The organism is Bacillus cereus group sp. MYBK108-1 (assembly GCF_051917185.1).
Taxonomy (GTDB): Bacteria; Bacillota; Bacilli; order Bacillales; family Bacillaceae_G; genus Bacillus_A; species Bacillus_A cereus.
On record NZ_JBQAHZ010000007.1, the window covers coordinates 56,278 to 113,434 of the forward strand.

Genomic DNA, 57,157 nt, shown 5'->3' on the forward strand with positions numbered 1-57,157 from the left:
TTTCATATAATAGAATCATTGTTTCATAAAGTATTATCCATTCTCACATTCCTTCCTAACATGACAATTGAAATTATATCAATTGTTTGGTCCATTATCGCCTCCATTGCAATCGTCATTATATGGAGTATCGCCAAACTATGGAATAAGTTATTAAAAAAGGACAGTACTTCTGAAAAAGAGTAACTGTCCTTTTTTATATTCATTCAGACTTTCTGTAGAAGTTAGATGTGATAAGACAAAACAGACCAACTATGGCAATACTTATACCAACCCTTTTATGTAAACTTGGAAATAACGGTGGTATATCCGAGTAAACATTTGCTAATATGAGACCGATTGAAAATAAAAATATTCCTATTCTATATAACCATTTTCTTTTGTTCATCATTCTCCCCTCCTAACATTTTTCATACACTCCTTTCTTTTGGACATACTACCTAAAAAAAGGAGTGAATAATATGCAAAATTCTATACATAAGCAAATCCTATTTTTATTTTTCCTATTTCTTATTCTCATCATCGTTTTCAGCTTTATATTACATACTCCGAAAGATGTGCCAAATAGCGTTTCTTTTTATAAACTACTGCTCTCGTATTGTCGTTATTGAAGAAGGTGCCTTTTTTAAGGCACCTTTTAAAATTCTCTTTTTTCATATATTTTTACTGAAACAAAGGTAGATGCTATGAACATGCACATGGAACTAATGAATAACAAGCTGTTGTATAGTTGAATTTGTTCTAAGTTAATTTGAAACAAAGCTTCTAAAACAACTATCGGTGCCATGAATATTACTATCGTAATGAAAATGGTTTTCTTATACCCTAGCCAAAAGGATATTGGTAAAACAAAACTTAAATACAATAAAATAAAGCTAATACTAGCAACCATTGTCGTTTCAATAAATTCAAATAAGTTAACCCCACTCTTCATTCCCATCGTGAAACAACCGACCGTTACACTTATAAAAAGAATAATAATTGCTACTATATATTTCGCATACACAATTTGTTTTCTCAATATTGGTAAACTATTTACTATAACTTCACTCTCATTTTTACTATCTGCTTCAAATGTTTTTACTGTTGCCCCAATTGTAATAATTACTGACATAATTATGAACAGATTTTCCGTATCTGTTAAGGCCATATAAAAGAAAACAGGATACAGTATGTACCAAATTAAAAATTTCCATTGAATAATGAAATCTTTTAAAATTAGTTGCTTGATCATGTATTACCCCTCCTAATATGAAAATGCTCCTTCTATAACTCTGCCTCCTGAAACATTTTCATTGAGAGAAACATTGATATGAATATACTTACTAACACTCCAATACTAAGAACACCCATTGCTAGTGTAGCCTCTTGAGAGTGGAGTACTTTTAACATAATTGTTTTATCACCAAAAATATTGCACATAAGACCAATCATACCCATTAAAGGAAAAAGCATAATCAAATTTAAGACAGTAATAACTTTATATCCCCCAATGTAATTAGTCGGTATCGTTACTGCACAATAAATCAAAGTTGCTACTATTGCTGAAAATATTGCATACCCAGGCATAACTATATCTCTGTTCAATAAAATATTTCCTAATATTACGACTATAAAAGTTACACTCAAACCAGCCATAATAAATAATGTGCTTGAAATATATTTAGCTATAATTATCTCTTTTCTCGTTATAGGCAAACTCACTAACACTTTTTCTGCTTTACTTTTCTCGTCATAATAAAAAGAAATATATATAATCGTACTACATGTTATAAATACTCCTATTGCAATCCCCATTGGTTCGACGGAATTCTTAAAAATAGATAAAATAGGGATTAAAAAATAGAAAGGAAACATCTTCTTCTGTAAAAAAAACTCCTTCAAAATCAACTGTTGCATATGAATTCTCCTCTCTATAAATCACGCGTTTCATAAATTTTAATTGTAAGAAACATAGAAGCGATATAGGCACTAGCTAATATCATTCCTCCAACTGTAAATACACCAATATGTACTGGATTCATAATCCACTCACTGAATGAAGATGTTGTTTCATTCAGCCCATCACTAATAAATATCCAAAGAATTATCCCCACTCCTATTGATGCTGCTGATCCTATACTTCTTACTACCTTCGATTTTGTACCATAATAACTAGGGAAAAACGTGACAACAAAAAATGTGGCATAAACAGCTCCATTTATGACTTCATACCATGGAATTTCAATGTATAGATTAGGATGATATACACCGATATCACTAATAACCACAATACCCCTTATAAGAAAAACAACTAACATCGTAGAGAGAATGGTACCAACAATGAATATTGCACAGGAAATATATCTAGCAATTATGATATCCTTTCGACTTACTGGTAAACTATTTATAATAATGTCACTTTTATTTCTTTCATCCATAAAGGTTAACGTCATAACGGAGGAGAGGATTATAAATAGACAACTCATCGGAAATAAAAATTCACCACTTGGCTCTAACATAAAAAACAAAAGAGGCATAACAAAATTCACTAACCACATTACCCGAAAAAAGAACAAATCTTTATATACAAGCTGACGCATAGGCACCTCTCCCTTTCGCAGTGTAAACGATAATATCGTCTAATGTAGGCTTTTCTAGTACAACCTCATTCCCAAACCAATCTATAATTGCTTGTTTATCCTTCGCTAAACCTTCAAAACCAAACTTATTTTTTCGTAATCCAACAAATAGTTCTTTTCCTTCTCGGTCTAATAAATCATTACTTCCTTTTACGATTACGTAGTTCTCCATTAAGTCTTCTTTTTCACCAGTAAATATAATTTCTCCATCATTGATGAACGTAACATAATCTGCAATGCGCTCTAAATCTGTTGTAATGTGCGTTGAGAATAATACGGATACTTCATCTTCCATTACAATTTCTTGCAACATATCAAGTAATTCACTTCGAACAACTGGATCTAACCCTGCTGTCGGTTCGTCCATAATAATAAACTCTGCGTGGTGCGAAAGTGCGATGGCAATCGCAAACTTCATTTTCATCCCTTTAGATAGCTCTTTAATTTTTTTATACTTTGGAACTTGCAATCTATGTATATACGATTGATACTGCTCTTCGTCCCACTTTTTATATAACGGTGCAATAATACGCTTCATTTGTTCACACGTTAAATCTTCGTAATAATGATTTTCATCATATACAAAGCCGATATTTTGTTTTATTTCCTTTTCAGCTTTCTTATTGTCCTTGCCAAAAATTTTTATATCTCCGTTATCTTTTTTAATTAAATTCATAATCATTTTGATTGTCGTACTTTTCCCGGCCCCATTCGGTCCGACAAACCCCATAATATATCCGCGTGGTAACGTAAAACTTATATTTTTCACTGCGAAACCTTCATAACTTTTACAAACGTTTTTTAACTCTAACATCTCTCTCATTCCCCCTTATATAAAAACGCAATCATCTGCTGTAATTCTTCAAGTGAAAGCTGCAACGCTTTACTTTCATTCACAATCTCTTCCGCTTTACTTTCCAATAGGCGAAGCCTTTGTTCTTTTAATAGTTCATTATTTTTACGTGAAACATAAGTCCCCTTCCCAGCAACAGTTTCTATATATCCTTCTTTTTCAAGCTCCTCGTATGCACGCTTCGTTGTAATGACACTAATTTGTAATTCCTTCGCTAAGCTACGAATAGACGGTAATTGATCTCCACCCTTTAAACCACCATTTAAAATAAGCTGGCTTAATTGTTTTCTTATTTGCACATAAATAGGGTCTTGGGAAGAATTCGAAATAATAATATTCATGTTTTCCTCCAGTGTGTGTATATACTGTATATACCTTATATATACAGTATATACACATCATCCTATTTTTGGCAAGAAAAAAAGACCAACATTTTCCTGTTGGTCTTTCGTATATGTATCACTTTTCAAAGCGATCTAACATCTCGTCTCTCATTCCGAAACTTACTACTGCAATTCCTATATACATAAACAGAAGGAATGCCGGATGAACCGTGTTGTACCAGCTGCTGTCAACGATTAAGTAAATCGTTAATGCGACAACAAGAACAAACGCTAAGATAAACATATAAAAGTGTCTTGTACTACCCATGATAAACTCCTCTCTTCTCACTTGACCATTCAACAGTTTATTTTATCGAATAATTCGATATGACTCAAGGTTAACTTTCTGTTATGTAATCAAGTTCTACCTTTACAATGTCCTCACATGCTATTGAAATGATTGTTCCTTGTTTATCAATCGCCGTCACTTCTCTATTATCCATTACACGATTTGCTACTCTTTCTAACACTTTTCCTTGGTCTCGATAGCAAAATTCTTTTACATCTTTAATTGTTTCTCCATTTTCTAAATGGTATACCATTCTATAACATCGATATCCCACACTTTCACCCCCGTCTTGTTCGTTTTTTCACATATACATAAAAATGAGTAATCTTTGCCTCATCACATCTTCTTAATTTCAATAAAATTCTAACAAAAATAAATACTTTTATCAAACCGACTTTTTCAACAAAACTACCTATAAAACTACACCTTTACACCATTAGGAAACAAAAAATATATTTTTTTAACATTTTCTTCACTATTTCTGCATAAAGTGAAACTTTAATCAGTGGGGATTTTTGTTCATCCCCACTGATTATTAGTTGAACCAATCGGGCATTTACGGACAGTTTATCTCCCACCTGGCTTCTTTGCACCAGCTAAGTTTTGAGTTGGGAGTTTACTGTCCGTTAATGCGGGACAAATTATCCATACAAAAAAAAGAACCCGCCTCAGCGAGTTCTTCTTTTGTTATTCTAATCAAACTTGTACAGGAGCTGGCTTTGCATAACGTAAAACTGGTTTACGTGCAGCCATCGTTTCGTCTAAACGTTTAATGACTGTCGTATGCGGTGCTTCTTGTACAACTTCTGGATTTTCTTCTACTTCTTTAGCGATTTGAATCATCTTATCAATGAAACCATCTAATGTTTCTTTTGATTCTGTTTCTGTCGGCTCAATCATAATACATTCTTCCACATTTAATGGGAAGTAAATTGTTGGTGGATGGTAACCAAAATCAAGCAGACGTTTTGCAATATCTAATGTACGTACACCAAGTTTCTTTTGACGACGACCTGATAATACAAATTCATGCTTACAATGTCTATCGAATGGAAGATCATAGAATGGCGCTAATCTTCTCATCATATAGTTCGCATTTAATACAGCATACTCCGTTACTGCACGCAAACCATCTGGACCCATAGAGCGAATATACGTGTATGCACGAACGTTAATTCCGAAGTTACCATAGAATGGTTTCACACGACCAATTGCTTCTGGGCGGTCGTAGTTGAAGTGATAACCACTTTCCGTTTTCTCTAAAATCGGTTTTGGTAAGTACGGAATTAAATCAGCTTTCACACCTACTGGACCAGAACCTGGGCCACCACCGCCGTGAGGACCTGTAAATGTTTTATGAAGGTTTAAATGCACAACGTCAAATCCCATATCTCCTGGGCGTGCTTGGCTTAATACCGCATTTAAGTTTGCACCATCATAGTATAATTTACCGCCTGCATTATGGACGATTTCTGCCATTTCTAAAATATTTTCTTCGAATAGACCTAATGTATTAGGATTTGTTAACATAAGTGCTGCTGTTTCTTCGTTTACAACACGTTTTAAGTCTTCTAAGTCAACAAGGCCATTTTCATTTGATTTTACTGTAATTGTTTCAAAACCAGCTACAGTTGCAGATGCTGGGTTCGTTCCGTGAGCAGAGTCAGGTACAATTACTTTCGTACGGTTAAAGTCACCATTCGCTTCATGGTATGCACGAATTAACATTAAACCTGTCCATTCTCCGTGTGCACCAGCTGCTGGTTGTAAAGTAACAGTATCCATACCTGTAATTTCAATTAAATGCTCTTGTAAGTCGTACATTAATTCCATTGCACCTTGTACTGTCTTTTCATCTTGCAGTGGATGAATATTTGCAAATCCTGCGAAACGAGCTACACTCTCATTAATTTTCGGATTATATTTCATCGTACAAGATCCAAGTGGATAGAATCCAGAATCAACACCGTGGTTACGGTTTGAAAGTGCTGTATAGTGGCGCATAATATCAAGTTCAGATACTTCTGGTAGCTCTGCATCTTCTACTCGAATATAATCGCTCTCAAACACATCTTCTAGTTTCACTTCTTCTACATCTAATTTGGGTAAGCTATATCCTATGCGTCCTTCTTTACTCACTTCAAAGATAAGTGCTTGGTCTTGGTTCTTCATTGGATAGCCCCCATTTCGTTTACAAGTGTGTCAATTTCCTCTTTTGTACGAAGCTCAGTTACTGCTACAAGCATATGGTTTTCATGCTCTTTATAATCACGGCCTAGATCGTAACCACCGATAATATTCTTTTGTAATAATGCATCGTTTACTTCTTTCACTGGACGTTTGCAATCTACAACAAACTCATTGAAGAATGGTCCAGCAAATGTTACTGTGAAGCCTTTCGCTTCAAATTGACGTTTTGCATACTGTGCTTTAGAAATGTTTTGACGTGCCATTTCTTTCACACCTTGTTTGCCAAGTGCCGTCATTGCAACAGAAGCTGCTAATGCATTTAACGCTTGGTTTGAACAAATGTTAGATGTCGCTTTATCACGACGAATATGCTGTTCACGTGCTTGTAACGTTAATACAAATCCACGTTTACCATCTGAATCTACAGTTTGTCCAACAAGACGTCCTGGAATTTTACGCATAAATGCTTTCGTTGTTGCAAAGTAACCACAGTGCGGTCCACCAAACTGCGTTGGAATACCGAATGGTTGTGCATCACCGATTACAATATCAGCACCAAATTTCCCTGGTGGTGTTAATGCGCCTAATGATAATGGATTTGAAGAAACGATAAATAATGATTTTTGTTGATGAACGATTTTTTCAATATCAGCTAATTTTTCAACTTGTCCGAAGAAGTTTGGATATTGAACGATTACACAAGCAACTGTATCATCTACTTCACTTTGTAATACGTCTAAATCTGTTACACCATCTTTATGATTAATTTCAACAACTTCAAGATTTTGACCTTTTGCATACGTTTCAAGTACTGCTCTTGATTCTGGATGAACCGCGCTAGATACAAGAATTTTCTTTTTGCGAGTATGGCCAGCTGCTAACATTGCCGCTTCAGCTAAAGCTGTACCCCCGTCATACATAGAAGAGTTTGCTACATCCATTCCTGTTAATTCACAAATCATTGTTTGGAATTCAAAGATTGCTTGTAATTCCCCTTGTGAAATTTCCGGTTGGTATGGTGTATAAGCTGTATAAAATTCTGAGCGAGAAATAACATGATCTACAATTACTGGAGCATAATGATCGTATACGCCTGCTCCTAAGAAAGAAGCGTATTCTTTTAAGTTAGCATTTTTACTAGCCATTTGAGATAGCTCTTTTAAAAGCTCTGGCTCTGATTTTGCTTCTTTAATTTTTAAATCCCCTTTAAAACGAACACTCTCTGGAATATCAGAGAATAATTCATCGATCGTTTGAACGCCGATCGTTTGTAACATTTCTTTTTTGTCTTCTTCTGTCATTGGAAGATAACGATGCAACATGAAATCTACCCCTCTCCCCGTTACTTTGAACGTTTGTAAAATGGTGTTGGAACAACTACTGCTTTGACGCGTTTATTACGAATTTCAATTTCTACTTCTGTATCAACTGCTGCGTATTTTACATCAATTAGTGCTAAACCAATGCTTTTCTTTAACGTTGGAGATTGTGTACCACTTGTTACTTCCCCAATTTTTTCTTCACCAATAAATACAGGGTAATGCGTACGAGGAATTCCACGTTCGATTACTTCGATGCCGACTAATTTACGAGGCGCACCGTTTTCTTTTTGCTCTTTTAACGTTGCTTTTCCAAAGAAGTCTGCTTCTTTATTTGTTTTTACCGCAAAGCCAATTCCAGCCTCAATCGGTGTAATATCTTTTGATAATTCTTGTCCATAAAGTGGTAATGTTGCTTCGAATCGAAGTGTATCACGAGCACCTAAACCACATGCTTTTAAGCCCTCTTCTGCTCCAACTTCAAGAAGTTTCTCCCAAAGTTTTGCAGCATCTTCACTCTTACAGTAAATTTCGAATCCATCTTCACCTGTGTAACCTGTACGAGATACAAGTGCTGGAATTCCATCTACAAGAATATTGTTTTTAAATTTAAAGAACTTAATTTCTTTCAAATCTTCTGACACAACTTTTTGTAAAATGCCTTCTGCTTTTGGTCCTTGAATTGCAAGCTGTGCAACTTCACTAGAAACATTGACTACTGTCGCATCGCCAATTACATGACTTGCTAACCATTCGTAATCTTTCTCGATATTTGATGCATTGATTACTAATAAATAGTCTTCTTCACCACGTTTGTAGATTAATAAATCATCTACTGTACCACCATTTTCGTAGCACATAGCTGTATATTGTGCGCCCCCTACCTTTAAGGTAGATACGTCATTTGTAACAACACGTTGTAAAAATGCTAAACTATCTACACCTTTTACTTCAACTTCTCCCATATGAGACACATCGAACAAACCTGCAGCTGTACGTACAGCTTCGTGTTCTTCTTTAATGCTTGAAAATTGAACTGGTAATTCCCAACCACCGAAGTCGATTGTTTTCCCACCATACTTCGCGTATACATCAAATAACGGTGTACGTTGTAATGTAATCATGCTCTCTCCCCCTTATGCTTTGACAAATCAATAAAAGTTGCTTCCCTTTTCTAAACATTTTCATTCTGAAAAGATAGGATATACGGAATCTCATTATATTTTTTTATGAAAGCGTAAATAAAAAATCACTTTCTTGGATAAAATACGAAAGATTCCACACATTTCACACCATTATCCTAACATCATTCGCTATATTTCATCAATATTCTAGCATAAAAAATAATTTAGAATTTTTTATGTTAAAACACAATAAATACAGCTTTTGAGATTTAATACTTTATTATTGTCTATGATATAGCCTTTAATAACGATAATTATGCCTTCTTTTAAGGTAAATCATCATACATTAAAAAATAATTACTTTAGTTTATAAAAGGTGGGAGAGTTGTAATGAATGTCGATATTTCCGTAGATCGGACATGGCAAAACAATTTTTTAAATAGAATTGATGAAGATGGTCCTTGGACAAACTGGGATTTATATCACTTAGCTTATGAAACAGAAAAATCGTTACTTGTTCCTACTTTTGATGGACTACAAGCACCGAAACATTTATCCCATTTCACACCGCTTCCGCATCAATTAGAAGTCGCTCAAAATGTAATTGAACAAATGAATGGTAAAGCGATTCTAGCAGATGAAGTAGGTCTTGGAAAAACAATCGAAGCTGGACTTATTTTGAAAGAATACATGGTCCGCGGGCTTGTGAAAAAGGTACTTATACTTGTCCCAGCTTCTCTCGTATCACAATGGGCATACGAGCTGAATACAAAGTTTTTCATTCCCGCTGTAGCACAAAAGAAAAGCTACTCGTGGGAACAAGCTGACGTAATCGTATCATCAATTGATACTGCGAAACGTTCACCACATCGCGATATCGTGTTGAACTTGGAATATGACCTTATTATTATCGATGAAGCACATAAACTGAAAAATAATAAAACAAAAAACTATGAATTTGCACAACGATTAAAAAAGAAGTTTTGTTTATTACTAACCGCTACTCCTGTTCAAAATAAGATTGATGAAATTTTTAACCTTGTTTCTTTATTAAAACCAGGACATTTAGGCAATCAATCCAACTTTGAAGAATATTACGCTTCCAAAAATCGTTCAGCCGAATCAGATGAAGACTTAAAAGCTCTCATTAATAAAGTAATGGTGCGAAATAGACGACATAATACCGGTATCGATTGGCCGAAGAGACATGTACGTACAATTTTTGTTGAGTTTAATGAACAAGAACAAGCTCTATATAATGATATCGAAAATTGGCGAGGACAAGACGCCTTCACATCTGCTTTCTCATCGTTAACGTTAAAACGGGAAGCGTGTAGTAGTCGTGAGGCTGTTTACTATTCATTGAAAAAGCATGTAGAAAAAAGACAGAAAGAAAATGAACATTATATAAAAGATCCACATATCGATGTGCTAATGGACAAAATTAATCATATTCCTTTCAACTCGAAAGCAACTAAAGCTCTAGAGCTTATAAAAGAAATTGACGATAAAGTCGTCATTTTCACGGAATACCGAGCATCACAGATGTACTTACAATGGTTTTTACAACAACACGGTATTTCTTCTGTCCCATTCCGCGGCGGATTTAAACGCGGGAAGAAAGATTGGATGAAGGAACTTTTCCAAAATCGTGCCCAAGTGTTAATTGCAACGGAAGCTGGCGGAGAAGGCATTAACTTACAGTTTTGTAGCCATATGATCAATTATGATTTGCCATGGAATCCAATGCGTCTTGAGCAAAGAATCGGACGTATTCACCGTCTCGGTCAAAAGAATGATGTTCATATTTATAACTTAGCTACAAAGCATACTGTTGAAGAACATATTCTGAAACTGTTATATGAAAAAATCAACTTATTCGAGCGTGTTATCGGTGAACTCGATGAAATTTTAACGAGAATTAATATGAAAAACATCGACGCGCACATTCAAGAAATTTTCGCGCAATCAAAAAGCGAAGGTGAAATTAGAATTAAGATGGAAAACTTAACATCTATAATCGACTTTGCGAAACGAAATGAAGCTGAGGTGCAAGGCTATGCAGCAACATGAAATTCATAATTACTTATACAATTTCTTTGAGGCGAATAACTGTGAAATTTTAGAACGTTCTCCTCATTTATTAGATGTACAGTTAACAATTGAGATGGATAAATTATTAATGAATCGCCCTTTTTATTGGCACTATCTTGAGAAAACAGGAGGCGTACCGAATCCGATGCGCCTTACTCTTATTACAAATCCAGAAAATGAAGAAAATGATGGTGAGCTTATTCACTACGGTTCACCACGTCTACATCAAATTTTCCAAACGACAAAAGAATTAGGCTCTTACATACGTTTATATGAGGATGTAAGACATAATGGGGCAACACATACACCGCTCCACCCTTGGCTCGGTATTAATATAAAAGTTTCCTATCAATGTGATCGAAAAAAAGACATCCTTCACTCGATTGGCATTCATCTCATTTCTGGAACAATGATGGCAAACTTTCATGAAACATTAACAAACATTAAACTTACACCAAAAATACCTGATTTTTGTTTTACGCTCTCGCCCATCATTAAACCTCAAAGTGGTTTACAACGTATAGAAGACGCTTTAAAAAATATAATTGCAGAAGATGACCATACGTGGGCAAAAGAAGCAAGAGTGCGTTGGAATCATGATTTAGACCTTTTAAACCGTTTTTATGAAGAAAGTGACGAACTTCCTGAGAGCTATGAAATTGAAAAACAAGCTCTGCAAGAACAGTATGAACCACGTATTACAGTGCAAATTATTAACGGTGGACTCTTTTATGTTACCGCGAATCATTTTCTATCAAAATAAAGCTCCTTCTGCTTTAGAAGGAGCTTTATTTCGAGTTACTCTCTATCCTCATTACGCTCTTGTTGTTTTTGCTTTGCCATGCGTTTTTGATACGCACGATCCTTCGCGCTCACATGATTTGCATCAGTTGGAAGATTTTCTTTCGAACGTCCAATTCCATTGCTCATCTTTCCCACTCCTTTTTACGTTTTTCAGAATACATGTTTATTTTCAGCTAGAGTTACAATCCTTATACAAAAAAATAAGAGCAGCCATTGGCCACTCTTACTCGCTCACATATTTTTGAAACATATCATGGATGCCTTTATTTACTAGGTTCGAGATCTGCTCGTCAGATTTATTCGGATAACGATCACGCAATCTGATAGATGCCTTCACCATTAAATTTTCTAATACAGAACGGCCACCTTCTCCATAAATAATTTCAGCATATTTAACAAGCCTTCCATCCTCTACTGTTGCTGGATTATGATTGAAGAAAAATTTACTCATTGTCTCCACCTCTCTCTTTTGATAACGTTTACATTTATATAGATTATTTATGTTATTTATTTCACAATATTGTATGCATGTATATTTAATTAGTTTCATTATAAAGCAACATATCGATAGTAAATATGTGATTTTCCGTCCATTTTGTGAACAAATTAAAAATGAAAGCGTTTCCTTTATTATATACTAAAAAAACTTACTACGCTAGGGGCAATTTTTTTCAATCTACTACCCCCTCGAAAATTGATATATTTTTTCTTTTCCCATTAAACCTTATACAATTTTCAGAAATTATATTATAAAATATATGTATGACTTAAGGAGGCTTTGTATGAATCAAAATAAAAAAGCTATATTAGATCTTGTCTTTTATCTCGTAATCCCATTCCTCATTTGGAAATTTGCAAAACCTTATATCGATCCTTATTACGCGATGTTACTTTCCTCTGTTCCGGGGATTATTTATACACTGTATACCTTTAAAAAAGAAAAACAGTTTAACGTAACAGGGTTCTTTATTTTAATTACACTCATTTCTAATACAACGGTAGATCTATTATCTGGATCAGCTGAACGAATGTTATGGAACGATGCGTATTATCACATCGTACTCGGCATTATTGTTATATGTACAATTTTTATAAAAAAACCACTTATGTTATATTTCGCAGCAGATATTGCAGCGCTGCAAGGTCATGACCGTGATAAAAGTCGTGAGCTTTATCGTGATAGTCGTATATATCCAGCACTGCAATATTTAACGTTATTTTTCGGGCTACAATTTATATTAAAAAGCTTTTTAAAAATTTATTTCATCTCTGTTTTTGGTGTAGATGGCTATGGTGAAATGAGAGCGATTATGACCGCTGTCGGATGGGGCATTTCTATTTGTATCGGAATAGGATTTGTATGGGTGAACAATAAAATACATGCCGTTACGGAAGAACAAGAATCCGTGCAGTAAACAAAGATGCCCTAGTGTATTACGACACTAGGGCATCTTTATTTTGCTAGACATATGACTAAAATTTAACTTGATTTTTTTCTTTTACTTTTTACATTTCGATAAAACAAAGCAGCACTCAGCGGCATAACACCAAACCACTTATTCATAAATGGCTCTTTTTCAGCACGGCGTTGTTCTTTCTTTTGTTTTCGATCTTCTTTTGGAGCATCCATATACGACACAAACTGCTGCGTCACAAAGCGAACATAATCATTAGTAGACATATTATCATCACCTCTACTTGATTAGTATGTCCACTTTTTTATACATTAATCTTTTCCTTTAATTCATTCATAATTTGCTTTACAGACTTATTTGTCGTATCGATATGAATATGAGCCTCTTCATAATAAGCTCGGCGTAATTCAAATTTCGTTACAAATGCATCTATATCTTTCTTTTGAAATAGTGGACGTGTCGTATCTTCACGAAGCCTTTCTGCAATTACATGCGGATCACAATATAAATACACGACAGTTCCGTTCTCTTTCATCCACTTGCGATTTTCTGCTCGTTCAATAATTCCCCCACCAGTTGTAATAATGACATTATGGACTGGTAGCGAACGTAACATTTCGCTTTCATATTCCCGAAAAGCCGTTTCGCCTTCTTCGGCAAAAATATCACGAATTGCCTTCTCTTGCTTCTCTTCGATTTTTTGATCAGTATCTACAACATCCATTTGAAGTTCTTGACTTAATGCTTTTCCAATTGTTGTTTTCCCTGCTCCCATATAGCCGGTTATGTATATAGATTTCATTTTCTGTCCTCTCAATCGTCATTTATTAATTGTTATTATAACGAAAGATGCTACTTTGTTTAATAAAAAAACGTTTTGTTCTTATACTATGAAGAACAAAACGTAACATTCGCTTTTACTTATAAGTACCTCTTCTCACCCACTGCGTTGCAATCCATTTCTCGCCTTTCGTTACAGGTGCCCCTCCATGTAACGTAAGCTCATTTAGTGATTGATCTTGATAAAAATACTCAAAGTATACTGCCATTCCTTTTCTAGGATGTACAGAAAGATTTAATTTCGGGAAGTACGTTTCCCCGCCTTCTTCTACATCATTTAAGTACATTACAAGCGTACTAATACGATTGTTAGCAGCTGATCTACTATGTTCCGCAAAATAATCATAGTGTGCTTTATATTGTTGATCCACTTCATAATTTAAAATGTGCAATCCTTCTCCGTGCGCCACCGGAACATTCATGATAGATGAAATTCGTTTTTCAATCTTTGAAGTAAATTCATTATCTTCCAAAAATGCACCGCTACTTGTTCGAATATCATTTACATCACGTGATGAACCAATTTTAGAACGCTCCATTTTATTTTTAGACATTTCAATTAATTCATCACATTCTTCATCACTTAGTACATTTGCTAATATGACAATAAGAGGTTCTTCAAATTTTGAAATAATGTGTATTTCTCTATCTTCTGTCATAATCGTATTTCCTTTATGATCAAAAATAGTTTGTTCCTTATTTTCACCTATTTGATTGTTGTTTGTCATTTCCCTATTCTCCCTAAAAATAATGATTGGATAGCATGAATATATCATATTCTTTCTACCTTTCTCTTTTTTGAGAAAATTTAAACTTTTAATCATTATATTTATCCATTTCTTCTAAAAAATCAATTTAATTTACAATAGGAAACCTTGGTTTATTTACATATATTTTACATATTATCCTTCTATCCAATCGACTATTTTCCCATCCTTTTTTCTATACCGAAAACCTACCGTATAGAAAGCTTCCTGTTTGAGTGTGCACTGTAACGCAACGAGAATTAAATCATTTTCAAAGACATAATTTCCACTCGCTTCTCCCTTTTCATACTGAAAGAAAAATGTACCTTCTTTTTCTTTTTGCTGTAAGTCTTTTTTTATATCTGTAATAGATCGGTTAAGTAATTCATCCAGTAAAAACTTTTGTTCTATTTCTATATAAAAATTTTTATCTGTAAACAACATATTTGTTTCGTATATAAAAAAAGAAGTTAATAAAATAAGAAAGATAATCGTCCCAGGCATTGTAAATCCATTTTGCTTTCTCATACGTTTATTCCTATTTCGCTATATCGCATAACTACACCTTCATATATTTTCCCACTAGTATCTTTCACATTTATAATGAGTACATGAGGTGTTAGTTTGTAAGAAACCGTTCCAATATTTTGTAAAACAACTTCCCTCCCGCGCCTATTTACCTTTCTTATAAGACGACTATTCTCTTTTTCATACGATACTTCACTCCCATTACGCGATCGGAATCGTAAAATACTTTCTCCATTTTCAAATGCTAGCTGTTCTCCAGATGATACTTCACGAAACTCCAATTGCATTTGCCCTAAATACACATCCCACTCCCAATCATTTAACCCTTTCGACTGTTTATTTTCCATTTCAATGAAATGTAGGCGGGGAAAGAGCAAAAAAAATATTGATAATAGAAACAGACATACAATCATTTCTATTAATGAAAAACCAAATTCTAATTTATTTTTTCTCCTACATAAAAGCATTGTTCCATCATTCTGTCTTTCACATCTCTCCACATAGTACAAACTTCATTGCCTCCCCAATATGTGTAATACACAATTCCATTTATATTCTTTTCTATTATTCGCTTGTCTTCATTTCCATACATATATATAGCTGCTTCTTTTTTTAATAATCCAGTTGCCTTATAACGAATTTGTATATTTTTTCTTTCTTGCATAACTAATACTGTTTGCGGTAGTAGTAACGATACAGCCATCATTAAAACACTTAACGATACAATCATTTCAGCCATTATGGATCCTTTTTGACATTTCACGATACGTAAATCTCCCTCTTCCAAGCTGAAATACAATTTCATATTTATAATTTCGATACGAAATTATAATCGTACCACCTCTATTAATATTTCCACTTGGATTATATGTCATCGGATTTGGAAACGTATGCAAATCAATTTGTATATCTTCTTCATACTCTCGCTTGACGATATAATACTTTGTACCTGACTCTTTTATAGCATACATATTTCTATCTTTATGCCAACGTAATGTATAGTGCTTTTGACGGTTTATCGCTAATTGCTGCATATACAAAATATCATTTGAAAACTGTCTCAAAAATTGTTCAACTTTTTGTCGCTCGTATAAGGAATGAACACTAAAATACGTAACTATACTTAATACAGAAATAGCAAATAAAACGAGTAACATTTCTAAAAAAGTAAACCCCTGTTGTTTCACAATGCCCTAATTGATACTGCGCCATCATCTGAAATATGAATAGATTCGCCATTCGGGCACTTATCAGTTGTAATATACTTTTCATCTGTCAGTTCTTTTAACGATGGAATTTTATTATGTTGTAATTGATATACTTGTATTTGCGCTTCTATAGATTTCACGTAAGCTGCACAACCTTTTCCTTGGACCGATGAGCGCTGTGTAACTACATTCGGAATAATTAATAGTAATAATATAGTTATGACAACCATTACTAATAGCATCTCTAACAGAGTAAACCCTTCCTCATTCTGCATACAAATGCCCCCTAAATAGAATTCATCATTTGAAACATCGGCATAATCATCGCTAAGTACATAAGGACAACGATTCCTCCAATACATGTAAATAAAATAGGCTGAATGATCACTAACATATGTTTAATTTTCCGTTCCATCTTTTCCATAATAAGATCGCTATAGTCACCTAATTCAATCCCTAAATTGCCGTTTGCTTGTCCATGCGTAATAACATAAGAAAGTTCTTTCTCGTAATACCCACTTTTAGCAATGATAGATTGTAACTGTTCTCCTCCAATTAATTGTCTTTCAATCCGGCTCGCTTCATATTTAAAGAACGGATGATATCTTTGCTCCATCATTATTGTTAAAGCTTCACATACTGATAGTCCACCATTTAATAAACCACTCAACTGAGTAGCAAAATAATGTGAATGCTTTAAAATAAGAAATGTTTTGATGAGGGGAATACGAAGCATAATTTTTACCTGTCTAATATGTGGAAGTTTCCTAAAATACAACATGTATAAAATACCTCCAATAATAACAGTTAAAATAGCGGTTAAAATAATGTAAGGTAGCAGTTTTATTGCACTTAAAATTTTTTCTGTAAGTAGTGGTGTATTAGAACCGAACGAACTATAAACCATTTCAACCTGAGGTAATAAAATGAGTTTAAAAATAAAGAGCATGATTAGTAGAAAAAACATCAAAAACATAGGATACTGCATTATTTTCATCATGTCTCTCCTATACTTATCTTTCTTATAAAGAAGTGCACTTCCTTGTTGCAAAGCAAAAGAAATATCACCATGTTGCTCGGCATAAAATAAATAACTTAACATGTCCTGATGAAACTTTAACTGATGAAAAGAATCGTGTAGACTTTTCCCATCTTTTAACCCCTCAATCATGCGCTGCAATTGTACTTTCTTTTCTACAGGTAATTGAAACTGTAAAAATTCTAATGCTTGTAAAAGAGAGTAGCCTTTTTCTAATAATTCTCCTAAACGTTTCAACAATACTACTTGATCACTTAAACTCCAAGTTTTCTTAAACATAAACATCTTCTTCTAAAAAACCTAAAGCATATCCTTTTCGTATTGACGATTCTAAAGTCTCATGTTTGTAAGTAACACATTCTCCACCAGCTTCTTTAAGCGCTTGTTTTAACTCATATCCATATAGTAGCTCATATATGCTAGCCTGCCTTACTTGCCTCATTGATTTACATAAAGTTGAGCACTTTCCTCTGCAAAACGGACACTTCAATTCGACAAGTCGCTGTGCAGCTACAGCCAATAAAGACTGTTCAATCTCTTGCCTCGTTATACCATAATCCATGAAGCGAATGATTGCTCCTTTCGCATCATTCGTATGCAGTGTTGTCATTACTAAATGTCCTGTCAAACTTGCTCTTATAGCTATTTTTGCTGTTTCTTCATCACGGATTTCACCGACTAAAATAATATCTGGATCATGACGTAAAATAGCCTTTAATCCTGTTTCATATGTGAGACCCGCTTTTTCATTTATTTGAATTTGTAATACATCGTCACTTCTTTTTTCAACCGGATCTTCAAGTGTAATGATGCGACGTGTTTTCTTTTTTCTAATTACCTCTAATAATGCATACATTGTCGTCGTCTTCCCAGATCCAGTCGGTCCAGTAAACACGAGTAGCCCCTGTGAATAGCGTAAAAACGAGAGTAGTTTTGCTGCCGTACTTGGAAATAACGAAAGATGTGATAAGGGCTGAACAGATGCTTGTAAATGAAGGCGAATAACGAGACTTTCTTGATATACTGTTGGAAGTGTTGAAAGGCGTAAATACACTTCTTGTCCATCAATTTGCAAATACAACGAACCATTCTGTGGCTTCCGTTTCTCGCCTATGTCCATAGATGCTAAAAATTTGAAATGTGAGACAAGTTTTTCTCCAAACTCCTTTTCAATACACTGTCTCGTCATTAAATCTTTTCCTATACGTAGTTGCACCGCTACATCCTTCTGCCGGGGCACAATATGTAAATCTGACGCTTGTACCCTACACGCTTCTTTTAAAATTGCATTCGCAAAAATTTCAATCCCATTCATCACTTTTCCCTCCTCACTATGTATATAGCATGAAAACATGCGCAATAAAAATTTGGACTTTTGTATTTTCAATAGAGGAAAAAGGAAAAATATGTTTGTGAAATTATGAACAATTTCCGAATTATTGTCTGAAATTACCTATACTCATGTTTATCTGTATTATAATGTTATTATCTTGGATAAAGTGATAAAGGTGGAGATCCTCATGGAACAAGCTTTAAAAATTACAGGTGTATTATCTGACCCAACTCGTTATTACATTTATAAATATATTTCGCAAAAACATAGTTACGTAACGGTACAAGAAATTGCAGATGAGTTTGACATTCATCCAAACGTAGCGCGTTTACATTTATCTAAATTAGAAGATGTTCATATGCTAAAATCGGAAACGAAGAAAACTGGAAAAGGCGGACGACCGAGCAGATTGTATGTCTTATCTGAAGATGTTATCCAATTACAATTTCCATTCCGTGATTATCAATTGTTAGCAAGAATCGCATTTAATTCTTTACTTAGTCTTGGTGCTGCTGGTGAGAAAGCGCTATACGAAACAGGAAAACAATTCGGAGCTGAATTAATGCAACAACATATGCAACGTTTAAATGTGAGTGAAGATGCTTTAACAGTGGAACAAAAAGTTCAAATTGCAAAAGAAGCTTTCTCAACAGCTGGCTTATCACCTGCATTTGAATTAAGTGCAGATGGAACAAAAATTTTCTATGATGTACACAATTGTCCATTTAAAGAAGTTGCTGTTCATCATCCAACTGAAATTTGTAACATGCACGGAGATATGATGAAAGGGATTTTTGAAATCCTATTCCCTAACATGGAATTAACTCGAAATGATAGTCTATTAGATGGATGTAAATCTTGTAATTATAAACTAACAATTTAATTTTTCATATAAAAAGAAGCCAATAATAATTGGCTTCTTTTTATATGAACGAATATTTACAATAATAAGAAAAATAAACTATAATGAGGTGAGGTTTACTTTTTTTAGAAAAGGAGGGAGATGGCATGGAGCGCATGTTTCGCGTTCTCGGCTTTTGGACTGGAATTTTCTCGGTTATGTTTTACGTAGGGGATATGCAACCGGCCGCACTACTATTTTTAGGACAAACAGGTTTCTTCGTACTTTTAAGCTATTTAAAATTAACAGAGCGTATGTATATATACGTATTTGGGGCATATTTAACTGTTTTCTTCATAGGATTTACATACTACACGACATTCTTACTTGTGCCTGGGGTTGGACATTAAAAGATGGCATTTTGCCATCTTTTTTTTAATTCCGGAATTTCCTAGTTGACTTATAGGTTTTATTACCTTATATTCTATATAACAGATTGGAATTAGGGGGAATCAACATGAATACACTGCTTGTCGGAATTAACGTTGCAGTCATGCTCATCTTAGTTGGCGTATTATATTATATGCAACGTAAGCATGTATCTTTTAATAAACGTGTATTTACCGCTTTAGGAGTCGGAATTTTATTCGGTCTTATATTACAATTTATTTATGAGCCAACTTCTAAAGTAATTATTGAATCAAATACTTGGTTTGGCTTAATCGGTAACGGTTATGTAAAATTACTTCAAATGATCGTTATGCCACTTATTTTAGTATCTATTATTTCAGCATTTACAAAATTACAGTTAACGAAAAACCTTGGTAAAATTAGTGGCCTTATTATCGGTATTTTAATTCTTACTACAGGAATCGCTGCAGCTGTCGGTATCGCTGCAAGTGCAGGATTTGATGTATCTGCAACCGGCCTACAACAAGGTGATGCAGAATCTGCTCGTCTGAAACTAGTTGAAGAAAGATTTACTTCTATTGAAAAGACAACAATTCCAGATAAATTATTAGAGCTATTACCTACAAATCCGTTTCTTGATTTAACAGGCGCTCGTCCAACATCAACAATTTCTGTCGTAATATTTGCAGCCTTTATCGGCATTGCCTTTATAGGTGTAAAACGAAAATATCCAGAACAAGCAGAGCTATTTAAGAAGATGCTTGATGCTGTATATGCAATCGTAATGCGTATGGTAACATTAATTTTACGCCTTACTCCATACGGCGTATTAGCTCTTATGGCAAAAACAGTTGCTGGTAGCGACATAAATGCTATTTTAAAACTTGGCAACTTCGTGTTAGCGTCTTACGTAGCACTTATCGTAATGTTCGTTATCCACTTATTATTAATTGCGCTATCTGGTTTAAATCCAATTCAATATTTAAAAAAGGTGTTCCCTGTATTAACATTTGCATTCACATCTCGCTCTAGTGCTGGTGCGATGCCATTAAATATTGAAGCGCAAAAAGAAAAGCTTGGTATTTCCGAAGGAATTGCAAACTTCGCAGCTTCATTTGGGGTATCTATCGGACAAAACGGTTGCGCAGGTATTTATCCAGCAATGCTTGCAATGATGGTCGCTCCAACTGTAGGAATTGATCCATTACAACCACAATTTATTTTAACTTTAATCGCTGTTGTTGCTATTAGCTCATTCGGTGTTGCCGGAGTTGGTGGCGGCGCAACATTCGCAGCTTTAATCGTGCTATCTACAATGAACTTACCAATCGGTATTGTTGCTCTAGTTATCTCGGTTGAGCCATTAATCGATATGGGGCGTACAGCTCTTAACGTAAGTGGCTCTATGACAGCAGGTCTTATTTCAAGTAAATGGCTTGGTGAATTAGATCAAGATACGTACAATCAAGATGATACAAAAACTGGTGAAATTGCTTCATAATGAAAAAAGACGCTAACATACAATTGTTAGCGTCTTTTTTATTCCGTCCCCTCTTTATAGATTTTATCTTGAGAATTATCACTCTAAGTATTCTTCTAGTTGCTCTTTTAACTCTTCCTCAATCTTATAACAAGATTCATCAGCGAGTTCCCCTACTTTCTTACTCCCCAAAATGTTTGATTGAATTGGCATTCCTAAAAAGATTCTTTCACATTTCCAAATTGGAATATTATGAAATCCAATCAACTCTTTTTCTTCATCTAATATAGCTATAGCAACTGATGAATAATAACCCACCTCAAAGGGATTCTCTTTTTCTCTTGCAAATCCCATATCTAATTCCATGTGTTTTTCTATGTATAAATGTGAATACTCTTTATGCAGTTTAAGTGATATTCGCTCTATTTCCTTCTCCATACATTGAATGTTCTCTTTTAACTCCAACGTAAACTCCTGTTCTTTATATTTCATTTTCGCCTCCTTAAACATAGAAAAAGAGAATACAATAACATATCCTCTTTCCTCAAATATATTTCATTATCTCACAGCCCGTCCTTTTCACAAATAACCATTTTGTTCGCACCATTTATGAAATTGTCCTACGTCTACTCCAACTAACACGATATCCTTTAGCTCTACATCAATGACTTGTTCTCCAATTACAATAGCAAACTGCGATGCTAATTTTGTCTCATTTTTCTTTACAATTCCAATTCGGTTCCGATGCGGTCCATCTTTTATATATGCTTTTTGTCCTACAATATCAAAGTTCAAAATTCTCACCTCTTTTACTGCGCTCAAATTGGAAATACGATCTCCACCTCGGAAAATTTCCTTTCATTGCACTATTTCTCTATATATATGACGAAACAATAAAAGAGTCCTTCCTTCTTTACAATTATTTTTTCTTTGTTTCATTTTTGTGATTGAAACGTAAAGTTTATAATAAAATACACTTGGAAGCGCTTTCTATGTAATTTTTTATGTTATAATATAAAAGTAGAACTTCGTAAAGAGGGTTAAAAAAATGAATACAAAAATGATTAAAAAAGTAATTGAAGCATTAAAAGTATATGGCTTTCAGGATGTATCATTCTGTGACAAAACGAAGCAATTTTTATTTCATAACGAAACCGATATTATGAGCGGCTATGCAGAAATAACATATAGTAGTCAATTTGAAAAATTCAACGTACAAATTCATCCAATTGAAACGCATCACCAAGCAGAGTTACAAGAGATTGAAAGACATATACAAGCTTGTATAAGAAAAGTGGAATATTTAAACGCACTTCTTACCGGGCAGACAAAACTAGATGATAAAATTATTATTATGTAAAAAAAGAACGTGATCCAATCACGTTCTTTTTTCATTATACGTTCATCTTTTCCTTTAGTTGTAATCCTGTAACAGATTCTAATACATCCATCGATTCTCCAAATGTCATATCAAAAATTGTCTTGTCCTCTATATATGGAAACTGTCTGAAACGCTTTTCTAACACCTTCACAGCATCTGATGTAAAGTTTGCACTATCAATGCCAAATTCTGTTTCAAGAAGAACGATCCAATCTAACACATGAAAACCTAATCCATTGACGAATGAAATCAATTTTTCTTCTGGGTTTGAAGATAAGAATACTTGGCGTTCCATCTCACTAAAAAGTTCTTCTCCTAAGATTTCAGCTAACTCATCATCATGTTCACGTTCAACAAGTTCTTCGTAGCCGTAATCATCCACAAGCTCTTCTACTTCTTCACTATCCTGACAAAGCAATTGACTAAGAAGTGCCTCTTTCTTAAATTCACTATTTTGTACGACTTCTAAAAAGCTCGTTTCCCATCCATTTTCTAATTTCATATTATGTACTCCTTTATATACGTTTCTTATCATCACTGTACCCAAAAGATCACTTTTATAACCTTTTAGGTAGTTACTATTATTTCATATGATTCATAACATAAGATGCAAACTCAGCTACATCTCCTTCAAAAATATTTATTTCTGGCAAGTGATAGAACGTTGTTTGGAGCGGGTTTCCTGCATGATATACATATATCGTTTTCTCTAGTGTAATCGCCATTCCAAACTCTGTATGGCTCCCATTTCCGCCATCTAATATAAGTAAAAATACATCCGCTTCTTTTACAGCATTTTGTTCTGCCTGACCAATTTCTCTCAATTGTTCTTCATTTGCTGCTTTTTCGTTTTTGGTCCAATCATATGTATGGTGCCATCCTGCATGTTTCAGTTCATTTGCTACGGAACGTACAAGATGTTTATTTTGGAAACCTGAGGCGATATAAAAATTCATTTATATACACTCCTTCATTATGTATGGGGAAACTCCTTTTTAGCGTTATTTGTTATAGCTACAATAAAGAACAACTTCAAAAAAAATCCCCATCTTTAAAACTTATTTGCGTTTAAATGATGGGATGCTTCATGGTCTTCTTTTATTTTTTGTTTTTTATAACTTTCATCAGCTAACATTTCTAGTTCAGCTGTTATCTCTGACTTTTCAAGCTCTCTTTCTTGCGAAAATTTCCTTGAAATATAAACAATAACACTACCAACGTACAACACAAAGCATATAATAAGTGCAGTATTTTCATAGAGACTTAGCTCCAACACAGTCACTCCTAATCCATTCGTATTTTCACGCCTCATTAATTGGAATTTCCCTATTAACCCATTTGTTATCCCGCTATTTGAGGGCAGTAAGACTCCCTCCTCAAAATTCAGTAACAGTAAAGAAGTTAGATGTGGGATGCACCCAACTGATTAAAGTTTCACTTTATTGTAACATAAAAATATCAATTCTTGGAATCTTTCACCCTACTAAAAGAGGCATGATTATTTCATCATGCCTCTGAAATATTTTGAATGATTGTTTTAATTGCTTCTTTTCCATTATATTTTTTTAGTGCTATTTTATACTTCTCATTATTTTGATTTAATTCTTCGACATACTTTATAAGAGATTTTACATTTACATCTTCTTCATATAATACGGAGGCATATCCTTGTCTTTCAAAGGACTCTGCATTTAATATTTGATCTCCACGGCTTGCAAATTTCGATAATGGAATTAAAACCATCGGCTTTTGTAATGTTAAAAATTCAAAAATTGCGTTGGAGCCCGCGCGTGAAATAACAAAATCTGTTACCGCTAATATATCTGGCAGTTCTCCATGTACATATTCAAATTGTCTATATCCTTCTTTATTTTGTAAACTTTCATCAAGGTTACCTTTTCCGCAAAGGTGAACAATTTGATACTTTTTAAGAAGTTCTGGTAATGCTTCTCGAGCCGTATCATTAATTTTTTTCGCGCCCAAGCTGCCTCCCATAATCGTAATAACTGGCTTTTTACGTGAAAAACCTAAAAACGCTAAACCTTTTTCACGATTTCCCTTCAGCACTTCTTCACGTACAGGAGACCCCGTATATATTACTTTTTCTTTCGGTAAATGTTTCGCTGCTTCTTCAAATGTAACAAATATTTTCGAAGCAAAACGAAGCGCAATTTTATTTGCTAGTCCTGGCGTCATATCAGATTCATGTAATAAAACTGGTACTCTATTTAGCCATCCGCCAATTACGACTGGTACAGATACGAAACCACCTTTTGAAAAAATCACATCTGGTTTTAGTTTTCGAATTCTTACATACGCATCCATAACACCCTTCATTACAAGAAAAGGATCTTTTATATTTTTTAAATCAAAATAACGACGTAGCTTTCCACTCGAAATACTATAGTAGGGAATGCCTTCCTTTTCTATAATCGTTTTCTCAATACCTTGGTGAGAACCAATATAAGAGATATCCCAGTTGTCTTCCTGTAAATATGGGATAATGGCTAAATTAGGTGTTACATGTCCTGCCGAACCGCCACCTGTAAAGACTATTTTCTTCATACGTCTCCCCCTTCTAGACTATAATACACTAAAATATCTTGCCTCAGGGTGAGAAAATACCATAGCCGTTACGGACGCTTCTGGCTCCATCATGAATCCTTCTGTTAATGAAATACCTATTTCCTCTGGATGAATTAAGCGAAATAGCTTTTCTTGATCTGCAAGTTCTGGACACGCCGGATAACCAAATGACACTCGTATTCCTCTATATTTCGTACGGAAACGTTCTTCCATCGTCAGTTCAGGTAAGTCCGGAATGCCCCAGCGGTCACGAATGAGCATATGTGTTTTTTCAGCAAGTCCTTCCGCTAATTCAAGCGCTAACGATTGAATGGCATGACTACGTAGGTAATCACCTTTCGCCTTCCACTCTTCAGCAATATCCCGAACTCCTTCCCCAACCGTAACAGATAAGAAAGCAACATAGTCCATCTCATCTCCTATTGGGCGCAAATAATCACCTAAAGTACGATAGGGAGCCTTTCCTTGTCTAGGGAATGTGAAACGCTCTATAACACGCGTATGATTTTCTGGATCATATATTACAATGTTTTGTCCGTCGCTTTGCGCTGGGAAAAATTGATACACTGCTTTCGGCTTTAACCAAGATTGTCCTTCCTGCAATAATTCATCTATTAAATCATTTAATTCATGTGCTCTCTTATCTCCCTCTTTCAAAAGCTTCTTCACATTTCCTTTTAATCCAAGGTGATGCCCAAGTAGCATTTGTCTATTTAAAAATGGAGCGAGATGAAGAGCCGGAATATCACGTAATACAATTCGTTTTGTTGAATCAGGCACCATAACCTCAGCCTTCGGTAATGGCTCAATTACTGTTGGAATTTCTACTTTCTTCTCCTCTTTTTTTACGATATGAAGATGACGTTCTTTTTTATCCTGTTTCATCTTCTCACGCTCTTCTTCTTTTTGAAGTTTATTAATAATATCGAGCCCCGTCATCGCATCACTCGCATAACAAACGAGCCCTTTATATGATGGTGAAATTCGATTATCTGTAAACTTTCTCGTTAACGCTGCACCACCTACAACAATGGGCACATCAATATTTGCTGCTTTTAAATCTTCAGCAGTTGTTACCATTTGTTGCGCTGATTTTACTAATAAACCTGAAAGGCCTATAATGTCCGGCTTCTTTTCTTGTACTTCTTGAACAATTCGATCCGAACGTACATTAATTCCTAAATTAATAATCTCATATCCGTTATTCGCTAAAATAATTTCAACGAGATTTTTCCCAATATCATGCACATCACCTTTTACAGTTGCTAATAATACTTTCCCTTTTTTTGCACTATCGCTAGATTCCATATGTGGCTCTAAATAACTTACAGCAGCTTTCATACTTTCGGCACTTTGCAATACTTCAGCAACAATAAGTTCATTATTATTAAATAGTCGTCCTACCTCATCCATCCCTGTCATAAGCGGACCGTTAATAATATCAAGAGGTTTTCTTCCTTCTTCAAGTGCAAGACTTAAATCCTCGTGTAATCCTTGTTTCGTACCTTCTACAATATAATTTGCTAGTCGTTCATCAAGCGTTAACGTTTCTTGCACAACGACATCTTTCTTTTTAGCAACTCGGTAAAAGTTTGTAAATTCTTCTAACGTCCCTTTCGTCGTTTCAAACAGTAATGCATCTGCAAGGCGTTTTTCTTCCTCTGGAATCGACGCATAGCGTTCTAATTTTTCCGTATTCACAATCGCGTAATCTAATCCTGCTTTCGTAGCATGATATAAAAAGACTGAATTTAATACTTCACGTCCAGCCGGTGGTAAACCAAATGATATGTTACTTACACCTAAAATCGTTAAACACTCTGGTAACGCTTCTTTAATAAGGCGAATTCCTTCTATAGTCGCTGCCGCTGAGCCAATATATTCTTCATCACCTGTCCCTACTGGAAACACAAGTGCATCAAAAATAATATCTGACGGGCGTATCCCATACTTCTTTGTAAGTAATTCATAGCTTCTTTTCGCAATTTCTATCTTTCGTTCCGCACTAACCGCCATACCGTCTTCATCAATTGTTCCTACAACTATAGCGGCACCATACTTCTGAAGAAGCGGTGTCACTTTTTTAAATCGTTCTTCTCCATCTTCTAAATTAATTGAATTAATAACAGCTTTTCCTTGAATATAAGTAAGAGCTCGCTCCATCACATTTTCATCCGTTGAATCAATCATAATCGGTACTTTTAACACTTTCGTAACTTCTGTCAAAAATTTCTCCATATCTTCTATTTCATCACGATCAGGATCTGCCATACAAATATCAATAATATGAGCATTTTTCTTCACTTGCGCTCTTGCCACTTCAGCAGCCTCTTCAAATTTCCCTTCTGCTACTAATCGTTTAAATTTACGTGATCCAATAACATTCGTTCTTTCACCTACAAATAACGGTCTCATAGACTCATCATATTGCAGTGCTTCTAATCCACTAATTCCATGTCCTTCTCTCTCATGATGGTCACGAGGCCTAAGAGATGCTAGCGCGGATTTCATTGCTTTTATATGTTCTGGTGTCGTGCCACAACAACCACCAATAATATTAACCCATCCTTCTTCAGCAAATCGCTTCACCTTTTCAGCAAGAGAAGATGGAGATTCATGGTAATGTCCATCTTCATCAGGAAGACCTGCATTTGGATAACAAGAAATGTAACACTCCGATAAATCAGATAGTGAACGAATATGGTCCCTCATAAACTCCGGACCAGTCGCACAGTTTAACCCAACAGATAATGGTTTCATATGTTCTACTGATAAATAAAAAGCTTCAATTGTTTGCCCAGCCAGAGTCGTTCCCATTGGCTCAATCGTTCCTGAAATCATAATAGGAACCGTTTTTTTCAGTTCTTCAAAAGCGGCTTGAATTCCAATATAAGCTGCTTTCACGTTACGCATATCTTGACTCGTCTCAACGAGTAATACATCAACTTCTCCTTTTAATAATCCTCGTGCCTGCCTTGTATAAGCCTCAATCAATTCTTCAAAAGTCACACCACCTGTAACACTAATTGCTTTCGTTGTTGGTCCCATCGCTCCCGCAACATATACTTCCTTCCCGCTTTCTTTAACAGCTTGCTTCGCCAAAAGTGCTGCCTTTTCATTTAGTTCTTCATCTAAATGAGACAGATCATAATCACTTAGTACAATATTCGTTGCCCCAAATGTATTTGTTTCAATAATATCCGCTCCAGCTTCAATATAAGCTTTATGAATCTTTAAAATAACATCTGGTCTTGTTTCCACTAAATATTCATTACAGCCCTCGTACTCTTCTCCTCCGAAATCTTCAGCAGTTAAATCCTCTTGCTGAATCATTGTCCCCATTGCACCATCTAATATTAAAATGCTATTTTTTAATTTTTCTTCTAAACACTTCATCAATTAATACCTTCTTTCACTTCTTGCTTTTCTCTTACATATTTAACAAGATGTTCTGTAATTTCATACTTTAAAAATGGTGTAATAAGATAAATACCATTAAAATATTTCATCGCTGCGTCGACCAATTCTTGTGAAATGCGGATCCCTTCCTCAATTGCTGCCTCTTTTGTTTCATGTCCATCCATTCTCTCTCTTATTTCTTCAGGAAGAGTAATACCCGGCACCTCAAAATGAAGAAAATCTGCATTCCGCTTACTTACTAACGGCATAATTCCAATAAAAATAGGTTGTTCCAAATGCTTTGTCGCTTCATACACTTCTTCAATTAACTTGATATCGTAAATTGGCTGAGTTAAAAAATACTCCGCTCCAGCATCTATTTTTCGTTCCATTCGCTTAACCGCTGCTTTTAAGTGCCTCACGTGAGGATTAAATGCGCCGCCTACAGAAAACCTTGTCGCCGGTCCAATTGATTTCCCTAAAATTGAACGTCCATCGTTCATTTCTTTAATCATTTTAATAAGCTCAATAGAGGATAAATCATATACAGAAGTGGCACCGGGAAAATCACCAACGCGCGCTGGATCACCAGTTAAAGCTAACACTTCTTCCATCCCTAACGCCGATAAACCTAACAAATGAGATTGTAGTCCAATGACGTTATGATCTCTACACGTTAAATGCGTCAATACTGGGATATCATGCTTCGTTAATAACGCACCCATCGCCATATTAGAAACACGAGGCGATGCTAATGAATTATCTGCTAGAGTAATAGCATCTGCTCCCGCTCTTTTTAACGCTCTTGCTCCTTCAAAAAAACGCTGTGTATCTAACGTTTTCGGTGGATCTAATTCCACTACAACTGTCGTTTGTTTTTTCGCTTTCTCTGCTAGAGTGACGTGAGCCTTCGAACGTTTCTCATGCGTATGAACGACTTTCGGCCTTTGAATCGTGTCTTTTTCTATTACAGGGGTAATATTCGCAACAGCGCGCTTCATACTTTGAATATGTTCTGGAGTCGTACCACAACAACCACCCAATAACCGAATACCTTGCTCAATAAATCTCGGTGTCATCGCTTCAAAATAAGCTGGGCTTCCCTCATATACGTAACGTCCATCCACATAATTCGGGAGGCCTGCATTTGGGTATGCTGATAAATAGCCATTTTGAGGAATCGATATCATTTTGAAAGCTTCCGTCATATGAAGAGGCCCTAGTTGACAATTCAATCCAACAACATTTGCACCGTAATCTATAAGTTGCTTTAATATTTCATTGACATCATTTCCATTTTGAGTCGTACCTGCTTCATGTAACGCTAATTGCGCAACAATTGGAATATTCGTTTGCTTACGCAATACTTTAACGGCATGAAGTAATTCAAATTCATCGTAAAAAGTTTCTAATAGTAATCCATCAACCTGTTCTTCTAGTAAAGCCCCTGCCTGTTCAAGTAACATAAACTCTCTTTCCATATCAGTCGTTGTAACAGCTCCGATATGTTTCATACCACCAATTGTTCCTAAAATTGCATTTTTATTTGTCACAGATGCTTTCGCCAGTTTTACTGCCGCTCTATTAATTTCTGTAACTTGATTTTCTAAACCATACATACGTAATTTCGCCTCATTTGCTCCATACGTATTCGTTTGAATTACATCTGCTCCAGCAGCTACATATTGTTTATGAATCGATATAATTAAGTCTGGATCAGATACATTCAATTCTTCAAAGCTACTTTGCAAACCATGTGAATGCAATAACGTCCCAACCGCACCATCACCTATTACAATTCCTTTTGATAATAAATCTAGTAATTTCACGACTCTCCCTCATTTCTATCAATATAAAAACCCCCTCTTCACTTTGAAGAGGGGGACATAATCGTTCCTCCTCTTATTATGCAAAACATTCGTTTTGCAGGTATTAGCACCGTTTCAAACATTTCGTTTGAAGGTTGCCGGGTTTCACAGGGCCTTTCCCTCCACCGCTCTCAATAAGAGTTGTCTTTATTATTTTATTTATGTAGCTAAAAGGAAATGCGTTCCCCTTTTAACAATGTTTGTTAATTTTTTAATAAATTTAGCATGCACAAAAGTAAAAGTCAATGACACTTGCGGAAAAATAAAAATTATTTAAAATAAAGTTGCAATTCAGTTATATTTTATTGTAAAGTTAAAAACATAATAAAAATTTCATACGAACATTCTTATCTAGAGAGGTAGAGGGACTGGCCCTGTGACGCCTCAGCAACCATTAACATTTTGTTAATAAGGTGCTAATTCCAGCAAATTGTGAAAGATTTGACAGATGAGAAGAAGACTCTATTCAAACCGAAAGCCTTCTTCTTAGAAGGCTTTTTTATTTTATATTCACTTAATGTTTCAATTTAAAAAGGAGGAATTTTCACATGTCAACAATCGAAACAAAACTAGCACAAATCGGAAATCGCAGTGAAACTACAACCGGAACGGTTAATCCACCAGTTTATTTCTCAACCGCTTATCGTCACGAAGGAATTGGTAAATCTACTGGCTTTGACTATTCACGAACTGGCAATCCAACTCGCGGTCTTTTAGAACAGGCGATCGCAGACTTAGAATATGGCGAACAAGGTTATGCCTGTAGTTCAGGGATGGCGGCTGTTCTCCTCGTCCTTTCTCTATTCCGCTCTGGAGACGAACTTATTGTATCTGAAGATTTATACGGGGGAACGTATCGATTATTTTCTGAGCATGAAAAAAAGTGGAATATTCGATGTAGATACGTAAATACACAGTCTATTAAACAAATTGAGCAAGCTATCACAACTGAAACGAAGGCTATTTTCATAGAAACTCCAACTAATCCATTAATGCAAGTTACTGATATTGCTGCTGTCGCAACTGTAGCGAAAAGGAACGGACTACTCCTTATTGTAGACAACACTTTCTACACACCTTATATACAGCAACCATTAACAGAAGGTGCTGACATTGTACTTCATAGCGCAACGAAATATTTAGGGGGACATAACGATGTACTAAGCGGGCTTGTCGTTGCAAAAGGAAAGGAACTTTGCGAGGAAATCGCTCATTATCATAATGCATCAGGTGCAGTTTTAAGCCCATTTGACTCATGGTTATTAATTCGCGGTATGAAAACGTTAGCGCTTCGCATGAGGCAACATGAAGAAAATGCGAAAGCAGTTGTTGCGTATTTAAATGATGAAGACGGGGTGACAGATGTATTTTATCCAGGAAGAGGCGGCATGATCTCATTCCGCCTTAAAGATGAAGCTTGGATTAATCCATTCTTACAATCTTTATCCTTAATTACATTTGCCGAAAGTCTTGGTGGTGTAGAAAGTTTAATGACTTATCCAGCAACGCAAACACATGCTGATATTCCTGAAGAAATTAGAACAGCAAACGGCGTATGCAATCGTCTTCTTCGATTCTCAGTTGGCATTGAAAATAGTAACGATTTAATTCAAGACTTAAAGCAAGCAATTAAACTCGTAAAAGAAGGTGTAAGAATATGAGCTATTCTATAGATACACTCTTACTACACAACCAATATAAACACGACTCGCAAACAGGCGCTGTGAACGTTCCTATTTATAACACATCAACTTTTCACCAATTTGATGTAGATACGTTCGGAAAATATGACTATAGCAGGTCAGGAAATCCAACTCGTGAAGCTCTTGAAGATATCATTGCTTTATTAGAAGGCGGAACAAAAGGATTCGCCTTTGCATCAGGCATTGCAGCGATTTCCACTGCATTCCTCCTTCTTTCACAAGGTGATCACGTACTCATTTCAGAAGATGTGTACGGAGGCACTTACCGAGTGATAACTGAGGTACTCTCCCGTTACGGTGTTTCACATACATTTGTTGATATGACCAATTTAGAAGAAATAAAACAAAACATTAAACCAAATACAAAGCTCTTTTATGTAGAAACACCTTCTAACCCACTTTTAAAAGTGACAGATATTCGCGAGGTTTCTAAACTCGCAAAATCTATTGGGGCTCTTACTTTTGTTGATAATACATTTTTGACACCACTATTCCAAAAACCACTTGAACTTGGAGCTGATGTCGTTCTTCATAGTGCTACAAAATTTATTGCTGGTCATAGTGATGTTACTGCCGGATTAGCAGTAGTAAAAGATTCAGAACTCGCTCAAAAGCTTGGATTTTTACAAAATGCATTCGGTGCTATTTTAGGACCTCAAGATTGTTCTCTCGTACTTCGCGGTCTAAAAACATTGCATGTACGCCTCGAACATTCAGCTAAAAATGCCAATAAAATCGCACATTATTTACAAGAGCACTCTAAAGTAAAAAATGTCTATTATCCGGGATTACAAACTCATCTCGGATTTGATATTCAACAATCTCAAGCAACATCAGCTGGAGCGGTCTTATCGTTTACTTTGCAGTCAGAAGATGCACTCCGCAAATTTTTATCAAAAGTAAAATTGCCTGTTTTTGCAGTTAGTTTAGGAGCTGTAGAGTCAATTCTTTCTTATCCAGCAAAAATGTCACATGCAGCACTGTCGCAAGAAGCTCGTGATAAAAGAGGAATCTCTAATTCATTACTTCGGTTATCAGTCGGTCTTGAAAATGTTAACGATTTAATATCCGATTTTGAAAATGCCCTTTCTTATGTAGAAGAACCTGTAAATGCATAGAGAAAAAGAAGATATGAGATTAGGTTTTCATATCTTCTTTTTATGCGGTTTAGCTATATTCATTTGAATTTCTTCTTTTCTTGTAGTCCATAAAAAATAAAAGTATATCATCTATTTCTAAATAATGGATTAATTGATATATTAAGAAATAAAAAGGGGCGAAAATAATGGATACTTGTGCAGATATTTTAATCGTTATCGATTTACAAAATGGCGTATGTTATAGCGAGGAGCATTTATTTGATTTACATAACTTACTAAAAAAAGTAAATAAAAGAATTTCTTCATATAGAAAACTAAATAAACCAATCCTTTTTGTTCAACATTGTGATGATGATTTAGTACCCGAGAAAGAACTTTGGGCTATTCATACCGATCTAGATGTTCAAGAACAAGATTTTTTTGTAAGAAAAACACATGCAAATTCATTTTATAAAACAAACTTAAAAGAAATTTTAGATCAATTATCTGTAAATCGCATTGAATTTTGTGGCGCCCAAACAGAGTACTGTATGGATGCAACGATTAAGTTTGCCCACGGACTAGGATACGAAAACTTTATGGGACAGAAAACAACCTCTACGTTGAATAATCCTTTTATGTCCGCAAAAGAGACAATTGATTTTTATGAGAACATATGGAATCACAGATTTTTAACGTTGCTAAAAGATGAATTTTAGAATAAATGACTAATGACTTGATCATCCTAAGATTTATCAGCCGTAATCAAATATTTCATTATCACCATAAAGAAGCGAATGACATTCAGCTTCTTTTCTTTTAACCTGTTTTATATTCTATATATATCATTATAATTCCTTTGTCATATTATTTTAAAAATTTCGTATATTCATTTGAAAGAATAAGAAAATCATGATAAAATTGTGTTACAAATATATCTATATCTTTCAATTTTTAAAACGCATCGAAATTTTCACCCAAAAATGTCATTTTACAAAAACATGCTAATTTACCTATTTTATTTACATCCGGGTCTCTTTTCTTACAATTTCTTTACTTTAGGACTTTTTTTCTGCAACAACTATTTTCTTTTCTTTAAATTTTTGGTATGTATAGTATGGTATAATAGCTCACACGGAGGTGGAAAAGAACATGTTAGAAACCTTTCAAAAAGAATTAGAACTATATGAAAGTAATGCAGAATTATTAAAAGTACTAGCTCATCCTGTTCGTTTATGTATCGTAAAAGGATTAATCGAGCGCGGTCCAAGCAACGTTTCTACAATGTATACTGGCTTAAACATGCCACAATCAACAATTTCACAGCATTTAGCAAAATTAAAAAGCGCTAAAATCGTTTCTAGTGAAAGAAAAGGATTGGAAATTTATTACAAAGTAGAGAATGAAACAATCATTCAACTCGTTCGTGTATTATTAGGTTAGGGACTAATAATCGCAGAAAAAGAACGTATTCTATATTTTTTATCTCATATCTTTAATATAAATATATATCATGAGAGGAAATATATAATACTACATAAGTCGTATTAAAAAACAAGACACAGTATATACTGTGTCTTGTTTTTTATATTGTTACATACTGATCCAAATGTAAATGTTGCATATCTTTTGTATGTATAACAACATCAAACGAACTCCCTACTCCTCCATTTAAAATCATAGAACGAACTGCTCGATTTTGTTTTTGCGTTTCAGAAAAAGGATTCGTATCTTGATGGCTCGTAAGCTGTTCTAATATCCCTGTAGCTAACAAGAACTCAGATTGTTTCTTATGCCATACTGCACTCATTCCTTGCATACTAAAGATCTCCTTTAGCTCGTCCCAATGAACATGAGTAGTAAGATCCATTTCACCTGGATGCGCTAGTGGGTTACGCATTAGCTTATGCTGATAATATCCTCGCAAACTTCCTTCGCGGTGTGCTGGATGCATCCATTCTTCTTTTGTGTATCCGTAATCAACTGTAATACATATACCTTTTTGAAACCATTTCGAAATTTCTTTTATATACTCCTCCATAACAATTGGTACTTCAAAACGTTGCCCTTCAGCAATATAAATATTATATTTCAATAAATAGCGACCAATTCTTTTATTTAACGGCCTACATACTTCTGAAAGGTTTCCTTCCTCTGTATATGTAATACGTACTTCATACAATATACCATTTCTTTTCTCAATTACTTCAACAGGAAATGCATCAAACAACTCATTCGAAAAAAGAATTCCCTCGAAAGAATCTCCCATTTCACTATAGGAGGTATAGTACGATACATTAGAAAATGAGCCAAGTTGCTCCTGCTGTAATTTCCTATGAAAAGGGCTCACTTCAATCATTGAATAGTTTAAATTAATAAAGGTGTTTGGAGATAATTGCTTCCATTCTTGTAAAACATCATAGGCAAACTTCCCTGTTCCCCCACCAACCTCACAAATATTCGAAGCAACTTCACCATTTTCAACAAGACGAATAAAAAGTTTAGCAAAAGTTTTTGCAAAAACAGAGGATACATTGCTACTTGTAAAAAAATCCCCTTGTCTTCCAATCTTTTCACGTTCTTTCATATAATATCCATGACCCTCCGTATACAATACAAGGTTCATATACGTACTATATGAAATTGAATAATCCTTTTCTTTCCCCATCCATTCTCTTAAAATGAGCTCCATTCCCATAATAACTCCTTATTGTAAAAACGGATTATTTTCTTTTTCAAAGCCAATGCTTGTTTCTGGACCATGTCCACATAACACCGCTGTTTCATCTGGTAATACAAATAATTTCTCTTCAATACTTCCAATTAATTCAGCAAAACTTCCACCAGGCAAATCTGTTCTTCCAATGCTCATTTGGAACAATACATCTCCTGAGAATACAGCATTCGCTTCTTTACTATAATAAGAAATACTTCCTGGAGAATGTCCTGGTGTCTCAAAAACTTCAAAATTAAATGATCCAATTGTTAATGTACCTTCTGCATCAATAATATGATCCGCTGGTTTTGCTGTAATACTGCGGTTCATCATAAAAATTTGAGAGCCGTTTACAGTTGCATCTCCTAACCAATCTGCTTCTTCTTTATGTACGTACACAGGAATATAAAAAGCGTCTCTTACGGCATCAACAGCACCGATATGATCAAAGTGAGCATGTGTTAATAAAACAGCCAATGGTTTTAATTGTTCTTCTTGTAAATATGTAACGAGCTTTTCACCTTCATGACCAGGGTCAAAGATAATGCACTCTTTTTGATCGTTCATTAAAATATAAGCATTTGTTTGTAATGGGCCTAACGGCATTTGTATCCATTTCATATAAAAATCTCCTCCAGTTATTAAAAACTTACTTTTAATGATACAACATTTCTTTCTCTGAGGAAAAGAAAGGATGCTATCTCGACAATCATTTTTAAAACATGTACAATATAAAAGAGTAAATATTCCAAAAACTCATAATAAGAAATGGGTAGACAGAGGAGGATATTGTATGGGCCTTGTTATTATTTTTACACTTGTCACTCTGTTAGCTGTATTTGCTACGCTTAGAACACTTCGTGAAAAAAACTTTTTCGCGAGCGGCTTTGCAATTGCAACTGTACTCGTTTTCGGATGGTTTACGATCATGACTGTTCTATATAACGGGTATCCACCAGCAGCTTAATTCGTTTACACTTTATTCTTCATCGAGATTTTACACAAAAAGAGGAAGGGTTCCCCCTTCCTCTTTTCATATTTCACAACTTATATCATCTTCGCTTCGTATTTGTGCTTTTTTACAAGCCAAGCTCCTCCGATAACACCTGCATCATTACCAAGTGTTGCAATAGCTAACTTCGTGCTCTTTACAGCACGTGAGAAAGCGTATTGCTCGAAATAGCGTTGAATTGGTTCTAATAGCGCATCTCCAGCTTTAGACACGCCTCCACCAATAACAATTTTCTCTGGGTTCAATGTACTAGAAAGGTTCGCTACAGCTAATCCTAAATAAGAAGCTACTTTTTCTACTACTTCACCTGCTAATTCATCACCTTGTCCAAGTGCTTCAAAGACATCTTTTGATGTAATACGTCCTTCTTCAGCTAACATAGAACGCAACATGCTCTCTTTATTAGTCTCTTGTATTTTTTGCATAGCAACACGTACAATACCTGTCGCAGATGCTACTGTTTCTAAGCAACCAGACTTCCCGCAATTACATGGGAAAGCATTTTCTGTAACGACTGTAATATGTCCAATCTCACCAGCAGCACCACTCACGCCGTGTACAATCTCACCATTGGCGATTACACCACCACCAACGCCCGTACCAAGTGTCATACAGATTAAATCTTTTGCACCTTCACCAGCACCTTTCCACATTTCACCAAGCGCTGCTAAGTTTGCATCATTATCAATAACAACAGGTAATCCTGTTTCTACTTCTAATAAATCTTTTAGCGGATAGTTTTTCCATCCTAAATTAACCGCTTCATAAATCATTCCAGACGCCACATGTACAGGACCAGGAGCTCCCATACCAATACCAATTAATTTGCTCTTCAATTCGCCTAATTCTTCTAGCTTTTTATCAATTGCTTTCGCAACATCAAGTGTAATATGTTTTCCTTGCTCACCTGTATTCGTAGGGATTTCCCACTTATGTAAAATTTCACCGTATACATTAATAAATGCTAATTTAATCGTTGTACCACCAAGGTCAACACCAACTAACCATTTCTCTTCCATGTTGCTTACCTACCTTTATCTAATTCTTATTTAGCTCTTTTTGAATTTCTTGCTTCAATAAAAATAAAGCTGTTTGATAGTCTTGTGGATCGATTAGCTGTGATTGATTTAATTCACGCAATTCATCTTGCATTAATTGTAAATCTGCAATTCGATCTCCCGTATAAATAATCGTACCAAATTTCTTTAGCAATTGCTGAATATCATAAATAGATACCATTTCATCACCCTCTATGCTCACTTACTATAAAAAATTATAATAAGAAAACGTTCACATATTTTATTATAATCAAGAAGAAAAAGTCTCGTCAATTTTTATTTGTCTATACAAGCTTATTTATAAGCAGTGTTCCTTTTTCTGTAATAATTTTTTCTATGTTTTTATCAAATGGCTCTACTGGAATGTGTTTTACCATTTGAAAATCATACGCTAATGACAGCGTTTTCCCTTTATAATGCACGAGATAACGATCATAATAGCCACCGCCGTACCCAATTCGCTCTCCTCGTTCTGTATAAGCTACGCCTGGGACAATTTGAAGATCAATTTCATCCATATTCACTTCTTCCGTAAGCCCGGGAATCGGTTCACGTAAATTCATATACACCGTTTCTAATTGATCAAAATTATTAATTTGCCGGAAGGACATCGTTCTAGTTCCTTTATTACACTTAGGAACTACAACTTTCTTTCCTTCTTCCCAAGCTTTTTCGATAATAGGATATGTATTCACTTCATTTTCCATTGAAAGAGTAATTCCAATTGTTTTAGCTTCAACCCACTCTTTTTGCGCATACAACGAAAATGCAATCTGTTCTGATAAAGTTGTATACTGTTCTTCTGATAAAGAATTCATGTGTTCTATTATTTGTTTACGTAAACGTACTTTCTCTGCTTTCACACATTCTCCCCCTTACAGTGACACTTTACTCTATGCTGATAGTGTATCACTTTTAACATAGGAATCGAATAAAAAAAGAAACAGTAGGAAAATATTCCTACTGCTTACTTTGTTTCACGGTGTAACGTAGACTTCTTGTCACGCTTGCAATACTTTTTAAGCTCGATACGCTCAGCGTTGTTACGTTTATTTTTCTTTGAGATATAGTTACGATCTCCGCATTCTGTACATGCTAGAGTAATATTCACACGCATTCTTATTTCCCTCCAGTACTAATAACTTAAATCAGACTATACTATAATACCACTTTTAAAATAAAAATTCTACACCTTTTGATATTGTCTAATTTTTTCTATAAGATTTTTCATATTTTCCCTTGCTATTACTGGGTTTCTAGCATGTGAATACACCAAAAATTTTGGTTGTTTTGTGTCAGAAACGATATAAGACCACTCTTTTTCAGTATATTTGAACTGTACTCCTTCAAATATACCTTCTCCCTTCCTTTCTATATCATCCAATAATTTCCTCATAATTTCCCCTTTTTCATTCCATGAACATACCACTTCATCATAAAGTAAATAGAGCGGAGGTGATTGCTCTACTATGCTGAGAAACGTTTTTCCTTGCAATGCTATTAGCTCGAATAATTTTCCAATCCGATATAAAATATCTCGCTTCCACCTTACTTGAAACGACTTTCTTTCATCCTGCGTATAAAATAGAAGATAACATTCTCCTAACTTCAAAGACATTGGGTAAATATTTCCTGTCGATTCGAGTAAGAAATCTGGAATATCGACCTCTTCCAAATCTGTACCTTGGTAAATATTACTATGTTTATCGTATAACTCGAAATGATTTCCTTGCTCAGAAAACATAAGAGCCATATTCGCTTTACTTGATTTCATCAAAGCTTTCACATGATCTTTTTGTTCGCTTGCATAAATCCATGTAACTGTACAACCAAGTCTTTGTAGAAAGAGCATAAGTAAATGTTGCAACGTATCATTTCTCTTATTAATAAGAAGATGAAACTTCTGCATCTGTATTTTCTCGATATCAATATGCCCCAATATAACTTCTATATACTCATTCATAGAAACATGAACCAGCTTATTTCGCCCCATCTCTTTCTCATGCACGTAATAAAACAATTCGGACATATATACTTGTTCTATCTCTTTTTGCTGCTTATACGTTAACGGCATGCCAGCTTGACCATACAACTTTATAACAATCTCATTCTCATTCTCCACTTGAATGAAAACCCCACCTGCACATTGCAAATGATGAACACTATATTGAAAAAGTGACTCGTTCATTTCTTTACATTCCATCGTATGAATCCCTATACCATGAATAGCATGTAAAAATAAATTTTTATAAGAGGTTGTTTCTATATTTTCTTGACTTCCAATTAATATACTTTCTCCTTTTTTAAAAAGAGAACCATACGCCATCGCAATCTTCACGATAAACTGGGGAGTAATTTCAACATTCCCTCTTCCTACAATGCGGCTTTTTTGTAACCACCCTGCACTCATTTCACTCTCTTGAATACCAGCCGCTCCTACTATCGAATGACTATCAATCGCCTTATAAGGCCATAGTTTTCCTTTTTGCTTAATTACCGTACTTCTTCCGATGTGACAGTGATCCGCTACAACACTTTTTTGAAACAGTGTAACATCATCTTCAACTATTGTACGCTCTCCTATTGTCGTTTCTAATAGTTCACAATACTTCCCAATGTGGGCATTTGCAAAAACAATACTTTTTTGAAGATGAGAATAATTTGAAACGATACTATTTTTCCCAATAATAGAATATGGCTCAATTACAGCTCCTGTACCAATCTTTGCTCCTTCTCCAATAAAAGAGGGGCCATGAATTTTCGTCCCTTTACCAATCGTCACCCCTTCTCCCATCCATACCATCGGTAATACTTCTGTATAAGGAATAGGTACTTGTAACTTTTTCGTTAACAAATCAAATTGTGCTTGTCGATATTGATTAAATGTGCCGATATCTAACCAATAACCTTCTGACAAATATGCGAATAACACATTTTTGTTTGCCAATAACGGAAACACATCATGACTGAAATCAAAAAATTGCCTAGGCGGTATGTAAGAAAAGACTTCTGGCTCCATAATATATATGCCTGTATTCACAACATTAGATACTACCTCATTCCAGCCCGGCTTTTCTATATATCGTGTAACCTCCTGGTCTTTATTCATTACAACCAATCCAAATGAGAGTGGATTTTCTACTTCTTTCACAAACATTGTTACCATTCTTTTCTTTTGTTCATGAAACCTAATTCCTTCTGATAATTGAAAGTCAGTTAATGCATCCCCGCTTATCACAACAAATGTTTCATCTAAAAATTGTTCTGCTTGTTTAATACTCCCTGCTGTGCCAAGCGGAGGAGAGTCTTCAAAATAATACAAGTTAACTCCCCATTTACTACCGTCACCAAAATATTGCTTAATGGTCGTACTCATATATTGAACAGTAATTGCAATTTCACGAATACCATGCTGGCGTAATAACTCAATATTATATTCTAAAACTGGTTTTTCTAATAATGGTAACATCGGCTTTGGAGTATTACATGTTAATGGTCTAAGGCGCCTTCCTTTTCCTCCAGCTAAAATAACCCCCTTCATATACTTCAGCCTCCACTTATATAATGTTCAGTAACTCCATATACCATATGTATATTCCCTATCCCACATGAACTAGCAGCATAAACTTGATTAGTTAAACACATCCTCATTTAGAAGACTATATAATTAAATTTCTAACCTATAAAAACGTACATTTCAAACAACAAGAAAGCGCTTACTATAAATTGGTAAATAATACTTATTAACGACAAACATATATACTAATTTTTCCATTACATTATGATACATCTTATCATCATAAACTAAAGGAAACAACGAGCTTTTTTTGTCATGTTTTGACTAAAAAAAGCAGGTGATTTCTCATCACCTACTTTCATTCCTACTCATTCAATAAATAATGCTTTCCTTTTACTAAATAAAAGACATTTTCAGCAATATTTGTAATATGATCTGCTACACGCTCAATATATCTCGCGACAAATGATAATTGTGTAATTTGCGTAATTGCTTCTGGTTGTTCCGGAACTGAAGATATAAACTCACGAATTGCTTTTCCATATATTTCATCAACGGAATCATCCATTTCAGCAATTTGTTTCGCAAAAGTTAAATTTTCTTGTTCATATGCTTCTAACGCTAAATGCAACATCTCATTTGCAACCGCAAACATTTCATCTAGGTTGTGCAAACTAACAGCCACTTCTTTTTCCCCAAGACGAATTGTAGCCTTTGCAATATTAACAGCATGATCTGCAATGCGCTCTAAATCTGTCGCTGTTTTAATTGAAATAAAAATCCTTCTTAAGTCACTTGCTACAGGTTGCTGCTTCGTAATGAGCATAAGCGCAAGATCGTTTATTTCCTCTTCTAAATTATCCATGCGGTAATCACCATCAATGACCTCTAACGCTTTCTCTACATCTCTTGTATGCAGACCTTCCATAGCAATCAATAAAGCCGCATTTGCTAATTCTCCAAGCTCAATCACCTTTTGCTGTAACGCTTTTAAATCACCTTGAAACTGTTCTCTTACCATTTTTCTTCCCCCTCAATATTATGTGCCATTATATAAAAGTGAAACTTTAATCAACCCTCATCAATCGGGATTTGATAGGCAGCAAGATCCCCTCCCTAACTTCTTTGCTTTCGCTAAATTTTAAGGTGGGGGTCTTACTGCCCGCAAATAGCGGGGTAAATCTCCTACATAGCCTCTTACGCTTGTAATAAAACTTAAGATAAGGAGAAGTATTACTTCTTTATTAACAGTAAGATAAAATAAGAAATGCCCTCTGTTAAGAGGGCATTTGCTCTTAGCTTTGAAACGATATCAACCAAAGCGACCTGTAATATAATCTTCTGTACGCTTATCTGAAGGAGTCGTAAATAATTTGTTTGTATCTGTATACTCCACAACTTCCCCGCTTAAGAAGAAAGCTGTTTTGTCTGAAATACGCGCTGCTTGTTGCATATTATGCGTTACGATAACAATACTAAAATCTTTCTTTAGCTCTTGAATTAATTCTTCTACTTTTAATGTTGAAATTGGGTCTAATGCCGATGTTGGCTCATCCATTAAAATAACGTCTGGCTCAATAGCTAAGCAGCGTGCGATGCATAGACGCTGTTGCTGTCCACCAGATAAACCGTATGCATTATCGTGCAAACGATCTTTTAACTCATCCCAAATCGCTGCTCCACGTAAACTTTTTTCAACAATTTCATCTAATGTCTTTTTGTCACGAATACCATGGATTTTTGGACCGTATGTTACATTCTCATAAATAGATTTTGGAAATGGATTTGGCTTTTGGAACACCATTCCTACATGCGTTCTTAATTCTTCAACTGGATATGATTTATCAAATATATTGCGTTCTCTATACTCAATTACACCTGTAGTTCGAACGATCGGTACTAACTCTACCATGCGATTTAATGTTTTTAAGTACGTTGATTTACCACAGCCACTTGGACCGATAATGGCTGTAACTTCATTCTCATGAATACTTAAATTAATATCTTTTAAAGCATGGTCTTCCCCGTACCATAAATTTAAGTTTTTCGTATCAAATACTACCTTCTTTGGCGCAGTCTCGATTTTCTCTTCGTTTTTCACCTGTACATTTACTACTGTTGCTACCATTTGAATTCCCCTTTCATCCACTTCCAACTTATTTTCGATTTCGTAACCATAAAACAAATATATTGATAAATAGCAACAAACCTAACAAAACAATCATCCCAGCTGCTGCTACATACTGAAATTCTTCTTGTGGCCTACTCATCCAATTAAAAATTTGAATTGGTAGAACTGTAAATCTATCAAACATACTAAATGGAACATAATTTACAAACGCAAGTGCCCCAATAACTAATAGTGGTGCAGCCTCTCCAATTGCTCTTGATATCGCTAACGTACAGCCCGTTATAATCCCTGGGAAAGCATATGGCAATACAATTTGATACATCGTTTGCCACTTCGTAGCACCTAATCCGTAAGAACCCTCTAATAAAACACTTGGTACTGATCGAATTGCTTCTTGACTCGCCACAACAACTGTTGGTAAAACGAGTAGACTCATCGTCAATGCTGCTGCAACTATACTCTCTCCTAAATGAAGAGCATATACAAAAATAGTTAAACCAAGCAATCCAAATACAACGGATGGTACTCCTGCTAACGTTTGATTATTAATCTCTATTATTTTTTTAAATAGAGATTCCTTCGCATATTGCTCTAAATAAAGTGCTGTTCCAACTCCAAATATAAAAGAAACAGGTATAACAATACTCATAAATAATATTGTCCCTGACAAAGCTGCAGCAATACCAGCTTCTTTCGGATTACGTGAAGCGAAATTTGTAAAGAAATCTATTGAAAGATAACTTATACCTTTTTCAACAATTTGAAACAGTAACAAAAACAAAATTACGATTGAAAATAAAATTGCTATATAAAATAACAATTTGTAAATTCGATCTTTTAAAAAGCGTGATGCCATATTTTTTTGTATTTTTTTATGATTCAACATTCGCATATTATGTCATCCTCCTAAAACGGCGCATAATTGACTGCGAAATGATGTTCATAATAAAGGTAAACAAAAATAATGTTGCGCCTACAGCATACATGCTGTAATACGTAATCGTTCCATGCGGAGCATCACCTAAACTTACTTGCACAATATAGGCTGTTAACGTTTGAATAGAATGTGTCGGATCAAGCGATACATTTGGTGTGGATCCTGCTGCAATTACAACAATCATCGTTTCACCAATTGCACGAGAAGCTGCTAATATAATTGCTGCCATAATCCCTGTAAAAGCGGACGGAAACACCACTTGTTTTACCATTTCAAACCGCGTCGCTCCGAGTGCTAATGAAGCTTCTTTCGTCCCTTTCGCCACAGCTCTCATCGCATCTTCAGATAGAGATGCAATTGTAGGCATCATCATAAATCCGATAACGATTCCTGGACTAATCGCATTAAAAAACTGTAAATCTGGTATAATCCTTTGTAAAAGCGGTGTAACAACTGTTAATGCAAAAAAACCATATACAATTGTCGGGATACCTGCTAATAGCTCTAACATCGGCTTTAATATTTTCCGTGCACTATTTGAAGCATATTCGCTTAAAAATACGGCACACGCTAAACCGATAGGAATTGCTACAAACATAGCAATTGCTGTTACAAGGAACGTTCCACATATAAGTGGTAATATACCGAATTTAGGGTCTTCAAAAAATGGTAACCATTCTTTCTCCGTCAAAAAGGAGTATAATGATATTTTTTGAAAAAACATGATTGTTTCATTAGAGAGCGTAAAAACAATGCCAAGTGTCGTCACAATAGAAACACTAGCAATTATTTTTAGTAATAAAGGTACTATTCGATTGATTCGCTGCGTTTTTTTTCTTTGTTTTGTATTTCTTTCAATCAAATGTTGTACAGAAAATGTAATTTGACTTTTGTCATTATGAGCCAAAGATGAAAACCCCTTTCCACCCTGACATTACCTTTTTATTTCTGTTAACATACGCAGCTGTTCATTGTATTTTTCTTTTTTTAATTTTACATACCCGACCTCTTCAGCGAGGTTACCGACATGCTGAATCATAAACTCAACATAGTTTGCTACATTCATTTTATTTCGGATAGATGCATTATTCACATAAGTAAGTAGCGGCCTAGATAACGGCTTATACTTACCTGATTGAATGGTCTCTTTCGTCGGAAATACACCATTTACTTTTATTGCTTTCACCTTATCTCGATTAGCCATATAATAAGCATATCCTACAAAAGCAATGGCATGTTTATCATTCATTACCCCTTGCATAATAACTTGATCATCTTCAGACAAAGAGACTTTTTTTACAATGCGATGATTTTGTAAGATGACATTTTGAAAATAATCATACGTACCAGAGTCTACGCCTGGTGCATAAAACTTCACTTGTTCACGTGGCCATGTTGAATGAATTTGTGACCATCGCTTCTCTCTTCCATCTTCACTCCAAAGTAGTCGTAACTCGTCTACTGACATATCGTCTACCCATGTATTATGGCGATTCACAACAATCGTAAGACCGTCGTTAGCAACCTCAAAAGGTGTGAACTGAATAGAGTTTTTCTTCATTTCATTTTTCTCGACTTGTTTCATTACTCTCGAAGCATTATTTATATCTACTTCTCCTTTACTGAAACGATTAAATCCTCCCCCAGTTCCAGAAATACTGATGGAAATTTTCACGTCTGGATGCACCTTTGTATATTCCTCCGCTACTGCTTCTATAATAGGAAAAACCGTTGAGGATCCATCAACTCTCACTTCTCCCGTATCATTTAAAGCAAATGCAGTAGACATTTCAAAACAGAGGAACCATATTGATAATACGAAAACTTTAATCGGTGTACGCATCCATTTCACGTGTTCTTCCTCCTAGAAGTAACCGGAAATAACAGGATTACAGATATAAGAATACTGCTAAACTATTAATTCGGTTTTAATTGTTTGTAAAAGTTTTGTAAAGTTCCACATAAATCAACATACGGTACAATTTCAATTCAGTAGTAGCTATTCATTTCCTCTGATGATTTCCCTATAAAATATTTATCCCCTATCCCACCATATACAAGTATCATTTATACGGCCGCGTTTTTTTCAATGTTGTATACTTGTCCACATTTATTACACGATATGCATAAACCATAAAAAAAAGCACACTATCTTTTCAGATAGTGTGCTTTTTTACAACTTTTTTATTCATCATCTTGCTCTTTATTTTTATTGTCTTTATCATCTTTTGGAGCTTCACCATTTACTTCTTTGTTTTTTAAATCAAAGTAAGCGTCCATAATTTCACGACCAATATATCCATTAATACCAGTCTTATCATCATGTACCCACGGAACGACAACAGAGAATGCTACTTCTGGATCTTCAAGTGGCGCATAACCTACTAATGTTAAGTTATATGTTTCCACACGTTCACCGTTTGCCTTTCTACCAATCTCTTTATCTCCGCCATACACAGTTTGCGCGGTACCTGTCTTCCCTGCCGCTTTATATTTTGCACCTGTAAAGTATTTTGTAGCTGTACCACCTGAATCATTATAAACTTGTCTAAATCCTTCTTGAACACGTTTAATTTGCGATTCTGGCATATCAACACGATTTAATACTTTCGGTTCCATAGATTGAACAACTTTCCCAACTTCATCCGGTTTCACTGCCGGTTGACGAATTTCTTTTACAACTTGTGGTTGCATACGATATCCGCCATTGGCAATCGTCGAAATATATTGCGCTAATTGAAGCGGTGTATACGTATCATACTGTCCAATTGATAAATCTAGTAAGAAACCTGGTTGACTACTTCTACCCATCTGACCAGCAGATTCATTCGGTAAATCAATTCCTGTTTTTACACCAAGTCCAAACTGTCCGAAATAATAACGCATCGTATCAAATGCTTTTTGAGGTATATCTAACGTACCACCTCTCACATACTGAACACCGGCGATATTCATCGCTGTTTTAAACATATAAACGTTAGAAGACATTTTTAAAGCTGTAAGGTCATTAATGTATCCCATCGTTTTCCAAGACGACTTCGTAGGTGTACCTTTTAATTTAATTGGTTCATCCAATTGCACCGATCCTGGTTGAATCGCACCAGTTTGATATCCAGTAAGTACTGTTGCACCTTTTACAGTTGATCCCATCGGATAAGAACTTGTCATGGTACCTAATGCAAAGTCATTTACTTTCGTTTGACCATCTTCGTTAACTAATTGTTTCCCCGCCATAGATAAAACTTCGCCATTTTTTGGGTTCATCATTACAACGAATGCGCGATCTAAAAGAGGTTCGCTTCCTTTAAACCTCATTAAATTCTTCGCAAGAATATCTTCCACGCGCTTTTGTAATTCCATATCAATTGTTAAGTTCAGGTCATTACCACTTTGTCCTTTTGATACATTAATCGTTTCTAAAATATTACCGTTTTTATCTGTAACATTTCTAACTTCTGCTTTCGTACCGTGTAGGCTATCTTCATACTGTTGCTCAAGATAACTTTTTCCTACTCGGTCATTTCGATTATAATCACGAACAAGATAGTAATCTAGTCTTTCTCTCGGTAAACCTTCATCAGATGTCGACACCCCACCAAGTACACTTCGGAATAAATCATCGTACGTATATTTTCGATCCCAATCAACATTCGTATCTACACCTGGTAATGCTGCTAAGTTTTCACTAATAATCGAATATTCCTTTTCTGTAGCATCCTTTTTAATAACTTGAGGTGTCATTGCATATCCGCCATCCATCTTACTCTTAATCGCGAGTATTTCTAAATCTTTTGCGGATAATTGATTAACCTCTTCTTCTGTTACACGACTTCGCTGGCGCTCGTCTAATTCTTTATCATCAATTTTTTTATCTTTAAACTCTTGACGATCTTTATTCGTAATTTTTTCTTTAGCTTCCTCTTTATGCATAGCAAGCCAATAATCCTTTTTATCGCGATCCGTTAATTTATCTGTCGGTACTTCAATCAAATCTGCTAGCTTTTTCGCTGTTTCTAAGCGATCTTCTGCAGTTGATCCTTTCATTTTTGTAAATGTAATAGTACGAATGGCTACATTATCTACTACAGCTCGCCCATAACGGTCAAATATTTTCCCACGCGGTACAGGATTACTTATCGTTGAGTTTTCTTTCTTCTCCACTTCATTCTTATATTCTTCACCACGAACAATTTGTACATATCCGAGCCTTACAATAACCGCGGAGAACATTAAAAACACGCAGAAAAACAGCACGTTTAACCGAAAAGGAACGTGGGTCTTTTTCTTATTTTGCTTCTGTTTCTTGCTCATACAAACCCCCTCTACCAACAGCTATGTAATGTGAAAGGGACACCTTCATACAGGTGTCCTCACTGCTGTCTTACATCTTTTTCTATTCTAGCATAAAACAAACGAGAAGTTAACCTTCTGGTTCAGTTTGGTTTTGCGCGTTCCCTTGCGTTACAACACTTGCTTTACTCGCATTTCCCTCATCATATTTGACATTTTTAACTGCAAAATAAATAAGAAAATGTCCAGCACCTAAAATACATAATAAGTAAGGTAAACTTTTTTCAGGTGGAAAGAATAGTACAGCACATAAAAAACTTAAAATGGAACAGATTCTTCCGGCGTTTAACCACAGCTCCCGAACAACGACATATTCCACACGCCATTCTCTCGCATTTTTCGCTCTACCAATTACGTCATATGTCATTGATCCGTACGGAACAAGTAAAATAGGATATGCAATTGCAATACATGCCGCATAAATAAGTAATTTCGTGTATGTAACATTGAAAATAACTAAAAAGACGACAGCATATAAAATAATGCCTCCAAGTAAAATTGCTTTTTTTCGCCACTCCTTCTTTAACATACGAGCAACTAAGTAATAACATACAAAGGATACAGCAGAGTTCACTAAACTGTATTTCCCTAATGCAAACTCACTATTAGTTGCTAAATAAACATATACTGAAATGACAAAAATAAACGTTCCTTCTCTCAATCCTTGGAAAAAATGAGCTCGTGTAATCTTTCCCCAATTTTTATCAATCCGTCGTTCTTTCAATACTTGCACGATTTCATAACGCCCTTCACATTCTCTTTTAGATAAAAAGAAGCTTAAGACGACAGCAATTGCAAATAGAACTAATGAAAGAAAGAATATAACAGTATAGCCACTCCATTTCTCCATACGTGAAATTGTGTATCCTGCTGCTATTGGTCCAATCATTCCAGAGAAGGATGTAAGAAGTCCAAGAAACCCATTAAAGAAATCTCTTGTTTCTGGTTCTGTAATTTCAAATGTCAATAAGTTAAAAGCCAACCAGTAAAAACCGTATCCTACTCCTAAAAGAGCCCCCATTAATAAAATATACTGAGAAGCACTTTTCCCTGCTACTAAGACAACAATAAAAAAAATTGCGAGCGTCCCTACTCCTATTCGTAATAAAATCGAGCGATCGATACGTTTCGCTAATTTTCCCCCTACAAGAAATGTGAGAGGCTGTAATACCACGCTGGCTAAATTATACAAGCCAAGATTCACATAATTTTGTGTTTGTTTCCATAAATAAATATTTACAAACGTATTCGATAAAGAAATTGCGAGCGTGTATAAACCTCCTATAAGGAGCAATAACACTAAATCCCGATTCACTTCAACGTCACCAATTATATGTTTCCATTTCATACACAACTCTCCTTTACTTCATGTTCTAGTCTTCCAAAGACAAGCCCAATTATGTAAAAGGAAAGCATAGAAAAAAGCTAGGAGCTCTCCCCTAGCTTTTTCTATATTTATTACGATTATTTTGCTTCTTGGTAACGTTTTTCAGCAGCGTTCCAATCTACAACGTTCCAGAATGCGCCGATGTAGTCTGGACGACGGTTTTGGTAGTTTAAGTAGTAAGCATGCTCCCAAACATCTAAACCGATAACTGGAGTTTTACCTTCAGTTAAAGGAGAATCTTGGTTTGGAGTGCTTGTTACTTCTAACTCACCATTGTTTACTACTAACCAAGCCCAACCAGAACCGAAGCGAGTTGCGCCAGCTTTTGCGAATTCTTCTTTGAATGCATCGAAGCTACCGAATTTTGCTTCAATTGCAGTTGCAAGTTCACCTACAGGTTGTCCTCCGCCGTTTGGAGATAGGATTGTCCAGAAGAATGTATGGTTAGCATGTCCGCCACCATTGTTACGTACTGCTGTACGGATTGCTTCTGGTACTTCGTTTAAGTTTGCAACTAATTCTTCTACGCTTTTGTCAGCTAATTCTGCATGACCTTCTAAAGCAGCGTTTAAGTTTGTAATGTACGTGTTGTGATGTTTTGTATGATGGATGTTCATTGTTTCTTTGTCAAAGTGAGGCTCTAAAGCATCATACGCATAAGGTAAATTTGGTAATTCGTGTTTTGCCATTGTTATATTCCTCCCAGTTTATGTATTGCCACTTAAGTGACATACAACTTCATTCTACCCTAATTGCCATAGGGTGCAAACAAATAAATCACATTGTCTTGCTATCATTAAAGTAGCAAAATTCCCACTTCTTTTCAATTAAAATGCTCATATATTCCGTAAAAAAAGCTTCCTTCTACAAGGAAGCTTCCTGCTAACATAATAAACATGCGAAATGGATATGGACCCTGTAGGACTCGAACCTACGACCGGACGGTTATGAGCCGTCTGCTCTAACCAGCTGAGCTAAGGGTCCACAATTATGTATGTAACAACATATCAAATAGAGGAATTCCTATCGGATATGCTCTTTAAGAAATGTAAGATAAATTTACCATATAGAAAAGAAAAGTGTCAATTGTATTTTTCTTATTTAAAAGAAGAAAGTTAATAAAAGAAATTTAGTTATCTCCACTATATGTAAATATAATATATCTTGAGATTCTCTAGATTCCTACGTTACAATGATTTTATACATACATAAAGGAAGTGAATCTATGTCCATATTTACCCAATTCGTAAAAAGCATATACTCGCCTAAAGATATGGCGCTATTCCGTTTTCAAAAAATCGGTAAAACCATTTTGTATATTATGCTACTTTGCTTAATTACTACTATTCCAAGAACTTTTTTGTACGGTAGTTTTATCCAGGATGGTGTTGGCATGGTAAATCAAGTCATCGATAAAGATTTACCTGATTTTAAAATCGAAAATGGCGAACTAAAAGCCGATATTGATCAACCTATTGAAAAAGAAGAAGGAAATACACTTTTCGTATTTGATCCAAATTCAACAGACCTAGAAAAATATCAAAATAAAACAGGTTTATTTGTTTTAAAAGATAAAGTAGTCTCTATGGGAAATGGTCAAACACAAACGTATTCTTATAACGATTTGTTAGGTGCATCTCTTGAGAAAAAAGATCTACAAGAATTTATTTCTTTATTCGATAATATTTATCCAATTTTATTATTTGTTATTGGATTCTTAGTGTACCTATTCCAATTATTCATCACTTTTGTAGGCGTGACTTTACTTGCGTTCATCGGTTCTGCTATGAGCGGTCAACGTAAACTATCCTATAAACAAGTTTGGACACTAACTGCATACAGCTACACAATCCCAACCATTTTCTTCATGATTATGGATTTATTCAAAATCGTCGTACCTGGAGCAACGTTCATTTATATCGCTGTTGTTTTAATCGTTCTATACTTAACGATTAAAGAGGTACCCAAACCGAAAGAAAAATAAAAAATGCCTAAATAGGCATTTTTTTTTTGGACAAGCATATATTCCTAGCAAAGGAGTGAAGAATATGAAGAGATTAGGTATATTCCTATTCGTGCTTGTTCTCGGTTATATATTTTATTACGATATAAAAATCGGTACTTTACCGATGTTAAGTTCATATAAAAAAACAACTGCTGCTCAAACAATTAAAAAAGAAAACACAGACAGTCAACAAAATAAAGCGAACAAAACAGAAAAAGAAACGGATGTATCTTATAAAACAATTGAAGTAAAAACTGGTGAGACAGTTCTTTCTATTACAGAACAAATTAACAAGAAAAAAATTCCTTCCATAGAAAAAGTCATTGACGACTTTAAACAATTAAACAAAAGTACATCTGCTACAAAAATACAAATTGGAAAGTCTTATAAATTCCCGTTATATCAATAAGCTATCACTTAATCCTTGTCAATTACATAAAGGCGCTGATACAATAGTAAAAGTGAAACCGAGTACTTCGGTTTCTATAGCCCTATATCACGTATACTATCATTGATATGAGGGACTAAATAAGAAACTTCTTTTATAAGGAGAGCGATCTATTCGTGAATGAAATGACTCATCGTACAAAAACACGTCCAGTTAAAGTCGGTAATTTAACAATCGGCGGTAATAATGAATTAATTATACAAAGTATGACAACAACAAAAACACATGATGTTGAAGCAACAGTTGCTGAAATCAAGCGTTTAGAAGAAGCCGGCTGTCAAGTCGTCCGCGTTGCCGTTCCAGATGAACGCGCAGCAGATGCTATTGCTGATATAAAAAAACAAATCAACATTCCACTTGTTGCTGATATTCATTTTGATTATCGCCTTGCTTTAAAAGCAATTGAAGGTGGCATCGATAAAGTACGTATCAATCCAGGTAATATTGGTCGTCGCCATAAAGTAGAAGCTGTTGTAAATGCAGCAAAAGAGCGCGGTATTCCAATCCGTATCGGTGTAAACGCTGGTTCATTAGAGCGACACATTTTAGAAAAGTACGGGTACCCAACTGCAGATGGTATGGTTGAGAGCGCGCTACATCATATTAAAATTTTAGAGGACTTAGATTTCCACGATATTATCGTATCTATGAAAGCCTCTGATGTTAACTTAGCAATCGAAGCATACGAGAAAGCTGCTCGTGCTTTTGATTATCCATTACATTTAGGTATTACAGAATCTGGAACATTGTTTGCCGGAACTGTAAAAAGTGCTGCTGGTCTTGGAGCAATCTTAAATAAAGGCATCGGAAATACACTACGTATTTCATTAAGTGCTGATCCAGTTGAAGAAGTAAAAGTTGCTCGCGAATTATTAAAATCATTCGGTCTTGCGTCTAATGCAGCAACACTTATCTCTTGTCCAACTTGTGGTCGTATTGAAATCGATTTAATTAGCATTGCTAACGAAGTGGAAGAATACATCTCTACACTTCAAGTACCAATTAAAGTTGCAGTACTTGGTTGCGCTGTAAATGGCCCTGGTGAAGCTCGTGAAGCTGATATCGGTATTGCCGGTGCACGTGGAGAGGGATTATTATTCCGTAAAGGGCAAGTCGTTCGTAAAGTACCAGAAGAAACAATGGTAGAAGAACTGAAAAAAGAAATCGACGTAATTGCTGCTGAAATGGCTGCTGAACGAGAAAAAGAAAAAGAGACACAAGAACAATAAAAAGAAGGTTGCCACAATATTTGTGAGCAACCTTCTTTTCTACGTAAAAAAGCTCGTCAGTTACATAACCGACGAGCTTTTACTTTGCACATTTTGGACAACGACCATATATTTCAAACTTATGACCCGTTACTTCATAACCAGTAAAATCTTTATTCATAAAATCCATTGGGCAGGAAGTAATCTCTTTCGTCCCCCCACAATCCAAACAAATAAAATGATGATGATGTTCCATAATAGAACAAGTAAAACGAAAATGTTTTTCGCCATTTAATTCCGTTTGTTCTAAAACACCAATCTCAGCAAAAACTGTTAAGTTACGATAAATCGTATCAAAACTAAGCCCTGGATAATCGTCTTTCATATGTTCTAAAACGTCTTTCGCAGTTAAATAACGATTATGTGCTGCAAATAATCTGAGCATCTCTTCTCTTTTTCCAGTATGTTTATATCCTTTTTCTTTCATTAGGCGTAAAGCTTCTGTTAGATTCATACCTATCCCTACTTTATGCAGTTTTTTTCTTCTTCCATAAAATCGCACCGATTAAAATAAGAACTGCTATCATAACAATTGTACCACCTGGCGCTAGATCAAGTTGATACGAAGCAAACATTCCACCAATTACTGCAATTTCACCAAATAAAATGGAAAAGAAAATTGTTTGTTTAAATCCTTTAGCAATACGAATACTTGCTGCAACTGGTAACGTCATTAATGATGATACAAGAAGAACCCCCACTACACGCATTGATACTGCAATGACAAGAGCAACTAATATAATGAAAATAAAGTGAATCCATTTCGCTCTTAAACCAGTTGATACTGCGTATTCCTCATCAAATGATAATAGAAACAGCTCTTTATATAATAAAATAATTGTCGCAACAACAACAATTGCTACAATCCCAATAATAATTAAATCTGTACTTGTTACAGCACTGACACTACCAAATAAATAACTAAATAAGTCTGTGTTAAATCCATTTGCAAGTGAAATGAAAATAACTCCAACCCCCATCCCTGCCGAAAGGATAATTGGAATTGCTAATTCTTGATAGTGCTTATATACAGTTCGTAACTTTTCGATTAGTAGCGCTCCACCAATCGAGAAAATCATCCCCATATATAAGGGGTTTAAAAATCCACCTGTAAAAATGGTTTTTTCAAGTAATAAACTTGCTGCAATACCCGATAACGTCACGTGACTTAATGCATCCGCAATAAGAGATAAACGACGAATAACAACAAACACACCAATTAGCGGTGCAACAAGTCCAATTAAAATACCTGCGTATAAAGAATTACGTAAAAAGTCATATTGTAAAAAATCTTGTATCATTATATCCTCCCGTGATGCTCATGTTCGTGTTCTAAACGATGAACATGATGTCCATATAAGACGGACATTTCTGCATCTTCTAACTCTCGGAACTTCTCTACATTTCCATGGAAATGTAGATGTTGGTTTAGGCATGCAACATGTGTTACTTTTTCAGTAACAGCTCCCATATCATGAGTAACAAGAATTAATGTGATCCCGAGCCTTTTGTTTAAATCCTCTAATATTTCGTAAAAACTTTCCACATTTTTCACATCGATTCCAACAGTAGGCTCGTCCAAAATAAGCAATTCAGGATCACTAACGAGCGCACGAGCAATAAATACACGCTGTTGCTGTCCACCAGAAAGCTCTCCAATGTTACGACCTTGAAACTCACTCATCCCTACATCAGCAATTGCTTTTTCTACCTTTTTTTTATCCTCTTTTGTAAAAAAGCGAAAAAGCCCTTTTTTCGAAACAAGTCCCATTGAGACAACTTCAGAAACAGTTGCTGGAAAACCAGAATTGAAACTATTTGCCTTTTGGGATACATAACCAACTTTGTTCCATTCCTTAAACTTCTTACTATCAACGCCAAACACGCGTATGCTTCCTTCTTTTGGCTTTAAAACGCCTAATAAACACTTAAGTAAAGTTGATTTACCTGAACCATTCGGTCCCACTAAACCTAAAAAAGCTCCCTTCGGAACTTGCAAATTAATATTTTCTAACACATTCCGATCTTCATATCGGAATGTTAAACCTTCAATTTCTAATATATTATTCATAGCATCTCACCTATTTTAATTCAGAATGATTCCGATTTATATCTATTTGAATTATAGTACAGCTTATTATAGTTGTAAACCAATCTGCCTAAAATATATCTATTTTTTCAAGAAACCTTACTATTATAACAAAAAGCAGAGAAAAATTCTCTGCTTTCAAAAAATATTCCTATAAACTTTTAGTGAATAGCCGATTTAAACTTACCACCATTTGTCTCTTGCGTGCTCATAATCGTAACAAACGCATTTTCATCAATTTCATGCACAATTGACTTTAATTTCGTCACTTCTAGACGCGTTACAACTGCATAAATAACTTCTTTTTCTTTATCCGTGTAACCACCTTTTGCTACAAGCTTTGTCGTTCCACGGCCAAGACGATGCAAAATCGCGTTTGATACTTCCTCATATTGATCAGATACAATTAAAACCGCCTTCGTTTCATCTAGCCCTTGAATTACTGTATCGATTGTTTTAAATGCGATATAGTACGTCATAACAGAATACATCGCTTGTTCCACACCAAACACAAATGCTGCCCATGCAAAAATAAATAAGTTCACAAACATTACGAATTCACCAACAGAGAACGGTAGTTTCTTCGTTAATAAAATCCCCATAATTTCAGTTCCATCTAACGACCCACCATGACGAATTACAAGTCCTACACCAAGACCTAAAATAAGCCCACCAAACACTGTCGCTAAAATAGGTTCTGTTGTA

At 35.1% G+C, this 57,157-nt stretch carries 67 protein-coding genes, 1 tRNA gene and 2 riboswitches (2 of these 70 running past the window's edge); of the genes, 17 read left to right on the forward strand and 51 right to left on the reverse strand.

Translation table 11 applies throughout. The annotated features are described in order from the left end of the window. On the forward strand, positions 1-186 hold the 3' portion of the coding sequence (locus ACTFSL_RS12530) for a DUF3975 family protein (protein ID WP_326263159.1). Its footprint begins 72 nt before the window's first position; the window shows 186 of its 258 coding nt (coding positions 73-258); its start codon lies off the left edge, out of view; its stop codon occupies positions 184-186. A gap of 16 nt (positions 187-202) precedes the next feature. Here ACTFSL_RS12530 and ACTFSL_RS12535 read toward each other — a convergent pair whose 3' ends face one another. The 11 genes from ACTFSL_RS12535 to gcvT all read right to left on the reverse strand — a co-directional run bounded on the left by ACTFSL_RS12535 (position 203) and on the right by gcvT (position 8,779). Then, entirely contained in the window at positions 203-391 is a 189-nt protein-coding gene (locus ACTFSL_RS12535; protein ID WP_002164431.1) for a hypothetical protein, read from the reverse strand. Positions 392-637: 246 nt separating this feature from the next. After that, positions 638-1,231, reverse strand: a complete 594-nt coding sequence (locus ACTFSL_RS12540; RefSeq protein ID WP_080016442.1) for an ABC-2 transporter permease — start codon at positions 1,229-1,231, stop codon at positions 638-640. A gap of 35 nt (positions 1,232-1,266) precedes the next feature. Beyond that, positions 1,267-1,899, reverse strand: coding sequence for an ABC-2 transporter permease (locus ACTFSL_RS12545; RefSeq protein WP_063245999.1), 633 nt, complete (start codon positions 1,897-1,899; stop codon positions 1,267-1,269). A 14-nt stretch (positions 1,900-1,913) separates the two neighbouring features. Then, on the reverse strand, positions 1,914-2,582 hold the full coding sequence (locus tag ACTFSL_RS12550) for an ABC-2 transporter permease (protein WP_440041807.1): 669 nt from the start codon (positions 2,580-2,582) through the stop codon (positions 1,914-1,916). After that, the gene (locus tag ACTFSL_RS12555) at positions 2,563-3,435 is read right to left on the reverse strand and encodes an ABC transporter ATP-binding protein (RefSeq protein ID WP_440041809.1); all 873 of its coding nucleotides are present in this window, start codon (positions 3,433-3,435) and stop codon (positions 2,563-2,565) included. The genes ACTFSL_RS12550 and ACTFSL_RS12555 overlap by 20 nt, the downstream gene beginning before the upstream one ends. Before the next feature lie 5 nt (positions 3,436-3,440). Further along, on the reverse strand, positions 3,441-3,815 hold the full coding sequence (locus tag ACTFSL_RS12560; protein WP_001021353.1) for a GntR family transcriptional regulator: 375 nt from the start codon (positions 3,813-3,815) through the stop codon (positions 3,441-3,443). A gap of 118 nt (positions 3,816-3,933) precedes the next feature. After that, positions 3,934-4,125 (reverse strand): hypothetical protein, encoded by a 192-nt coding sequence (locus ACTFSL_RS12565; protein ID WP_000535933.1) that lies wholly within the window; start codon positions 4,123-4,125, stop codon positions 3,934-3,936. Positions 4,126-4,195: 70 nt separating this feature from the next. Beyond that, positions 4,196-4,399 (reverse strand): DUF3929 family protein, encoded by a 204-nt coding sequence (locus tag ACTFSL_RS12570; protein WP_000262496.1) that lies wholly within the window; start codon positions 4,397-4,399, stop codon positions 4,196-4,198. A 443-nt stretch (positions 4,400-4,842) separates the two neighbouring features. Further along, complete coding sequence (gene gcvPB, locus ACTFSL_RS12575) at positions 4,843-6,318, reverse strand: aminomethyl-transferring glycine dehydrogenase subunit 2 (protein ID WP_000795703.1); 1,476 nt, start codon at positions 6,316-6,318, stop codon at positions 4,843-4,845. After that, a complete protein-coding gene (gcvPA, locus tag ACTFSL_RS12580; protein WP_000903240.1) occupies positions 6,315-7,658 on the reverse strand; it encodes an aminomethyl-transferring glycine dehydrogenase subunit 1 in 1,344 nt (447 codons plus the stop codon). Before gcvPA ends, gcvPB begins: the two co-directional genes overlap by 4 nt. A gap of 20 nt (positions 7,659-7,678) precedes the next feature. Continuing rightward, complete coding sequence (gcvT, locus tag ACTFSL_RS12585; protein WP_000631776.1) at positions 7,679-8,779, reverse strand: glycine cleavage system aminomethyltransferase GcvT; 1,101 nt, start codon at positions 8,777-8,779, stop codon at positions 7,679-7,681. A gap of 390 nt (positions 8,780-9,169) precedes the next feature. Between gcvT and ACTFSL_RS12590 the strand changes: the two genes are divergently transcribed. Together ACTFSL_RS12590 and ACTFSL_RS12595 are read left to right on the forward strand one after the other, a co-directional pair. Continuing rightward, positions 9,170-10,852 carry a DEAD/DEAH box helicase gene (locus ACTFSL_RS12590; protein ID WP_001100040.1) on the forward strand — a complete coding sequence of 561 codons (1,683 nt, stop codon included), beginning with the start codon at positions 9,170-9,172 and terminating at the stop codon, positions 10,850-10,852. Further along, positions 10,839-11,636: a YqhG family protein gene (locus ACTFSL_RS12595; protein WP_001183964.1), complete on the forward strand. Its 798-nt coding sequence runs from the start codon at positions 10,839-10,841 to the stop codon at positions 11,634-11,636. The genes ACTFSL_RS12590 and ACTFSL_RS12595 overlap by 14 nt, the downstream gene beginning before the upstream one ends. Positions 11,637-11,671: 35 nt before the next feature. Here ACTFSL_RS12595 and ACTFSL_RS12600 read toward each other — a convergent pair whose 3' ends face one another. Both ACTFSL_RS12600 and ACTFSL_RS12605 read right to left on the reverse strand, forming a co-directional pair. Continuing rightward, positions 11,672-11,803 (reverse strand): hypothetical protein, encoded by a 132-nt coding sequence (locus ACTFSL_RS12600; protein ID WP_000064668.1) that lies wholly within the window; start codon positions 11,801-11,803, stop codon positions 11,672-11,674. Between the two features lie 97 nt (positions 11,804-11,900). After that, positions 11,901-12,128 (reverse strand): hypothetical protein, encoded by a 228-nt coding sequence (locus ACTFSL_RS12605; protein WP_000032702.1) that lies wholly within the window; start codon positions 12,126-12,128, stop codon positions 11,901-11,903. Positions 12,129-12,201: 73 nt separating this feature from the next. Between ACTFSL_RS12605 and ACTFSL_RS12610 the strand changes: the two genes are divergently transcribed. Next, positions 12,202-12,318 (forward strand): hypothetical protein, encoded by a 117-nt coding sequence (locus tag ACTFSL_RS12610; protein WP_001987222.1) that lies wholly within the window; start codon positions 12,202-12,204, stop codon positions 12,316-12,318. A 141-nt stretch (positions 12,319-12,459) separates the two neighbouring features. After that, a complete protein-coding gene (locus ACTFSL_RS12615) occupies positions 12,460-13,092 on the forward strand; it encodes a VC0807 family protein (RefSeq protein WP_001073111.1) in 633 nt (210 codons plus the stop codon). Positions 13,093-13,157: 65 nt separating this feature from the next. On the opposite strand, the gene ACTFSL_RS12620 is transcribed toward ACTFSL_RS12615, so the two are convergent. The 10 genes from ACTFSL_RS12620 to comGA all read right to left on the reverse strand — a co-directional run bounded on the left by ACTFSL_RS12620 (position 13,158) and on the right by comGA (position 18,768). Then, complete coding sequence (locus ACTFSL_RS12620; protein ID WP_000106083.1) at positions 13,158-13,358, reverse strand: YqzE family protein; 201 nt, start codon at positions 13,356-13,358, stop codon at positions 13,158-13,160. A 38-nt stretch (positions 13,359-13,396) separates the two neighbouring features. Then, entirely contained in the window at positions 13,397-13,894 is a 498-nt protein-coding gene (locus ACTFSL_RS12625) for a shikimate kinase (protein WP_000836660.1), read from the reverse strand. 115 nt (positions 13,895-14,009) lie between these two features. Beyond that, on the reverse strand, positions 14,010-14,660 hold the full coding sequence (locus ACTFSL_RS12630; protein ID WP_440041811.1) for a 2OG-Fe(II) oxygenase: 651 nt from the start codon (positions 14,658-14,660) through the stop codon (positions 14,010-14,012). A 174-nt stretch (positions 14,661-14,834) separates the two neighbouring features. Then, positions 14,835-15,206 (reverse strand): competence type IV pilus minor pilin ComGG, encoded by a 372-nt coding sequence (comGG, locus tag ACTFSL_RS12635; protein WP_025687689.1) that lies wholly within the window; start codon positions 15,204-15,206, stop codon positions 14,835-14,837. After that, on the reverse strand, positions 15,203-15,673 hold the full coding sequence (comGF, locus tag ACTFSL_RS12640; protein WP_000923101.1) for a competence type IV pilus minor pilin ComGF: 471 nt from the start codon (positions 15,671-15,673) through the stop codon (positions 15,203-15,205). Before comGF ends, comGG begins: the two co-directional genes overlap by 4 nt. After that, positions 15,643-15,945: a hypothetical protein gene (locus ACTFSL_RS12645; RefSeq protein ID WP_000829468.1), complete on the reverse strand. Its 303-nt coding sequence runs from the start codon at positions 15,943-15,945 to the stop codon at positions 15,643-15,645. The genes comGF and ACTFSL_RS12645 overlap by 31 nt, the downstream gene beginning before the upstream one ends. Next, the gene (gene comGD / locus ACTFSL_RS12650) at positions 15,938-16,393 is read right to left on the reverse strand and encodes a competence type IV pilus minor pilin ComGD (protein WP_000813141.1); all 456 of its coding nucleotides are present in this window, start codon (positions 16,391-16,393) and stop codon (positions 15,938-15,940) included. The genes ACTFSL_RS12645 and comGD overlap by 8 nt, the downstream gene beginning before the upstream one ends. Next, positions 16,390-16,689, reverse strand: coding sequence for a competence type IV pilus major pilin ComGC (comGC, locus tag ACTFSL_RS12655; RefSeq protein ID WP_001178687.1), 300 nt, complete (start codon positions 16,687-16,689; stop codon positions 16,390-16,392). The genes comGD and comGC overlap by 4 nt, the downstream gene beginning before the upstream one ends. Before the next feature lie 11 nt (positions 16,690-16,700). Then, entirely contained in the window at positions 16,701-17,738 is a 1,038-nt protein-coding gene (gene comGB, locus ACTFSL_RS12660) for a competence type IV pilus assembly protein ComGB (RefSeq protein WP_281968857.1), read from the reverse strand. Further along, positions 17,725-18,768, reverse strand: a complete 1,044-nt coding sequence (gene comGA, locus ACTFSL_RS12665; protein ID WP_001013170.1) for a competence type IV pilus ATPase ComGA — start codon at positions 18,766-18,768, stop codon at positions 17,725-17,727. Before comGA ends, comGB begins: the two co-directional genes overlap by 14 nt. A gap of 205 nt (positions 18,769-18,973) precedes the next feature. Between comGA and ACTFSL_RS12670 the strand changes: the two genes are divergently transcribed. The 3 genes from ACTFSL_RS12670 to ACTFSL_RS12680 all read left to right on the forward strand — a co-directional run bounded on the left by ACTFSL_RS12670 (position 18,974) and on the right by ACTFSL_RS12680 (position 21,539). Further along, positions 18,974-19,669: a helix-turn-helix transcriptional regulator gene (locus ACTFSL_RS12670; protein WP_000434125.1), complete on the forward strand. Its 696-nt coding sequence runs from the start codon at positions 18,974-18,976 to the stop codon at positions 19,667-19,669. 125 nt (positions 19,670-19,794) lie between these two features. Next, positions 19,795-20,037: a DUF2626 domain-containing protein gene (locus tag ACTFSL_RS12675; protein WP_135277430.1), complete on the forward strand. Its 243-nt coding sequence runs from the start codon at positions 19,795-19,797 to the stop codon at positions 20,035-20,037. Positions 20,038-20,144: 107 nt separating this feature from the next. Further along, a complete protein-coding gene (locus tag ACTFSL_RS12680; RefSeq protein ID WP_001094345.1) occupies positions 20,145-21,539 on the forward strand; it encodes an L-cystine transporter in 1,395 nt (464 codons plus the stop codon). 78 nt (positions 21,540-21,617) lie between these two features. Here ACTFSL_RS12680 and ACTFSL_RS12685 read toward each other — a convergent pair whose 3' ends face one another. After that, entirely contained in the window at positions 21,618-22,010 is a 393-nt protein-coding gene (locus ACTFSL_RS12685; RefSeq protein WP_440041813.1) for a hypothetical protein, read from the reverse strand. Positions 22,011-22,097: 87 nt separating this feature from the next. Beyond that, on the reverse strand, positions 22,098-22,313 hold the full coding sequence (locus ACTFSL_RS12690; protein ID WP_001008327.1) for a DUF3912 family protein: 216 nt from the start codon (positions 22,311-22,313) through the stop codon (positions 22,098-22,100). Positions 22,314-22,566: 253 nt separating this feature from the next. On the opposite strand from ACTFSL_RS12690, the gene ACTFSL_RS12695 reads away from it, so the two are divergent. Further along, complete coding sequence (locus ACTFSL_RS12695; protein WP_001093237.1) at positions 22,567-22,878, forward strand: hypothetical protein; 312 nt, start codon at positions 22,567-22,569, stop codon at positions 22,876-22,878. 34 nt (positions 22,879-22,912) lie between these two features. Here ACTFSL_RS12695 and ACTFSL_RS12700 read toward each other — a convergent pair whose 3' ends face one another. The 6 genes from ACTFSL_RS12700 to ACTFSL_RS12725 all read right to left on the reverse strand — a co-directional run bounded on the left by ACTFSL_RS12700 (position 22,913) and on the right by ACTFSL_RS12725 (position 30,713). Beyond that, entirely contained in the window at positions 22,913-23,401 is a 489-nt protein-coding gene (locus ACTFSL_RS12700) for a hypothetical protein (protein ID WP_000764267.1), read from the reverse strand. Positions 23,402-23,480: 79 nt separating this feature from the next. After that, a complete protein-coding gene (locus ACTFSL_RS12705; RefSeq protein ID WP_001012343.1) occupies positions 23,481-23,855 on the reverse strand; it encodes a nucleoside 2-deoxyribosyltransferase in 375 nt (124 codons plus the stop codon). Between the two features lie 95 nt (positions 23,856-23,950). Beyond that, positions 23,951-24,211, reverse strand: coding sequence for a DUF3966 domain-containing protein (locus tag ACTFSL_RS12710; protein ID WP_001250699.1), 261 nt, complete (start codon positions 24,209-24,211; stop codon positions 23,951-23,953). Positions 24,212-24,405: 194 nt separating this feature from the next. Continuing rightward, positions 24,406-25,464 carry an undecaprenyldiphospho-muramoylpentapeptide beta-N-acetylglucosaminyltransferase gene (murG, locus tag ACTFSL_RS12715; RefSeq protein ID WP_000724775.1) on the reverse strand — a complete coding sequence of 353 codons (1,059 nt, stop codon included), beginning with the start codon at positions 25,462-25,464 and terminating at the stop codon, positions 24,406-24,408. Between the two features lie 18 nt (positions 25,465-25,482). Continuing rightward, positions 25,483-28,881, reverse strand: a complete 3,399-nt coding sequence (gene metH / locus ACTFSL_RS12720; RefSeq protein ID WP_135277436.1) for a methionine synthase — start codon at positions 28,879-28,881, stop codon at positions 25,483-25,485. Then, a complete protein-coding gene (locus ACTFSL_RS12725) occupies positions 28,881-30,713 on the reverse strand; it encodes a bifunctional homocysteine S-methyltransferase/methylenetetrahydrofolate reductase (RefSeq protein ID WP_135277438.1) in 1,833 nt (610 codons plus the stop codon). The genes metH and ACTFSL_RS12725 overlap by 1 nt, the downstream gene beginning before the upstream one ends. A 70-nt stretch (positions 30,714-30,783) precedes the next feature. Next, positions 30,784-30,893, reverse strand: a riboswitch (SAM riboswitch). Positions 30,894-31,096: 203 nt separating this feature from the next. Beyond that, positions 31,097-31,207, forward strand: a riboswitch (SAM riboswitch). Positions 31,208-31,300: 93 nt separating this feature from the next. Here ACTFSL_RS12725 and metI point away from each other — a divergent pair. From metI to ACTFSL_RS12745, 4 genes are all read left to right on the forward strand, one after another. Beyond that, a complete protein-coding gene (gene metI, locus ACTFSL_RS12730) occupies positions 31,301-32,413 on the forward strand; it encodes a cystathionine gamma-synthase/O-acetylhomoserine thiolyase (protein WP_017673550.1) in 1,113 nt (370 codons plus the stop codon). After that, on the forward strand, positions 32,410-33,573 hold the full coding sequence (gene metC / locus ACTFSL_RS12735) for a cystathionine beta-lyase (protein WP_000122299.1): 1,164 nt from the start codon (positions 32,410-32,412) through the stop codon (positions 33,571-33,573). The genes metI and metC overlap by 4 nt, the downstream gene beginning before the upstream one ends. A 167-nt stretch (positions 33,574-33,740) precedes the next feature. Further along, positions 33,741-34,253, forward strand: a complete 513-nt coding sequence (locus tag ACTFSL_RS12740) for a cysteine hydrolase family protein (protein ID WP_326263151.1) — start codon at positions 33,741-33,743, stop codon at positions 34,251-34,253. 433 nt (positions 34,254-34,686) lie between these two features. Next, on the forward strand, positions 34,687-34,977 hold the full coding sequence (locus tag ACTFSL_RS12745; protein ID WP_000894377.1) for an ArsR/SmtB family transcription factor: 291 nt from the start codon (positions 34,687-34,689) through the stop codon (positions 34,975-34,977). A 142-nt stretch (positions 34,978-35,119) separates the two neighbouring features. Here ACTFSL_RS12745 and ACTFSL_RS12750 read toward each other — a convergent pair whose 3' ends face one another. Further along, positions 35,120-36,232, reverse strand: a complete 1,113-nt coding sequence (locus tag ACTFSL_RS12750; RefSeq protein ID WP_440041815.1) for a class I SAM-dependent methyltransferase — start codon at positions 36,230-36,232, stop codon at positions 35,120-35,122. A gap of 9 nt (positions 36,233-36,241) precedes the next feature. Then, positions 36,242-36,871, reverse strand: coding sequence for an MBL fold metallo-hydrolase (locus tag ACTFSL_RS12755; protein WP_000871231.1), 630 nt, complete (start codon positions 36,869-36,871; stop codon positions 36,242-36,244). 172 nt (positions 36,872-37,043) lie between these two features. On the opposite strand from ACTFSL_RS12755, the gene ACTFSL_RS12760 reads away from it, so the two are divergent. Beyond that, positions 37,044-37,217 (forward strand): DUF2759 domain-containing protein, encoded by a 174-nt coding sequence (locus tag ACTFSL_RS12760; RefSeq protein WP_000524852.1) that lies wholly within the window; start codon positions 37,044-37,046, stop codon positions 37,215-37,217. 80 nt (positions 37,218-37,297) lie between these two features. On the opposite strand, the gene glcK is transcribed toward ACTFSL_RS12760, so the two are convergent. The 14 genes from glcK to ACTFSL_RS12830 form a co-directional block, all read right to left on the reverse strand. Then, a complete protein-coding gene (gene glcK, locus ACTFSL_RS12765) occupies positions 37,298-38,281 on the reverse strand; it encodes a glucokinase (protein ID WP_000391701.1) in 984 nt (327 codons plus the stop codon). A 19-nt stretch (positions 38,282-38,300) separates the two neighbouring features. Continuing rightward, positions 38,301-38,501, reverse strand: coding sequence for a YqgQ family protein (locus ACTFSL_RS12770; protein WP_000253699.1), 201 nt, complete (start codon positions 38,499-38,501; stop codon positions 38,301-38,303). 103 nt (positions 38,502-38,604) lie between these two features. Continuing rightward, positions 38,605-39,183 (reverse strand): 5-formyltetrahydrofolate cyclo-ligase, encoded by a 579-nt coding sequence (locus ACTFSL_RS12775; RefSeq protein WP_000642750.1) that lies wholly within the window; start codon positions 39,181-39,183, stop codon positions 38,605-38,607. 104 nt (positions 39,184-39,287) lie between these two features. Next, on the reverse strand, positions 39,288-39,437 hold the full coding sequence (rpmG, locus tag ACTFSL_RS12780; RefSeq protein ID WP_001265616.1) for a 50S ribosomal protein L33: 150 nt from the start codon (positions 39,435-39,437) through the stop codon (positions 39,288-39,290). 69 nt (positions 39,438-39,506) lie between these two features. Further along, a complete protein-coding gene (locus ACTFSL_RS12785; RefSeq protein ID WP_000679342.1) occupies positions 39,507-41,861 on the reverse strand; it encodes a sugar phosphate nucleotidyltransferase in 2,355 nt (784 codons plus the stop codon). 340 nt (positions 41,862-42,201) lie between these two features. Beyond that, complete coding sequence (phoU, locus tag ACTFSL_RS12790) at positions 42,202-42,858, reverse strand: phosphate signaling complex protein PhoU (protein WP_000251240.1); 657 nt, start codon at positions 42,856-42,858, stop codon at positions 42,202-42,204. Positions 42,859-43,149: 291 nt separating this feature from the next. Further along, entirely contained in the window at positions 43,150-43,965 is an 816-nt protein-coding gene (gene pstB / locus ACTFSL_RS12795; RefSeq protein WP_000226686.1) for a phosphate ABC transporter ATP-binding protein, read from the reverse strand. A gap of 28 nt (positions 43,966-43,993) precedes the next feature. Then, positions 43,994-44,860 carry a phosphate ABC transporter permease PstA gene (pstA, locus tag ACTFSL_RS12800; protein ID WP_071741141.1) on the reverse strand — a complete coding sequence of 289 codons (867 nt, stop codon included), beginning with the start codon at positions 44,858-44,860 and terminating at the stop codon, positions 43,994-43,996. 1 nt (position 44,861) lies between these two features. Then, positions 44,862-45,812: a phosphate ABC transporter permease subunit PstC gene (pstC, locus tag ACTFSL_RS12805; protein ID WP_000940918.1), complete on the reverse strand. Its 951-nt coding sequence runs from the start codon at positions 45,810-45,812 to the stop codon at positions 44,862-44,864. A gap of 27 nt (positions 45,813-45,839) precedes the next feature. Next, positions 45,840-46,757 (reverse strand): PstS family phosphate ABC transporter substrate-binding protein, encoded by a 918-nt coding sequence (locus ACTFSL_RS12810; protein WP_006927031.1) that lies wholly within the window; start codon positions 46,755-46,757, stop codon positions 45,840-45,842. A 332-nt stretch (positions 46,758-47,089) separates the two neighbouring features. Further along, complete coding sequence (locus ACTFSL_RS12815; RefSeq protein ID WP_000038977.1) at positions 47,090-49,216, reverse strand: peptidoglycan D,D-transpeptidase FtsI family protein; 2,127 nt, start codon at positions 49,214-49,216, stop codon at positions 47,090-47,092. Positions 49,217-49,325: 109 nt separating this feature from the next. Further along, positions 49,326-50,603 carry an MFS transporter gene (locus ACTFSL_RS12820; protein ID WP_000871384.1) on the reverse strand — a complete coding sequence of 426 codons (1,278 nt, stop codon included), beginning with the start codon at positions 50,601-50,603 and terminating at the stop codon, positions 49,326-49,328. 116 nt (positions 50,604-50,719) lie between these two features. Then, positions 50,720-51,331, reverse strand: a complete 612-nt coding sequence (gene sodA / locus ACTFSL_RS12825; RefSeq protein ID WP_001052031.1) for a superoxide dismutase [Mn] — start codon at positions 51,329-51,331, stop codon at positions 50,720-50,722. Between the two features lie 221 nt (positions 51,332-51,552). Further along, positions 51,553-51,626: transfer RNA gene (locus ACTFSL_RS12830), tRNA-Ile, on the reverse strand. Positions 51,627-51,867: 241 nt separating this feature from the next. Here ACTFSL_RS12830 and yqgB point away from each other — a divergent pair. The 3 genes from yqgB (at position 51,868) to ispG (ending at position 54,324) form a co-directional block, all read left to right on the forward strand. Further along, complete coding sequence (gene yqgB, locus ACTFSL_RS12835) at positions 51,868-52,626, forward strand: protein YqgB (RefSeq protein WP_000021898.1); 759 nt, start codon at positions 51,868-51,870, stop codon at positions 52,624-52,626. A 64-nt stretch (positions 52,627-52,690) separates the two neighbouring features. Next, a complete protein-coding gene (gene yqfZ, locus ACTFSL_RS12840; protein WP_000825414.1) occupies positions 52,691-53,056 on the forward strand; it encodes a protein YqfZ in 366 nt (121 codons plus the stop codon). A gap of 164 nt (positions 53,057-53,220) precedes the next feature. After that, positions 53,221-54,324, forward strand: a complete 1,104-nt coding sequence (gene ispG, locus ACTFSL_RS12845) for a flavodoxin-dependent (E)-4-hydroxy-3-methylbut-2-enyl-diphosphate synthase (protein ID WP_153577907.1) — start codon at positions 53,221-53,223, stop codon at positions 54,322-54,324. A 79-nt stretch (positions 54,325-54,403) separates the two neighbouring features. Here the strand turns inward: ispG and ACTFSL_RS12850 are convergent, their stop codons facing one another. From ACTFSL_RS12850 to ACTFSL_RS12865, 4 genes are all read right to left on the reverse strand, one after another. After that, entirely contained in the window at positions 54,404-54,817 is a 414-nt protein-coding gene (locus ACTFSL_RS12850) for a Fur family transcriptional regulator (protein WP_001054516.1), read from the reverse strand. Between the two features lie 13 nt (positions 54,818-54,830). Continuing rightward, on the reverse strand, positions 54,831-55,664 hold the full coding sequence (locus ACTFSL_RS12855) for a metal ABC transporter permease (RefSeq protein WP_000613815.1): 834 nt from the start codon (positions 55,662-55,664) through the stop codon (positions 54,831-54,833). Then, positions 55,664-56,434, reverse strand: coding sequence for a metal ABC transporter ATP-binding protein (locus ACTFSL_RS12860; RefSeq protein ID WP_001059662.1), 771 nt, complete (start codon positions 56,432-56,434; stop codon positions 55,664-55,666). Before ACTFSL_RS12860 ends, ACTFSL_RS12855 begins: the two co-directional genes overlap by 1 nt. A 179-nt stretch (positions 56,435-56,613) precedes the next feature. After that, a protein-coding gene (locus ACTFSL_RS12865) for a YitT family protein (protein ID WP_000435963.1) crosses the window boundary here: on the reverse strand, positions 56,614-57,157 show its 3' portion. Its footprint extends 335 nt past the window's final position; only the last 544 of its 879 coding nucleotides appear in the window; its start codon lies beyond the right edge, outside the window; it ends in the stop codon at positions 56,614-56,616.

Bases quoted from the DNA above. Each gene is read 5' to 3' on its own strand.
- pstB (WP_000226686.1), bottom strand. From the start codon at position 43,965: ATGGTAGCAACAGTAGTAAATGTACAGGTGAAAAACGAAGAGAAAATC.
- ACTFSL_RS12815 (WP_000038977.1), bottom strand. From the start codon at position 49,216: ATGAGCAAGAAACAGAAGCAAAATAAGAAAAAGACCCACGTTCCTTTT.
- ACTFSL_RS12560 (WP_001021353.1), bottom strand. From the start codon at position 3,815: ATGAATATTATTATTTCGAATTCTTCCCAAGACCCTATTTATGTGCAA.
- gcvPA (WP_000903240.1), bottom strand. From the start codon at position 7,658: ATGTTGCATCGTTATCTTCCAATGACAGAAGAAGACAAAAAAGAAATG.
- ACTFSL_RS12740 (WP_326263151.1), top strand. From the start codon at position 33,741: ATGGATACTTGTGCAGATATTTTAATCGTTATCGATTTACAAAATGGC.
- ACTFSL_RS12595 (WP_001183964.1), top strand. From the start codon at position 10,839: ATGCAGCAACATGAAATTCATAATTACTTATACAATTTCTTTGAGGCG.
- ACTFSL_RS12565 (WP_000535933.1), bottom strand. From the start codon at position 4,125: ATGGGTAGTACAAGACACTTTTATATGTTTATCTTAGCGTTTGTTCTT.
- ACTFSL_RS12570 (WP_000262496.1), bottom strand. From the start codon at position 4,399: ATGGTATACCATTTAGAAAATGGAGAAACAATTAAAGATGTAAAAGAA.
- ACTFSL_RS12685 (WP_440041813.1), bottom strand. From the start codon at position 22,010: ATGAAATATAAAGAACAGGAGTTTACGTTGGAGTTAAAAGAGAACATT.
- pstA (WP_071741141.1), bottom strand. From the start codon at position 44,860: ATGCGAATGTTGAATCATAAAAAAATACAAAAAAATATGGCATCACGC.
- ACTFSL_RS12695 (WP_001093237.1), top strand. From the start codon at position 22,567: ATGAATACAAAAATGATTAAAAAAGTAATTGAAGCATTAAAAGTATAT.
- metH (WP_135277436.1), bottom strand. From the start codon at position 28,881: ATGAAGTGTTTAGAAGAAAAATTAAAAAATAGCATTTTAATATTAGAT.
- ACTFSL_RS12785 (WP_000679342.1), bottom strand. From the start codon at position 41,861: ATGAAGGGGGTTATTTTAGCTGGAGGAAAAGGAAGGCGCCTTAGACCA.
- gcvPB (WP_000795703.1), bottom strand. From the start codon at position 6,318: ATGAAGAACCAAGACCAAGCACTTATCTTTGAAGTGAGTAAAGAAGGA.
- ACTFSL_RS12550 (WP_440041807.1), bottom strand. From the start codon at position 2,582: ATGCGTCAGCTTGTATATAAAGATTTGTTCTTTTTTCGGGTAATGTGG.
- ACTFSL_RS12670 (WP_000434125.1), top strand. From the start codon at position 18,974: ATGGAACAAGCTTTAAAAATTACAGGTGTATTATCTGACCCAACTCGT.
- ACTFSL_RS12535 (WP_002164431.1), bottom strand. From the start codon at position 391: ATGATGAACAAAAGAAAATGGTTATATAGAATAGGAATATTTTTATTT.
- metI (WP_017673550.1), top strand. From the start codon at position 31,301: ATGTCAACAATCGAAACAAAACTAGCACAAATCGGAAATCGCAGTGAA.
- phoU (WP_000251240.1), bottom strand. From the start codon at position 42,858: ATGGTAAGAGAACAGTTTCAAGGTGATTTAAAAGCGTTACAGCAAAAG.
- ACTFSL_RS12700 (WP_000764267.1), bottom strand. From the start codon at position 23,401: ATGAAATTAGAAAATGGATGGGAAACGAGCTTTTTAGAAGTCGTACAA.
- ACTFSL_RS12820 (WP_000871384.1), bottom strand. From the start codon at position 50,603: ATGAAATGGAAACATATAATTGGTGACGTTGAAGTGAATCGGGATTTA.
- murG (WP_000724775.1), bottom strand. From the start codon at position 25,464: ATGAAGAAAATAGTCTTTACAGGTGGCGGTTCGGCAGGACATGTAACA.
- gcvT (WP_000631776.1), bottom strand. From the start codon at position 8,779: ATGATTACATTACAACGTACACCGTTATTTGATGTATACGCGAAGTAT.
- ACTFSL_RS12630 (WP_440041811.1), bottom strand. From the start codon at position 14,660: ATGACAAACAACAATCAAATAGGTGAAAATAAGGAACAAACTATTTTT.
- comGG (WP_025687689.1), bottom strand. From the start codon at position 15,206: ATGAGAAAGCAAAATGGATTTACAATGCCTGGGACGATTATCTTTCTT.
- ACTFSL_RS12750 (WP_440041815.1), bottom strand. From the start codon at position 36,232: ATGGGAATGGAGCTCATTTTAAGAGAATGGATGGGGAAAGAAAAGGAT.
- ACTFSL_RS12760 (WP_000524852.1), top strand. From the start codon at position 37,044: ATGGGCCTTGTTATTATTTTTACACTTGTCACTCTGTTAGCTGTATTT.
- metC (WP_000122299.1), top strand. From the start codon at position 32,410: ATGAGCTATTCTATAGATACACTCTTACTACACAACCAATATAAACAC.
- yqfZ (WP_000825414.1), top strand. From the start codon at position 52,691: ATGAAGAGATTAGGTATATTCCTATTCGTGCTTGTTCTCGGTTATATA.
- ACTFSL_RS12600 (WP_000064668.1), bottom strand. From the start codon at position 11,803: ATGAGCAATGGAATTGGACGTTCGAAAGAAAATCTTCCAACTGATGCA.
- ACTFSL_RS12620 (WP_000106083.1), bottom strand. From the start codon at position 13,358: ATGTCTACTAATGATTATGTTCGCTTTGTGACGCAGCAGTTTGTGTCG.
- comGC (WP_001178687.1), bottom strand. From the start codon at position 16,689: ATGCAGAATGAGGAAGGGTTTACTCTGTTAGAGATGCTATTAGTAATG.
- rpmG (WP_001265616.1), bottom strand. From the start codon at position 39,437: ATGCGTGTGAATATTACTCTAGCATGTACAGAATGCGGAGATCGTAAC.
- ACTFSL_RS12680 (WP_001094345.1), top strand. From the start codon at position 20,145: ATGAATACACTGCTTGTCGGAATTAACGTTGCAGTCATGCTCATCTTA.
- ACTFSL_RS12615 (WP_001073111.1), top strand. From the start codon at position 12,460: ATGAATCAAAATAAAAAAGCTATATTAGATCTTGTCTTTTATCTCGTA.
- ACTFSL_RS12745 (WP_000894377.1), top strand. From the start codon at position 34,687: ATGTTAGAAACCTTTCAAAAAGAATTAGAACTATATGAAAGTAATGCA.
- ACTFSL_RS12555 (WP_440041809.1), bottom strand. From the start codon at position 3,435: ATGTTAGAGTTAAAAAACGTTTGTAAAAGTTATGAAGGTTTCGCAGTG.
- ACTFSL_RS12860 (WP_001059662.1), bottom strand. From the start codon at position 56,434: ATGAATAATATATTAGAAATTGAAGGTTTAACATTCCGATATGAAGAT.
- ACTFSL_RS12605 (WP_000032702.1), bottom strand. From the start codon at position 12,128: ATGAGTAAATTTTTCTTCAATCATAATCCAGCAACAGTAGAGGATGGA.
- ACTFSL_RS12675 (WP_135277430.1), top strand. From the start codon at position 19,795: ATGGAGCGCATGTTTCGCGTTCTCGGCTTTTGGACTGGAATTTTCTCG.
- comGB (WP_281968857.1), bottom strand. From the start codon at position 17,738: ATGTTTATGTTTAAGAAAACTTGGAGTTTAAGTGATCAAGTAGTATTG.
- ispG (WP_153577907.1), top strand. From the start codon at position 53,221: ATGACTCATCGTACAAAAACACGTCCAGTTAAAGTCGGTAATTTAACA.
- yqgB (WP_000021898.1), top strand. From the start codon at position 51,868: ATGTCCATATTTACCCAATTCGTAAAAAGCATATACTCGCCTAAAGAT.
- sodA (WP_001052031.1), bottom strand. From the start codon at position 51,331: ATGGCAAAACACGAATTACCAAATTTACCTTATGCGTATGATGCTTTA.
- comGF (WP_000923101.1), bottom strand. From the start codon at position 15,673: ATGCTTTTATGTAGGAGAAAAAATAAATTAGAATTTGGTTTTTCATTA.
- ACTFSL_RS12770 (WP_000253699.1), bottom strand. From the start codon at position 38,501: ATGGTATCTATTTATGATATTCAGCAATTGCTAAAGAAATTTGGTACG.
- glcK (WP_000391701.1), bottom strand. From the start codon at position 38,281: ATGGAAGAGAAATGGTTAGTTGGTGTTGACCTTGGTGGTACAACGATT.
- ACTFSL_RS12755 (WP_000871231.1), bottom strand. From the start codon at position 36,871: ATGAAATGGATACAAATGCCGTTAGGCCCATTACAAACAAATGCTTAT.
- ACTFSL_RS12850 (WP_001054516.1), bottom strand. From the start codon at position 54,817: ATGAATCTAACAGAAGCTTTACGCCTAATGAAAGAAAAAGGATATAAA.
- ACTFSL_RS12855 (WP_000613815.1), bottom strand. From the start codon at position 55,664: ATGATACAAGATTTTTTACAATATGACTTTTTACGTAATTCTTTATAC.
- ACTFSL_RS12705 (WP_001012343.1), bottom strand. From the start codon at position 23,855: ATGAATTTTTATATCGCCTCAGGTTTCCAAAATAAACATCTTGTACGT.
- ACTFSL_RS12645 (WP_000829468.1), bottom strand. From the start codon at position 15,945: ATGGCTGAAATGATTGTATCGTTAAGTGTTTTAATGATGGCTGTATCG.
- ACTFSL_RS12610 (WP_001987222.1), top strand. From the start codon at position 12,202: ATGCATGTATATTTAATTAGTTTCATTATAAAGCAACATATCGATAGT.
- ACTFSL_RS12545 (WP_063245999.1), bottom strand. From the start codon at position 1,899: ATGCAACAGTTGATTTTGAAGGAGTTTTTTTTACAGAAGAAGATGTTT.
- ACTFSL_RS12590 (WP_001100040.1), top strand. From the start codon at position 9,170: ATGAATGTCGATATTTCCGTAGATCGGACATGGCAAAACAATTTTTTA.
- ACTFSL_RS12710 (WP_001250699.1), bottom strand. From the start codon at position 24,211: ATGAGGCGTGAAAATACGAATGGATTAGGAGTGACTGTGTTGGAGCTA.
- comGA (WP_001013170.1), bottom strand. From the start codon at position 18,768: ATGAATGGGATTGAAATTTTTGCGAATGCAATTTTAAAAGAAGCGTGT.
- ACTFSL_RS12625 (WP_000836660.1), bottom strand. From the start codon at position 13,894: ATGAAATCTATATACATAACCGGCTATATGGGAGCAGGGAAAACAACA.